Origin of the sequence: Actinomadura sp. GC306 (assembly GCF_004348665.1) — a bacterium.
Taxonomy (GTDB): domain Bacteria; phylum Actinomycetota; class Actinomycetes; order Streptosporangiales; family Streptosporangiaceae; genus Spirillospora.
Genome location: NZ_SMKM01000014.1, coordinates 1 through 48912 on the forward strand (window position 1 = coordinate 1; position 48912 = coordinate 48912).

47 protein-coding genes, 1 pseudogene and 1 riboswitch are annotated in these 48912 nt (G+C 73.6%); of the genes and pseudogenes, 29 read left to right on the plus strand and 19 right to left on the minus strand.

The features are described 5' to 3' along the window. Window positions 1–4 precede the first annotated feature (4 nt). Window positions 5–1246, minus strand: coding sequence for an arginine deiminase (locus tag E1200_RS03760; protein WP_131950363.1), 1242 nt, complete (start codon window positions 1244–1246; stop codon window positions 5–7). Window positions 1247–1478: 232 nt separating this feature from the next. On the opposite strand from E1200_RS03760, the gene E1200_RS03765 reads away from it, so the two are divergent. From E1200_RS03765 to polX, 5 genes are all read left to right on the plus strand, one after another. Next, on the plus strand, window positions 1479–2405 hold the full coding sequence (locus tag E1200_RS03765) for an ABC transporter ATP-binding protein (protein ID WP_131950364.1): 927 nt from the start codon (window positions 1479–1481) through the stop codon (window positions 2403–2405). An 80-nt stretch (window positions 2406–2485) separates the two neighbouring features. Further along, window positions 2486–3202, plus strand: a complete 717-nt coding sequence (locus tag E1200_RS03770; RefSeq protein ID WP_131950406.1) for an ABC transporter permease — start codon at window positions 2486–2488, stop codon at window positions 3200–3202. Then, window positions 3193–4104, plus strand: coding sequence for an EamA family transporter (locus E1200_RS03775; RefSeq protein WP_131950365.1), 912 nt, complete (start codon window positions 3193–3195; stop codon window positions 4102–4104). Before E1200_RS03770 ends, E1200_RS03775 begins: the two co-directional genes overlap by 10 nt. An 83-nt stretch (window positions 4105–4187) precedes the next feature. Continuing rightward, entirely contained in the window at window positions 4188–5024 is an 837-nt protein-coding gene (gene prcB / locus E1200_RS03780; protein ID WP_131950366.1) for a proteasome subunit beta, read from the plus strand. 75 nt (window positions 5025–5099) lie between these two features. Next, on the plus strand, window positions 5100–6818 hold the full coding sequence (gene polX / locus E1200_RS03785; RefSeq protein WP_131950367.1) for a DNA polymerase/3'-5' exonuclease PolX: 1719 nt from the start codon (window positions 5100–5102) through the stop codon (window positions 6816–6818). A gap of 15 nt (window positions 6819–6833) precedes the next feature. Here the strand turns inward: polX and E1200_RS03790 are convergent, their stop codons facing one another. From E1200_RS03790 to E1200_RS03800, 3 genes are all read right to left on the minus strand, one after another. Next, a complete protein-coding gene (locus tag E1200_RS03790; protein WP_243708325.1) occupies window positions 6834–7835 on the minus strand; it encodes a COX15/CtaA family protein in 1002 nt (333 codons plus the stop codon). Between the two features lie 48 nt (window positions 7836–7883). After that, the gene (locus E1200_RS03795; protein WP_131950368.1) at window positions 7884–9113 is read right to left on the minus strand and encodes a PrsW family intramembrane metalloprotease; all 1230 of its coding nucleotides are present in this window, start codon (window positions 9111–9113) and stop codon (window positions 7884–7886) included. A 74-nt stretch (window positions 9114–9187) separates the two neighbouring features. After that, window positions 9188–10102, minus strand: a complete 915-nt coding sequence (locus E1200_RS03800) for a heme o synthase (RefSeq protein WP_165950189.1) — start codon at window positions 10100–10102, stop codon at window positions 9188–9190. A 619-nt stretch (window positions 10103–10721) separates the two neighbouring features. Here E1200_RS03800 and tkt point away from each other — a divergent pair. The 9 genes from tkt to E1200_RS03845 all read left to right on the plus strand — a co-directional run bounded on the left by tkt (window position 10722) and on the right by E1200_RS03845 (window position 22764). Then, a complete protein-coding gene (tkt, locus tag E1200_RS03805) occupies window positions 10722–12845 on the plus strand; it encodes a transketolase (protein ID WP_131950370.1) in 2124 nt (707 codons plus the stop codon). Window positions 12846–12866: 21 nt separating this feature from the next. Then, complete coding sequence (gene tal, locus E1200_RS03810; RefSeq protein ID WP_131950371.1) at window positions 12867–13982, plus strand: transaldolase; 1116 nt, start codon at window positions 12867–12869, stop codon at window positions 13980–13982. Next, window positions 13979–15655 carry a glucose-6-phosphate isomerase gene (locus E1200_RS03815; protein ID WP_131950372.1) on the plus strand — a complete coding sequence of 559 codons (1677 nt, stop codon included), beginning with the start codon at window positions 13979–13981 and terminating at the stop codon, window positions 15653–15655. Before tal ends, E1200_RS03815 begins: the two co-directional genes overlap by 4 nt. A gap of 101 nt (window positions 15656–15756) precedes the next feature. Then, window positions 15757–17448 carry a phosphoheptose isomerase gene (locus E1200_RS03820; RefSeq protein ID WP_131950373.1) on the plus strand — a complete coding sequence of 564 codons (1692 nt, stop codon included), beginning with the start codon at window positions 15757–15759 and terminating at the stop codon, window positions 17446–17448. Between the two features lie 161 nt (window positions 17449–17609). Next, complete coding sequence (gene zwf / locus E1200_RS03825; protein ID WP_131950374.1) at window positions 17610–19136, plus strand: glucose-6-phosphate dehydrogenase; 1527 nt, start codon at window positions 17610–17612, stop codon at window positions 19134–19136. Between the two features lie 18 nt (window positions 19137–19154). Further along, entirely contained in the window at window positions 19155–20234 is a 1080-nt protein-coding gene (locus tag E1200_RS03830; RefSeq protein ID WP_131950375.1) for a glucose-6-phosphate dehydrogenase assembly protein OpcA, read from the plus strand. Continuing rightward, complete coding sequence (gene pgl / locus E1200_RS03835; protein WP_131950376.1) at window positions 20231–21004, plus strand: 6-phosphogluconolactonase; 774 nt, start codon at window positions 20231–20233, stop codon at window positions 21002–21004. Before E1200_RS03830 ends, pgl begins: the two co-directional genes overlap by 4 nt. Before the next feature lie 149 nt (window positions 21005–21153). Continuing rightward, window positions 21154–22365, plus strand: coding sequence for an Ig-like domain-containing protein (locus E1200_RS03840; RefSeq protein WP_243708326.1), 1212 nt, complete (start codon window positions 21154–21156; stop codon window positions 22363–22365). Window positions 22366–22431: 66 nt separating this feature from the next. After that, on the plus strand, window positions 22432–22764 hold the full coding sequence (locus tag E1200_RS03845) for a cupin domain-containing protein (RefSeq protein ID WP_131950378.1): 333 nt from the start codon (window positions 22432–22434) through the stop codon (window positions 22762–22764). Between the two features lie 45 nt (window positions 22765–22809). Here the strand turns inward: E1200_RS03845 and E1200_RS03850 are convergent, their stop codons facing one another. Continuing rightward, window positions 22810–23448: a helix-turn-helix domain-containing protein gene (locus E1200_RS03850; RefSeq protein ID WP_131950379.1), complete on the minus strand. Its 639-nt coding sequence runs from the start codon at window positions 23446–23448 to the stop codon at window positions 22810–22812. 185 nt (window positions 23449–23633) lie between these two features. Here E1200_RS03850 and E1200_RS03855 point away from each other — a divergent pair, with 185 nt between their 5' ends. Genes E1200_RS03855 through E1200_RS03865 form a run of 3 tightly spaced genes read left to right on the plus strand, consistent with a single transcriptional unit; the run spans window position 23634 to window position 25963 of the window. Next, on the plus strand, window positions 23634–24788 hold the full coding sequence (locus E1200_RS03855; RefSeq protein ID WP_131950380.1) for a histidine kinase: 1155 nt from the start codon (window positions 23634–23636) through the stop codon (window positions 24786–24788). Between the two features lie 42 nt (window positions 24789–24830). Continuing rightward, window positions 24831–25259 carry a pyridoxamine 5'-phosphate oxidase family protein gene (locus E1200_RS03860; RefSeq protein WP_131950381.1) on the plus strand — a complete coding sequence of 143 codons (429 nt, stop codon included), beginning with the start codon at window positions 24831–24833 and terminating at the stop codon, window positions 25257–25259. Between the two features lie 38 nt (window positions 25260–25297). Next, entirely contained in the window at window positions 25298–25963 is a 666-nt protein-coding gene (locus E1200_RS03865; RefSeq protein WP_131950382.1) for a response regulator transcription factor, read from the plus strand. Here the strand turns inward: E1200_RS03865 and E1200_RS03870 are convergent. Beyond that, complete coding sequence (locus E1200_RS03870) at window positions 25960–27444, minus strand: MDR family MFS transporter (protein WP_131950383.1); 1485 nt, start codon at window positions 27442–27444, stop codon at window positions 25960–25962. The two genes, E1200_RS03865 and E1200_RS03870, sit on opposite strands and share 4 nt — an antisense overlap. A 113-nt stretch (window positions 27445–27557) precedes the next feature. On the opposite strand from E1200_RS03870, the gene E1200_RS03875 reads away from it, so the two are divergent. Continuing rightward, complete coding sequence (locus tag E1200_RS03875; RefSeq protein WP_131950384.1) at window positions 27558–28037, plus strand: MarR family transcriptional regulator; 480 nt, start codon at window positions 27558–27560, stop codon at window positions 28035–28037. 24 nt (window positions 28038–28061) lie between these two features. On the opposite strand, the gene E1200_RS03880 is transcribed toward E1200_RS03875, so the two are convergent. The 3 genes from E1200_RS03880 to E1200_RS03890 are packed head-to-tail and all read right to left on the minus strand — an operon-like array spanning window position 28062 to window position 29495. Continuing rightward, on the minus strand, window positions 28062–28433 hold the full coding sequence (locus E1200_RS03880; protein WP_131950385.1) for a VOC family protein: 372 nt from the start codon (window positions 28431–28433) through the stop codon (window positions 28062–28064). Window positions 28434–28443: 10 nt separating this feature from the next. Beyond that, a complete protein-coding gene (locus E1200_RS03885) occupies window positions 28444–28644 on the minus strand; it encodes a DUF397 domain-containing protein (protein ID WP_131950386.1) in 201 nt (66 codons plus the stop codon). Continuing rightward, window positions 28641–29495: a helix-turn-helix transcriptional regulator gene (locus E1200_RS03890; protein ID WP_131950387.1), complete on the minus strand. Its 855-nt coding sequence runs from the start codon at window positions 29493–29495 to the stop codon at window positions 28641–28643. The genes E1200_RS03885 and E1200_RS03890 overlap by 4 nt, the downstream gene beginning before the upstream one ends. Window positions 29496–29680: 185 nt before the next feature. Between E1200_RS03890 and E1200_RS03895 the strand changes: the two genes are divergently transcribed. The 6 genes from E1200_RS03895 to E1200_RS03920 all read left to right on the plus strand — a co-directional run bounded on the left by E1200_RS03895 (window position 29681) and on the right by E1200_RS03920 (window position 35325). Continuing rightward, window positions 29681–30112 carry an ATP-binding protein gene (locus tag E1200_RS03895; RefSeq protein ID WP_207933157.1) on the plus strand — a complete coding sequence of 144 codons (432 nt, stop codon included), beginning with the start codon at window positions 29681–29683 and terminating at the stop codon, window positions 30110–30112. Between the two features lie 121 nt (window positions 30113–30233). Continuing rightward, on the plus strand, window positions 30234–31349 hold the full coding sequence (locus tag E1200_RS03900) for a sensor histidine kinase (protein ID WP_131950388.1): 1116 nt from the start codon (window positions 30234–30236) through the stop codon (window positions 31347–31349). After that, window positions 31346–32032 carry a response regulator transcription factor gene (locus E1200_RS03905; protein ID WP_131950389.1) on the plus strand — a complete coding sequence of 229 codons (687 nt, stop codon included), beginning with the start codon at window positions 31346–31348 and terminating at the stop codon, window positions 32030–32032. Before E1200_RS03900 ends, E1200_RS03905 begins: the two co-directional genes overlap by 4 nt. An 89-nt stretch (window positions 32033–32121) precedes the next feature. Then, window positions 32122–32355 carry a hypothetical protein gene (locus E1200_RS03910; protein ID WP_131950390.1) on the plus strand — a complete coding sequence of 78 codons (234 nt, stop codon included), beginning with the start codon at window positions 32122–32124 and terminating at the stop codon, window positions 32353–32355. A 5-nt stretch (window positions 32356–32360) separates the two neighbouring features. Further along, complete coding sequence (locus E1200_RS03915) at window positions 32361–34493, plus strand: MMPL family transporter (protein WP_131950391.1); 2133 nt, start codon at window positions 32361–32363, stop codon at window positions 34491–34493. 76 nt (window positions 34494–34569) lie between these two features. Next, window positions 34570–35325: an amino acid racemase gene (locus E1200_RS03920; RefSeq protein WP_131950392.1), complete on the plus strand. Its 756-nt coding sequence runs from the start codon at window positions 34570–34572 to the stop codon at window positions 35323–35325. Here the strand turns inward: E1200_RS03920 and E1200_RS03925 are convergent. Both E1200_RS03925 and E1200_RS03930 read right to left on the minus strand, forming a co-directional pair. Beyond that, window positions 35322–35927 carry a GNAT family N-acetyltransferase gene (locus E1200_RS03925; protein WP_131950393.1) on the minus strand — a complete coding sequence of 202 codons (606 nt, stop codon included), beginning with the start codon at window positions 35925–35927 and terminating at the stop codon, window positions 35322–35324. The two genes, E1200_RS03920 and E1200_RS03925, sit on opposite strands and share 4 nt — an antisense overlap. Beyond that, the gene (locus tag E1200_RS03930) at window positions 35920–36591 is read right to left on the minus strand and encodes a carboxymuconolactone decarboxylase family protein (RefSeq protein WP_131950394.1); all 672 of its coding nucleotides are present in this window, start codon (window positions 36589–36591) and stop codon (window positions 35920–35922) included. Before E1200_RS03930 ends, E1200_RS03925 begins: the two co-directional genes overlap by 8 nt. 162 nt (window positions 36592–36753) lie before the next feature. Here E1200_RS03930 and E1200_RS03935 point away from each other — a divergent pair, with 162 nt between their 5' ends. Beyond that, on the plus strand, window positions 36754–37839 hold the full coding sequence (locus E1200_RS03935) for a GNAT family N-acetyltransferase (RefSeq protein ID WP_131950395.1): 1086 nt from the start codon (window positions 36754–36756) through the stop codon (window positions 37837–37839). Beyond that, window positions 37823–38626 (plus strand): class I SAM-dependent methyltransferase, encoded by an 804-nt coding sequence (locus E1200_RS03940; protein ID WP_131950396.1) that lies wholly within the window; start codon window positions 37823–37825, stop codon window positions 38624–38626. The genes E1200_RS03935 and E1200_RS03940 overlap by 17 nt, the downstream gene beginning before the upstream one ends. Here E1200_RS03940 and glyA read toward each other — a convergent pair. The 6 genes from glyA to gap all read right to left on the minus strand — a co-directional run bounded on the left by glyA (window position 38623) and on the right by gap (window position 44113). Next, a complete protein-coding gene (gene glyA, locus E1200_RS03945; protein WP_131950397.1) occupies window positions 38623–39894 on the minus strand; it encodes a serine hydroxymethyltransferase in 1272 nt (423 codons plus the stop codon). The genes E1200_RS03940 and glyA overlap by 4 nt on opposite strands. 51 nt (window positions 39895–39945) lie before the next feature. Next, window positions 39946–40032, minus strand: a riboswitch (ZMP/ZTP riboswitch). Between the two features lie 82 nt (window positions 40033–40114). Beyond that, entirely contained in the window at window positions 40115–40486 is a 372-nt protein-coding gene (locus E1200_RS03950) for an RNA polymerase-binding protein RbpA (RefSeq protein ID WP_131950398.1), read from the minus strand. Window positions 40487–40570: 84 nt separating this feature from the next. Then, the gene (gene secG, locus E1200_RS03955) at window positions 40571–40810 is read right to left on the minus strand and encodes a preprotein translocase subunit SecG (protein ID WP_131950399.1); all 240 of its coding nucleotides are present in this window, start codon (window positions 40808–40810) and stop codon (window positions 40571–40573) included. A 139-nt stretch (window positions 40811–40949) separates the two neighbouring features. Further along, window positions 40950–41711: a triose-phosphate isomerase gene (gene tpiA / locus E1200_RS34605; RefSeq protein WP_131950409.1), complete on the minus strand. Its 762-nt coding sequence runs from the start codon at window positions 41709–41711 to the stop codon at window positions 40950–40952. A gap of 51 nt (window positions 41712–41762) precedes the next feature. Then, the gene (locus E1200_RS34610) at window positions 41763–42950 is read right to left on the minus strand and encodes a phosphoglycerate kinase (protein ID WP_131950400.1); all 1188 of its coding nucleotides are present in this window, start codon (window positions 42948–42950) and stop codon (window positions 41763–41765) included. Window positions 42951–43108: 158 nt separating this feature from the next. Continuing rightward, window positions 43109–44113 carry a type I glyceraldehyde-3-phosphate dehydrogenase gene (gene gap / locus E1200_RS03970; protein WP_131950401.1) on the minus strand — a complete coding sequence of 335 codons (1005 nt, stop codon included), beginning with the start codon at window positions 44111–44113 and terminating at the stop codon, window positions 43109–43111. A gap of 223 nt (window positions 44114–44336) precedes the next feature. On the opposite strand from gap, the gene E1200_RS03975 reads away from it, so the two are divergent. From E1200_RS03975 to E1200_RS03985, 3 genes are read left to right on the plus strand one after another with little or no spacing between them, the layout of a single operon-like run. Further along, a complete protein-coding gene (locus E1200_RS03975; RefSeq protein WP_131950402.1) occupies window positions 44337–45032 on the plus strand; it encodes a hypothetical protein in 696 nt (231 codons plus the stop codon). Beyond that, the gene (locus E1200_RS03980; protein WP_131950403.1) at window positions 45029–46285 is read left to right on the plus strand and encodes a TPM domain-containing protein; all 1257 of its coding nucleotides are present in this window, start codon (window positions 45029–45031) and stop codon (window positions 46283–46285) included. Before E1200_RS03975 ends, E1200_RS03980 begins: the two co-directional genes overlap by 4 nt. After that, window positions 46275–47474, plus strand: coding sequence for a hypothetical protein (locus E1200_RS03985; protein WP_131950404.1), 1200 nt, complete (start codon window positions 46275–46277; stop codon window positions 47472–47474). Before E1200_RS03980 ends, E1200_RS03985 begins: the two co-directional genes overlap by 11 nt. Before the next feature lie 132 nt (window positions 47475–47606). On the opposite strand, the gene whiA is transcribed toward E1200_RS03985, so the two are convergent. Together whiA and E1200_RS03995 are read right to left on the minus strand one after the other, a co-directional pair. Continuing rightward, on the minus strand, window positions 47607–48584 hold the full coding sequence (gene whiA, locus E1200_RS03990) for a DNA-binding protein WhiA (protein ID WP_131950405.1): 978 nt from the start codon (window positions 48582–48584) through the stop codon (window positions 47607–47609). A gap of 61 nt (window positions 48585–48645) precedes the next feature. Further along, window positions 48646–48912, minus strand: a pseudogene (locus E1200_RS03995) (hypothetical protein); the annotation flags it as partial.

Consider the following 48912-nt stretch of genomic DNA (forward strand, 5'->3'; position numbering starts at 1 on the left):
GCCCTCAGGCGTCCCGTTCGATCGGGCAGGTCATGCAGCGCGGCCCGCCGCGTCCCCGCCCCAGCTCGCTGCCGCGGATCGTGATGACCTCGATCCCGTTCGCGCGCAGGTGGTTGTTGCTCGTCGTGTTGCGCTCGTAGGCGACGACGACGCCCGGCGACAGGGCCAGCACGTTGTTGCCGTCGTCCCACTGCTCGCGCTCCGCGGCGAACACGTCCTGGGAGGGGGTGAGGACCCGCACCTCGTCGATGCCGAGCGCGGCGGCGATCGCCGTGTACATGTCCTCGGGGGGATGGTCGGTGATCTTCAGTTCCTTCTCGGTGTCGCCCGGCTCGACGGTGTGCGACGGCAGCAGGCCCAGCCCGGCGTAGGTGGTGAACACGCCGTGGTCGACCATCGTCATCACGGTGTCCAGGTGCATGAACGCCCGCTTCTGCGGCATCCGCAGCGCCACGATCCGGGTGCAGGAGCCGGCGGCGAACAGCGACCGCGCGAGCATCTCCACCGCCTGCGGCTGCGTCCGCTCGCTCATCCCGACCAGGACGGCGCCGTTGCCGATCACCAGGACGTCGCCGCCCTCCAGCGTCGCCGGCGCCATCTCGGTGCCGCGGTTCCACACGCGGTAGCCGCCCGCTCCGGGAGCGTCGTAGCCGCCGGCGAACATGGGGTGCCACCGGTAGACGGCCTCCATGTTCACCGTCTCGCGCATGCGCGCCTTCTTGCGCATGGCGTTGATCGAGACGCCGTCGTAGATCCAGCAGGACGGGTCGCGGGTGAACAGGTGGTTGGGCAGCGGCGGCAGGACGAACCCGTCCGGCCCGATCGAGTGGAACGCGATGGACGCGGGCGCCGGCATCCGCTCCAGCATCTCCCGCTTGGTGACGCCGCCGACGAGGTACGCGGCCAGGTCGTCCAGGTCCATGGCGTCGAAGCAGTTGCGGATCGCGTCGGTGGCGAGGGGCCCGAACCAGTGCGGGTCGATCACCGAGTCGAGGATGTGCTTGCGCGCCTCGGGGATCTCGACCGTCTCGCGCAGCAGGTCCATCAGCAGGTAGGTCCGCACGCCCCGGGCGCGCAGGACGTCCTCGAACTCCGCGTGCTCCTCTTCGGCGCGCCGCACCCACAGCACGTCGTCGAACAGCAGCCCGGCGGCGTTGGTCGGCGTGAGGCGCTTCAGCGACAGCTCGGGCCGGTGCAGCAGGACGGCCCGCAGCCGCCCGACCTCCGACTCCACCCGGAACGGCATCCCCACCTCCTCGGGACGCGGCCACGCCGCCGCGACGCCCTGGCTCGCCGCAGACCCCCGGCGACAGGCGGTCGATTCCCCCGCTCGCGGGAACGAAACCGGGCCGTTCGCGCAGGGCGGGCGGCGGTCCGGCGCGGCCCCGCGGGCACCGGGCGGCTTTGCCGGATCTTCACCACGGGCACGGGCGGGACCCGGAACGGACCGGTCGGGCCCCGGTTCTAGACTCGTCGGCATGACCACCCCCGGAGACGGCGCCGTCGAGCTGGACGGGCTCGTCAAGCGCTACGGCCCGGTCGCGGCCGTGGACGGCCTGTCGCTCAGCGCCGCCCGGGGCGCCGTCACCGCGCTGCTCGGCCCCAACGGCGCCGGCAAGACCACCACGATCGAGATCTGCGAGGGGTTCCGGCGGGCCGACGCGGGCACCGTCCGCGTCCTCGGCCTCGACCCGGCCGCGGACGGGCGGGCGCTGAAGCCGCGGGTGGGCGTGATGCCGCAGTCCGGGGGCGTGCCGGCGACGGCCCGCGCCGGGGAGTTCCTCGGCCTCGTCGCCTCGTTCCACCAGACCCCGCTGGACCCGCCGGCCCTGCTGGAGCGGCTCGGCCTGTCCGGGCACGCCCGCACCCCGTTCCGCCGCATGTCGGGCGGGCAGCAGCAGCGGCTCTCGCTGGCGGTCGCGGTGGTCGGGCGGCCCGAGCTGGTCTTCCTGGACGAGCCCACCACCGGCCTCGACCCGCAGGCGAGGCGCTCGACCTGGGAGCTGATCGGGGAGCTCCGGGACGCGGGCGTGTCGGTCGTCCTCACCACGCACAACATGGAGGAGGCCGAGCACCTGTCCGACCGCGTCGTCATCGTCGACCACGGCAGGGTCGTCGCCGAGGGCGCGCCGGAGGAGCTGACCGGCGCCGAGCGGCAGCTGCGGTTCCGCGCCCGGCCCGGCCTCGGCCTGGAGGAGCTGCTGTCGGCGCTGCCCGCCGGGTGCGCCGCGAAGGAGTCGCCCGCCGGGCACTACCTGATCGAGGCGGACGTGCGCCCCGAGCTGCTGGCCACCGTCACCGCCTGGTGCGCCTCGCACGGCGTCCTGACCGAGGACCTGCGCATCGAGCGCCGCACGCTGGAGGACGTCTTCCTGGAGCTGACCGGACGGGAGCTGCGCCCGTGACGACCCGGCACGAGGCCGCGCCGCGGGGACCGGCAGCCCTCGACTTCACCCCCGCGCCGGCCGCCGTGCCGCTGCCGCGGATGGTCATGTCGCAGACCCGCTACGAGCTGCGCACGATGCTGCGCAACGGCGAGCAGCTGCTGCTGACGCTGATCATCCCGGTGGTGCTGCTCGTCCTGTTCAGCGCCACCTCGCTGCTGGACCTCGGCGACGGGCGCCGCGTCGACTTCCTCACCCCCGGCGTCCTCGCGCTCGCGGTGATGTCCACGGCGTTCACCGGGCAGGCGATCGGCACCGGGTTCGAGCGGCGCTACGGCGTGCTCAAGCGGCTCGGCGCGACGCCGCTGCCGCGCGGCGGGCTCATCGCCGCCAAGACGCTCACCGTGCTCGCGGTCGAGGCGCTGCAGGCCGCGGTGATCTGCGCGGTGGCGCTGGCGCTCGGCTGGCAGCCGCACGGCGGCCCCCTCCCGGTGCTCGTCCTGCTGCTGCTCGGCACGGCCGCGTTCAGCGGGTTCGGGCTGCTGATGGCCGGGACGCTGCGCGCGGAGGCCACCCTCGCCGCCGCGAACCTCGTCTACGTCCTGCTGCTGGCGGTCGGCGGGGTCGTCTTCCCGCTGGAGGAGTTCCCCGCCCCGGTCCGGGACGCCCTGGAGCTGCTGCCGATCTCAGCGCTCGCCGAGGGGCTGCGCGACGTCCTGCAGGACGGTGCGGCGCTCCCGGCCGGTCCCGTGCTCGTCCTCGCGGTGTGGGCGGTGGCGGGCCTCGCGCTCGCCGCCCGCTTCTTCCGGTGGGAGTAGAGGCCCGGCCGTCCTGGCGCGCCCGGCTCCTCCCGCTCGGCTCGGTGCCGCCGCCCGCGCTGGTCGTCCTCGGGATCATCTCCGTGCAGGTCGGCGCCGGCCTCGCCAAGCACCTGTTCGACCGGCTGCCGCCGAGCGCCGTCGTGTCGATGCGGCTGCTGACGTCCGCGATCGTGCTGGGCTTCCTGGCCCGCAAGGCGCTGCGGACCGTGCTGCGCGACCACTCCCGGTCCAGCCTCGCCGTCGCCGCCTGCTTCGGGCTGGCGCTGGCGCTGATGAACGTGTCCATCTACCAGTCGTTCGCGCGGATCCCGCTGGGCGCGGCCGTCACGATCGAGTTCCTGGGGCCGCTGACGGTGGCGGTCGTCGCGTCGCGCCGCCCGCGGGACGCGCTGTGGGCCGTGCTGGCCGGGGCGGGCGTCGTCCTGCTGGCCAGGGGGGGCACCGAGGGACTGGACCCGGTCGGCATCGCGTTCGCGCTGCTGGCCGGGGTGGGCTGGGCCGCCTACATCCTGCTCACCGCGGCCACCGGCAAGCGCTTCTCCGGGACGACCGGCCTCGCGTTCGCCAGCATCGTCGGGACGGCGGTCGTGCTGCCCGCGGGGGCCGCCTCCGCCGGGACCGCGATGCTGGATCCCGAGCTCCTGCTGATCGGCGTGGGCGTCGGGCTGCTGTCGTCGGTCGTCCCGTACTCGCTGGAGCTGGAGGCGCTGCGGCGCATGCCCGCCCGCGTGTTCGGGATCCTGATGAGCCTGGAGCCGGCCGCCGCCGCGCTGGTCGGGATGCTGCTGCTCGGCGAGTTCCTCACCTTCCGCCAGTGGGTCGCCGTCTGCTGCGTCGTCATCGCCTGCGTGGGCGTGACGCGGGGGCAGCAGAATCCGCCGGAGGCGCCCGAAGCCTGACGGGTGGCGTGAGTGGCAGGGGGATGTGGCAGCGTGGAAGGATCGACACCGCGAGACCGCCGGGACGAACGAGAGGAGCCGCCGTGATCGGCCGGAGCCAGGAGCAGGGGATACCGCCCGAGTTCTTCGAGGCGGGGCCCGCGTCGTTCGTGGACCTCCTGCGCGTCCACTCCCCGGAGCTGCTGCCCGTCAACCGGGTACCGGAGGGAGACGTCCCCGAGTTGCCGCACGGCACCACCGTCCTGGCGCTGACGTTCCCCGGCGGCGTCATGATGGCCGGTGACCGGCGCGCCACCCAGGGCAACCGCATCGCCTACCGCGAGCTGGACAAGGTGCAGCGCGGCGACGAGTACTCTGCGGTCGCGTTCGCCGGGACGGTCGGGCTCGCGCTGGAGATGGTCCGGCTGTTCCAGGTGGAGCTGGAGCACTACGAGAAGATGGAGACCGTCCCGCTGTCGCTGCCGGGCAAGGCCCGCCGGCTCGGCGCCGTCGTCCAGGCCAACCTCGCCCAGGCGCTGCAGGGGCTCGCGGTCGTCCCGCTGTTCGCCGGATACGACCCCGACACCGGCGAGGGCCGCATCTACACCTACGACATCACCGGCGCGCCGCAGGAGGCCCGCGACTTCCACGCGGACGGCTCGGGCTCGCCCTACGCGACGGGCGCGCTGAAGAAGCTGTACCGCCGCGACCTCTCCGAGCGGGACGCCGCGACCGTCTGCGTGCACGCCCTCTACGACGCGGCCGACGACGACTCCGCCACCGGCGGGCCCGACCGGAGCCGGCGCATCTACCCGACGATCGCGGTGGTCACCGCGGACGGCTACCGGCGGCTCCCCCAGGACGAGGTGTCCGCGATCGCCGACGAGGTCCTGCGCGGCCGGATGGACAATCCGGGCGGCCCGCTCGCCCCGCTGCGCTGACCCGCTGCGCTGACCTCGTGCGGCCCGGCCCCGCCGGGCACGGGGAACGTCGGTGGCGGCTCCTAGACTCGGGGCATGGTACGGGCGAACGACGAGGCCGCTGACCTCATCCGGGAACTGGCCGACCTCCTCTCGATCACCGGGGGCGACGCTTTCAAGATCAGGGCGTACGAGAAGGCCGCGCGGGCCATCGCCGGGCATCCCGATGACATCTCCGGCCTCGACCTGGCCGGGCTGCGCAAGATCCCCACGGTGGGCGAGGCGATCGCCAGGAAGGTGCTCGACTACACCGCCACCGGCACCATCCGGCAGGTCGAGGAGCTGCGCACCCAGATCCCCGCCGGGGTCCGGGCCCTGACGGCCATCCCGACCCTCGGTCCGAAGAAGGCCCTCGCCCTGTACGAGGAGCTCGGCGTCTCCTCGGTGGACGAGCTCGCCGCCGCGATCCGCGAGGGCCGCCTGCGCGGCCTCAAGGGCTTCGGCCCGAAGACGGAGGAGAACATCCTCCACGGCATCGAGCTGCTGCGCAGCTCCGGCGAGCGGGTGCTGGTCGATGCCGCCGCCACCGTGGCCGACGAGGTCGTCGCGGCGCTGTCCGCGCTGCCGCAGGTGGAGCGCTGCGAGCACGCGGGCTCCCTGCGCCGGATGCGGGAGACGATCGGCGATGTGGACGTCCTCGCGGCGTCCCGCGACCCGCGGCCGGTGATGGCGGCGTTCACCGCGCTGCCGCTGGTGGCCGAGGTCATCGCGGGCGGCGAGAAGAAGACGTCCGTCCGCACCGCCAAGGGCCTGCAGGTCGACCTGCGCGTCGTCCCGCCCGAGTCGTGGGGCGCCGCGCTGCAGTACTTCACCGGGTCGCAGGCGCACAACATCCGCACCCGGGAGATCGCCGTGAAGGCGGGCCTGAAGCTGTCCGAGTACGGGCTGTTCCACGCCGAGTCGAACGAGCTGATCGTGTCCGAGACCGAGGAGGAGGTCTACGAGCGGCTCGGCCTGCCCTGGATCCACCCGGCGCTCCGCGAGGACACCGGCGAGATCGAGGCGGCCCTGAAGGGCGAACTGCCCCGCCTCGTCACCGTGGCGGACCTGCGCGGCGACCTGCACAGCCACACCGACCTCACCGACGGCGTCGCCTCGTTGGAGGACATGGTCGCCACCGCGCAGGCCCGCGGTCTGGAGTACTACGCGATCACCGACCACGCGCCCGACCTGGTCATGCAGCGGATGACCGACGAGAAGATGCTCGCCCAGCGGCGCCGGGTCGCCGAACTCCAGGCCGAGTACCCCGGCATGACGCTCCTGCACGGCACCGAGCTGAACATCGGCCCGGACGGCGGGGTCGACTGGGACGCCGGCTTCCTGTCCGGGTTCGACATCTGCGTCGCGTCGGTCCACTCGCACTTCACCCAGGACCGGGACGCCATGACCCGGCGCCTCGTCCGGGCCTGCGAGAACCCGCACGTGCACGTGATCGGCCACCCGACCGCCCGCAGCATCGGCCGCCGCGCCCCCGTCGACGCCGACTGGGACGAGGTGTTCCGCTGCGCGGCCCGCACCGGCACCGCCATGGAGGTCGACTCGTTCCCCGACCGGCTGGACCTGCCCGCCGACCTGGTCCGCCGCGCGAAGCGGTTCGGGGTCAAGTTCGCCGTCGACACCGACGCGCACTCCGTCGGCCACCACCGCAACATCCGCTACGGCGTCGGCACCGCGCAGCGCGGCTGGCTGACGCCCGACGACGTCATCAACACCTGGCCGCTGGAGCGCCTGCGCGCCTTCCTCCGCAAAGCCTGACCCGCCACCGGGCCGCTAGACGGGCTGGGGGCTCTGGCTCTGGGCGGAGGGCGCCTCGGGGACAGGCGGCGCGGCGGCGGGCGCCTCGCCTCGGTCGCGGAGCGCGAAGAACAGGCGGATCGCCGCGATCCACATCAGCACCGACCCGAGCATGTGCAGCAGCACGAGGCCCTCGGGGACGCCCAGGAAGTACTGGACGTAGCCGACGACGCCCTGGAAGACGATGAGGGCGGCGAGCTCGTGGGCGCGGCGGCGGGCGGCCGCGGGGGCGCCCGTCCGGTACAGGGCGATGATGACGAGCACCGTCAGGGCGGTGGTCACCCAGGCCAGCGTGCTGTGGACGCGGGCGACGTCGGTGATGTCGAAGCCGTACCGGCGGGACTCGGCGTCCCCGGCGTGCGGGCCGGTGCCGGTGACGACGGTCCCGGCGACGAGCACGGCCGCGCAGGACGCCAGGAGCGCGGCGGTGAGGCGGCGCGTCCACGGGCCGACCAGGCGGCGGGGCGGGGCGTCGCCCTCACCGGCGCGGATCCACAGCGCCACGCAGAAGACCAGCAGGGCGGGCGACACGAGGAAGTGCAGGGAGACGGCCGTGGGGTGCAGCTTCGTCAGCACCACGATCCCGCCGATGATCGCCTGCGCGACGACGCTCATCGGCTGGGCCAGCGCCCACCAGACGAGCTCCTTGCGGCGCGGGCGGAGCCGCAGCGCCGCGATGAACACCAGCAGCCCGGCGGCCAGCACGACGAAGGTGACCAGCCGGTTGCCGAACTCGATCGACATGTTCAGCACGTGGTGCTCGGGGTTGTGCGTCGGGACGAGGCTGTCGCCCGAGCAGCGCGGCCAGTCGGGGCAGCCGAGCCCGGACTTGGTGACGCGGACGGCGCCGCCGCTCACGACGATCAGCACGTTGCCGATGACGCCGAGCAGCGCGATCCGCCGCAGCGACCCGGGCGTCGGGCGCCACACGGCGTTCCACATCCGGGACGGGAGGTCGAAGGACGGTCGCTCTGCCACGGCACCAATCGTATGGCCGGGCCGGAGTGGCCGTGATCCGGCCCCCGGTCACCTCCCGTAGGGACCGGGCGGGCCCGGCGGCGGCAGGAACCCGGACCGGTCCGGCCCCGCCCACGGCGGGCCCCCCGCCCGCCGCGCCCTGGCGCCCGCCTGCGTGCGCAGGAACGCCTGCCTCGACAGCGCCATCAGGCTGAGCAGCGCGTCGCGGCGGGTCGCGAACCAGTTCCGGTCGGCGACGCCGCGGTCGGCGCGCTTGTGCAGCAGCACCAGCTCCGTCGCGGCGAGCTGGTAGTCCGTCATGGCCCGGCCGGCCGCATGGCCGCCGGCGAGCCGGGCCCAGCGGCGCGCGGCGCGGCGCGCCGGGAGGGAGCGCAGCATCCGGATGTCCGTCGGCGTCACCAGTCCCGTCGCGACATAGGCCGGCAGGTAGGTCTCCATGCGGCGCAGGGTGGCGCGGCGCTCGAAGAACACGATGGCCATCAGGGCGACCAGGATGCAGAAGTCCAGCACGTAGACGACGGCCAGGCCGCCGAGCCCGCCGAGCGTGGCGGCGCCGTTCCACAGGCCGTGCAGGACGATCGCGCCCAGCAGCCCGGCGAGCGGCGCGACGAGCTGGCCCCGCCGGTGCGTGGCGGCGTAGGCGACGCCGAGGCCGGTCATCGCGGTGAACAGCGGGTGGCTGAGCGGCGCGATCAGGCCGCGCAGGATGAACACGGCCCCGAGCTGCTCGGTGCCGCCCTCCTCGTACGCCCGCATGTAGTAGGTGATGTTCTCCATCATCGCGAAGCCGAGGCCGACCATCGCGGCGTAGACGATGCCGTCGGCGAAGCCGTCGATCTCGTTGCGGCGGACCCAGAGCATGACGAACAGGGCCGCGCCCTTCAGCGTCTCCTCGATGACGGGGGCGCCGAAGGTCGCGCTGACGACGTGGCCCTCGCTCTCACCGAAGATCGGGACCGTGATGTACAGCAGGCCGGCGGTGTTGAGCACCAGGGCGCCGAGCACGGCGACGCCCGCGCCCCACATGAACGAGAACACCAGGGCACGCGGGGGTTCGGGCTCCAGCCGGTCCAGGGTGAGCGCGAGGGCGATCAGCACGGGGATCGGCACGATGGCGAGCAGCGCGCCGACCCAGAACCCCGGCCCCCCGTAGGCGGCGATGACCGCGAGCGCGATCGCGGCGCAGGCGCCCGACACGGTCATGCCGACGATGAGGGCGACCGGGGGCCTGCCCGGAATCCGTCCCTCCAGCACCGCCTTGGGGTCCACACGCGCCATGCCGCGAAGCGTAACGGTCCGTGACGCGAACCGCTAAGCCGCCGCGGAGGGGATGATCACCTTACGCGGCGGCGTCAGAACAGCAGCGGGTCGACGGCGACGGCGGTGAACAGCAGCGCCAGGTAGACGTTGGAGAGGTGGAAGAACCGCATCGGCCGCAGGTGGACGCCGGTCACCCCGGCGCGGACGGCCTTCAGCAGCCGGTGCCCCTCGGCGACGAAGACCAGGCCGAGGACGACCGCGACGGCGCCGTAGACCGGGCCCATGCCCGCGACGGGCCACAGCAGCAGCGAGCAGGCCACGGTCGCGTACGTGTAGACGAGGCTCTCGGTGATGACGCGGCGCTCGCCCGCGACGACCGGCAGCATCGGGACCTTGGCGATCGCGTAGTCCTCGCGGTAGCGCATCGCGAGCGTCCACGTGTGCGGCGGCGTCCACAGGAACACCACGCCGAACAGGACGAGCGGGGTCCAGGCGAGCCCGCCGGTGACCGCCGCCCAGCCGATGAGGACGGGCATGCACCCGGCGATGCCGCCCCACACCACGTTCTGCGAGGTGCGCCGCTTGAGCAGCAGCGAGTAGACGAAGACGTAGAACAGGATCGCGAACAGCGACCCCGCCGCGGCGACCGGGTTCACGGTGAGCAGGAACCCCGCCGTGGACAGCACCGCCAGCGTGATCCCGAAGATCAGCGCGCGGGCGGGGGTGACCTCGTGGCGGGCCAGCGGGCGCCGCCGGGTACGGCGCATCTTGGCGTCGATGTCGCGGTCGATGTAGCAGTTGATCGCGTTGGCGGCGCCGGCGGACATGGTCCCGAACGCCAGCGTCAGCAGCACGGTGGACAGCGGCGGCACTCCCCCGGCCGCCAGGAACATCACCGGGATGGTGGTGATCAGGAGCAGTTCGATCACGCGCGGCTTGGTCAGCGCCACATAGGCCCGCACGCTCGCGCCGAGCGTCCGCGGAGCGGCGTCCTCCGCCGCGGGCACCGGGACGAGGGCCGCCGGCGGCGCCCCCGGACCCTCGTCGCAGAGATCGTCGAGTCCGACCTCGACCCCGCGCTTGTTACTGAGCACCGTCACAATCGGGTCCACGTTGGCTAGGAATGAGAAATCGCGTACCGCCTCGGCGGCGCCCCCGTGCATCCGGGCCGGCCTCGGCGTGCTGCAACTTCGGCTTGCGTCTTGACTGCCGCGGCCGTGTCGTCAACCGCGCAATCACTGTAGTCCGACCCCTCCGGGTGCCGTGCACCGGGTCGCCGGATCACCCGCGGGATCACCCGTCCGGGGGGTTAGTACCGGAGGCCCACGGGCAAGGGTGCATGAGCGGCGCGACCCCGGCGGCCGCGGCCCCCCGGCAGGGGACCCGGCGGCCGGAGACGTGCGCCCCGCGACCGCGTTTCGCGCCCGCCTGCGGCGGCCCTCCCCCGCGATAGGCTCGCTCAGGGCGCGGCGCGGGCACGCCGGCCGCGGGACGCGGCCGGCCCCACGGGGCCGGCGGAAGACCGGCCGCGCCGCGGGCGGGCCCGGCCCGCGGTACGCCGCGCGCCGGGCGTGCGGCATTGCAGAGTGGACAGTACCAACCGGTTCGAGAGGAGCCTGGCGTTCCGTGAGCAGGGACAACAGCACGTTTGAGTGGTCCGACCAGGATCGGCGGGCGGTGGACGCCGTCCGTGCGCTCGCCATGGACGCGGTCGAGGAAGCGGGCTCCGGGCACCCAGGGACGGCGATGAGCCTCGCGCCCGCCGCCTACCTCCTGTTCCAGCGTTTCCTGCGGCACGACCCGACGGACCCGCACTGGCCCGGCCGCGACAGGTTCGTGCTCTCCTGCGGGCACTCCAGCCTGACCCTCTACATCCAGCTGTACCTGTCGGGTTACCCGATGACGCTGGACGACCTGAAGGCGCTGCGCAAGTGGGGCAGCCTCACCCCGGGCCACCCCGAGCACGGGCACACGGCCGGCGTGGAGACGACCACGGGCCCCCTCGGGCAGGGCCTCGCCAACGCGGTCGGCATGGCGATGGCGGCCCGCCGCGAGCGCGGCCTGTTCGACCCGGACACGCCGCAGGGCGAGTCCCCCTTCGACCACACCGTGTGGGTGTTCGCCTCCGACGGCGACGTCCAGGAGGGCATCAGCCACGAGGCGAGCGCGCTCGCCGGGCACCAGAAGCTCGGCAACCTGATCGTGCTCTGGGACGACAACCGCATCTCGATCGAGGACGACACCGCGATCGCGATGTCGGAGGACGTCCAGGCCCGCTACGCCGCGTACGGCTGGGACGTGCACCGCGTCGACTGGACGGAGGACGGCGACTACGCGGAGAACGTCGCCGCACTCGCCGAGGCGTACGCGGCGGCGCAGGCCGACACGTCCCGCCCGTCGTTCATCGCGCTGCGGACGATCATCGGCTGGCCGGCGCCGAACAAGAAGAACACCGGCGCGATCCACGGCGCCGCCCTCGGCGCGGACGAGGTCGCCGCGACCAAGCGGATCCTCGGCCTGGACCCGGAGCCGTTCCACGTCCCCGACGACGTCCTGGCGCACGCGCGCGAGGTGGCCGGCCGGGGCCGCGCCGACCACGCCGAGTGGAACGAGGCGTTCGCCGCGTGGCGCGAGGCGAACCCCGGGCGCGCGGCCGAGTACGACCGGATCGCGGCCCGCGCGCTGCCGTCCGGCTGGGAGTCCGCGCTGCCCGAGTTCGAGGCCGGCGCCCAGGTCGCGACCCGCAAGGCGTCCGGCGAGGTCCTGGCCGCCCTGGCGCCGGTGCTGCCGGAGCTGTGGGGCGGCTCGGCCGACCTCGCCGGCAGCAACAACACGACGATGAAGGGCGAGCCGTCGTTCGTCCCCGAGGAGTTCCAGACCAAGGAGTTCCCCGGCCACCGCTACGGCCGCACGCTGCACTTCGGCGTCCGCGAGCACGCGATGGGCGCGATCTGCAACGGCATCGCCCTGCACGGCGGGACCCGCCCGTACGCCGGCACGTTCCTGGTCTTCAGCGACTACATGCGCCCGGCGGTGCGGCTGGCGGCGCTGATGAAGCTGCCGGTGACGTTCGTGTGGACGCACGACTCGATCGGCCTCGGCGAGGACGGCCCGACGCACCAGCCGGTCGAGCACCTGTGGTCGCTGCGGGCCATTCCCGGGCTGGACGTCGTCCGCCCGGCCGACGCCAACGAGACGGCCGTCGCGTGGCGGACCGTCCTGCGGCACACCGACCGCCCGGCGGGCATCGCGCTGACCCGGCAGAGCGTGCCGACGTTCGAGCGCGGCGGCGAGCTGGCGTCCGCGGAGGGCGTCGCCAAGGGCGGCTACGTGCTGGCCGACGCCGATGGCGGCCGGCCCGAGGTGATCATCATCGCGACCGGCAGCGAGGTGGCGATCGCCCTGGAGGCCCGGACGGCGCTGCAGGCCGAGGGCACCCCCACCCGCGTGGTGTCGATGCCGTGCGTGGAGTGGTTCGAGGAGCAGTCCGACGCCTACCGGCAGGAGGTCCTGCCGCCCGGGGTGCACGCCCGCGTGTCGGTGGAGGCCGGGGTCGCGCTCGGCTGGCGCGCCTACGTCGGCGACACCGGCGAGTCGGTGAGCCTGGAGCACTTCGGCGCGTCCGCCGACTACAAGACGCTGTACCTGCAGTTCGGCATCACCCCCGAGCGGGTCGTCGCGGCGGCCAAGGCGAGCCTGATCAGGGCCGGGGTCCGCAACGCCGGGCGCGGCGACACGACCGGCAACTGAAGACGCGACGAGGAGGAGACGATGAGTGAGATCCTGAAGCGGCTGTCGGACGAGGGCGTCTCGATCTGGCTGGACGACATCAGCCGCGAGCGGCTGCGGACCGGCAACCTCGCGGAGCTCGTCAAGGACAAGCACGTCGTGGGCGTCACGTCCAACCCGACGATCTTCGCCAAGGCGCTGAGCCAGGGCACCGCCTACGACGACCAGGTCCGCGACCTCGCGGTCCGCGGGGTCGACGTCGAGGAGGCGGCCCGCGCGATCACCACCTACGACATCCGGTGGGGCTGCGACGTGCTGCGCCCGGTGTACGACCGCACCGACGGGCTGGACGGCCGCGTCTCGCTGGAGGTCGACCCGCGGCTCGCCGGCGACACCGAGCGCACCGTCGCCGAGGCCCGCGCGCTGTGGTGGCTGGTGGACCGGCCGAACCTGTTCATCAAGATCCCGGCCACGGAGGCGGGGCTGCCGGCGATCACCGCGGCGCTGGCCGAGGGCATCAGCGTGAACGTGACGCTGATCTTCTCGCTGGAGCGCTACGGCAAGGTCATCGACGCGTTCTTCGCGGGGCTGGAGAAGGCCCGGGAGAACGGCCACGACCTCTCGAAGATCGCCTCGGTGGCGTCGTTCTTCGTGAGCCGCGTCGACACCGAGATCGACAAGCGGCTCGACAAGACCGGCTCCGGCGAGGCGAAGGCGCTGCGCTCCAAGGCGGCCCTCGCCAACGCGCGGCTCGCGTACGCCCTGTACGAGGAGAAGTTCGGCACCGACCGGTGGAAGGCGCTCAAGGACGCGGGGGCCCGGCCGCAGCGTCCGCTGTGGGCGTCCACCGGCGTGAAGGACCCCGACCTCAGCGACACCCTCTACGTGGACGAGCTGGTCGCGCCCGGCACGGTCAACACGATGCCGGAGGCGACGCTGGTGGCGGTCGCCGACCACGGCCAGATCAGCGGCGACACCGTCCGGGGCACCTACGACGACGCCCGCGCCCACATGGCCGCCCTGAAGGACGCCGGCGTCGACTACGACGACGTCGTGCGGGTCCTTGAGGAGGAGGGCGTCGAGAAGTTCGCGGTGTCGTGGAAGGAGATGCTCGACTCGATCCGCGGCGAGCTGGAGTCCAAGGGGGCCGGCGCGTGACCTCGGTGGTGACCGCCGGGGGGATCTCGGTCACCATCCGCGGCCCGGTGCTCGACGCGAGCGAGACGGTCCTCGACCGGCTCGTCTCCGACGGCGTGCCGGGCTCGCTGGCGTCGCGCAACGCCAAGCTGTGGGGCCCCGACGCGGCCCCGCTCGCCGCCCGCCGCCTCGGCTGGCTGGAGCTGCCGGAGACCTCGCGGTCGCTGGCGGACCTGCTGGCCGGGCCGGCGGGCGAGGCCCGCGACCGCGGGCTCGACCGCGTCGTCCTGGCGGGGGCGGGGGGCGCCGCGGTCGCCGCCGAGGCGATGTACCGCACCGCCTTCGGGTCCGGGGAGGCGCCGGCGGAGCTGGTCGTCCTCGACACCACCGACCCGCACGAGGTGTCGGGCGTCCTCGCCGGCGACCCGCACCGGACGATCGTCGTCGTGGTGGACGGGAGCACCGAGGCCGAGTCGCTGCACCGCGTCTTCGGCCGCGCGTTCGACGAGGCCGGGCTGGACGGCGCGCAACTGGCGCACCGGTTCGTCGTCGTGGCGGAGGAGGGCTCCGCGCTCGCGGAGGCCGCCGCCGAGGCGGGGCACCACCTCGTGCCCGCCGAACCCGACGTCGACGGGCGCTTCGGCGCGCTCGGCGCACGGGCGCTGGTCCCGGCGGCGCTCGCGGGCGTCGACGTGTCCGCGCTGCTGGACGAGGCGTCCCGGCTGATGGCGGTGCTCCGGCAGCCCTACGACAATCCGGCCCTGGCGCTGGGAGCGGTGCTGGCCTCGTCCGCGCTCGGCGACCGGGACAAGCTCGTGATCGCCGACCACGGCTCGGGCCTGCACGGCTTCGCCGGCTGGGCGGAGCAGCTGGTCGGCGGCGCGCTGGGCAAGGACGGCAAGGGGCTGCTGCCGGTCGTGGTGGAGGGCGTGGACGCGCCGGGCTTCGAGCTCACCGACGACCTGCGCCGCGTCATCCTGGGCAGCCGCCCGGACGAGCCCGGTCCCGGGCGCGAGGCCGGGGTGAGCGTCGCGGGCCCGCTCGGCGCGCAGTTCCTGCTGTGGGAGTACGCTGCGGCCGTCGCCGCCCGGGTGCTGGGCGTCGATCCGTTCGGCGAGCCGGACACCGCCCAGTCGGCGGAGAGCACCGGCGCGTTGCTGCGCTCAGAGGAGGGCACCGCGCCCACGGTCGTGCGGAGGCCGCCGGAGCTGGTCTCCGGGGCGGTGGAGGTGCACGCCGGCGCGGAGGATGCGCTGCGCGGCGCGCAGACCCTGACCGAGGCGCTCGAGATCGTGCTGGAGAGCGTGCCGGACGGCGGGTACCTCGCCGTCCTGGCCTACCTGGACCGCCGCGGCGACGCGGCGGCGGCCGGGCTGCGGCCGCTGCTGGCGGCGCGGGCCGCCAAGGCCCGCAGGCATCCGGTGCCGGTCACGTTCGGCTGGGGGCCGCGCTACCTGCACACGGTCGGCCAGTACCACAAGGGCGGACCCCGGAACGGGGCGTTCCTCCAGGTCACCGGGGCCGTCACCGATGACGTCCCGGTGCCGGGGCGGCCGTACTCCCTCGGGGAGCTGCAGCTCGCGCAGGCGTTCGGCGATCTGCGGGTGGTCCGGGCTCTGGGGGCCCCCGCCTTCCGGATCCACCTGCGCGACCGCGCGGACGGACTCGCCCAGCTCACCGAGGCGCTCGCCTGACTCCGTGTTCGCCCGGCGCGGTGTTCGCGGCGCGAAGAAGATCGTAGGAGAGGTCGCCAATGTCCATTCTCTCCTGAAACGATGGGGGCCGGGAGGGATCGGTGTCCGGATTCGACGTATTGACGCGCGGCGACGTGCTGGACTCGGCGCTGCAGGCGAGGGACTACCTCGTGGGCTGCGGCGTCCCCGGCGCGCTCGCCGCCAAGGACCCGCGGCTGTGGGGGCGGCGCGCGGTCGACCACAGCAGGCTGGGCTGGCTCGACCTGCCGTTCGCCTCCCGCGGGCTGCTGACCCAGGTGGACGGCATGGTCGCCGAGGCGCGCCAGTCGGGCCTCGACCACATCGTGCTGATCGGCGTCGGGGCGGAGAGCCTCGCCGCCCAGGCGATCATGGAGGCGCACGCGGCCTCGGTCACCGCCGGGGCGCCGGAGCGCGGCGCCGGGGACCGGCCCACCGGTGAGCTGACCGTCCTCGACGGCGGCGACACCGCGGCGCTCGCGTTCGCGATGGAGCGGCTCGACCGGACGCTGGTCGTGCTGGCCAGCAAGGCGGGCGTGTCCCTGGAGGGCGACGCCTACCGGCGGATCTTCGCGGCCGCGTTCCGCGAGCGGGGCATGCCGGAGCGGGAGATCGCGAGCCGGTTCCTGGTCATCACCGACCACGGGAGCCCGCTGCACGACTTCGCCCGGCAGTGCGGGTACCGGATCGGCCTCACCGACCCGTACCTGCCGGGGCACTACGGCGCGCTGTCGGCGTACGGGCTCGTCCCGGCGGTGCTGGCGGGCGCCGACGCGGAACGGCTGCTGGACGAGGCGGCGTCGCTGGTGCCGTCGCTCGGCAAGGACGAGGACAACCCGGGCCTGCTGCTCGGAGCGGTCCTCGGCGGCTGCGCGCAGCAGGGCGCGGGCGGCCCGGCCCGCAACAAGGTGCTGCTGCGCGAGCCCGGCGGGCCGGGCGCGCTGAGCGGCTGGATCTCCCAGCTCCTCGCGGTCGGCACCGGCAAGCGGGGCCGCGGCGTGCTGGCGTTCGAGCCGCCGGGCGGGCGCGGCGACTTCCCCGACGTGCACGGCGTGTCGATCAACCCGCGGTCGGCGGCGCAGGACGAGTCCGACACCTCGGTGTGGGCGCCGCTCGGCGCGCAGTTCCTGCTGTGGGAGTACGCGACGGCGGTCGCCGGGTGGCTGCTCGGGGTGAACCCGTTCGAGCCGGGCAGCACCGTCGTCCAGGAGTCCGAGGACGACGCCGCGACGCTGCTGCGGACGGCGGGCGCCGGGCCGCTCACCGCGGAGCGGCCGGTGTACGTGGAGGACGGCATCGAGGTGCACGCCGACTTCCCGTGGCCGCCGGGCGCGAAGCTGCAGACCGTCCTCGGCGGGCTGGTCGCCTCGGTGCCCAACGACGGCTACCTGTCGGTCATGACGTACCTGTCGGGCGACTTCTCCGGCCGGTACCTCGCGCCGTCGATGGCGCGCGCGTCCGGGCGTCCCGTCGCCTACGGGCCCGGGCCGGGCTACCCGCACGCGACGGGTCCGGTGCACAAGGACGGGCCGGGCAACGGCGCGTTCCTCATCGTCACCGGCGACCCGGCACCGGGCGACGTCCTCGCCACGCAGCCCGTCCCCGGCCGCCCGTACAGCCTGGCGCAGCTGCAGCTCGCGCGGGCCCTCGCCGAGCTGCGGGCGCTGCGCGAGCGCAGGCTGCCGGTGATCCGGCTGCACCTGCAGGACCCGGTGGAGGGCGCCGGCAGGCTCACCGAGGCGATGCGGGCGGTGGCGGGAGCGCGCCGGACGTGACGTTCACCGCCGCCTCCCCGGGGGAGACGGTCTGCACCGCCCGCGGGCCGCTGCGGGCGGGCGTACCGGCACGGCACGCCAGGACAAGAGGGCAGGATGCTTGAAGGGGTAGTACGACAGGGCGCCGCGGCGCCGGAGCACGCGCGATCGAAGGGGGCCACGTGACCGACCCAGCCAACCCGCTCCGCGACCCGCGGGACAAGCGCCTCCCCCGGGTGGCCGGGCCGTGCGTGCTCGTGCTCTTCGGCGTGACCGGCGACCTGTCCCGCAAGAAGCTGCTGCCGGCGATCTACGACCTGGCGAACCGGGGGCTGCTGCCGCCCGGCTTCGCGCTGGTCGGCTTCGCCCGCCGCGAATGGGACCACCAGGACTTCCGGGAGATCGCCCACGAGGCGGTGAAGGAGCACGCGCGGACCCCGTTCCGCGAGGACGTGTGGCGGCACCTGTCGGAGGGGATGCACTTCGTCCCCGGCACGTTCGACGATCCGGGCGCGTTCGACGCGCTCACGATGGCGGTCAAGGAGCTGGACGCGACCCGCGGCACGGGCGGCAACTACGCGTTCTACCTGTCGATCCCGCCGAAGTTCTTCCCGAAGGTGGTGGAGCAGCTGCAGCGGTGCGGCCTCGCCGACCGCACCCCCGACTCGTGGCGCCGGGTCGTCATCGAGAAGCCGTTCGGGCACGACCTGAAGTCGGCGGTGGAGCTGAACGACACCGTGCACCGCGTCTTCCCCGAGGAGTCGATCTTCCGGATCGACCACTACCTCGGCAAGGAGACGGTGCAGAACATCCTGGCGATGCGGTTCGCCAACACGATGTTCGAGCCGATCTGGAACCGCTCGTTCGTGGACCACGTGCAGATCACCATGGCCGAGGACATCGGCATCGGCGGCCGGGCCGGGTACTACGACGGGATCGGCGCGGCCCGCGACGTCATCCAGAACCACCTGCTGCAGCTGCTGGCGCTGACGGCGATGGAGGAGCCGACGTCGTTCAGCGCCGAGGCCGTCCGCGCCGAGAAGGCCAAGATCCTCTCCTCGGTGCGGGTGTCGGGCGACATGGCCACCGCCACCGCGCGCGGGCAGTACGCGGCGGGCTGGCAGGGCGGCGTGAACGTCCGCGGCTACCTGGAGGAGGACGGCATCCCCGCCGACTCCCGCACCGAGACCTACGCCGCGGTCAAGCTGCAGATCGACAACCGCCGCTGGGCGGGCGTCCCGTTCTACCTGCGCACCGGCAAGCGGCTGAGCCGCCGGGTGACGGAGGTGGCGATGGTGTTCCAGAAGGCGCCGCACCTGCCGTTCCACGAGACCGACACCGAGGAGCTCGGGCAGAACGCCCTGGTGATGCGGGTCCAGCCGGACGAGGGCATCACGGTGCGGTTCGGCTCGAAGGTGCCGGGCACCTCGATGGAGATACGCGACGTCAACATGGACTTCGCCTACGGCGAGTCGTTCACCGAGACCTCCCCCGAGGCGTACGAGCGGCTGCTGCTGGACGTCCTGATCGGCGACCCGCCGCTGTTCCCGCGCCAGGAGGAGGTCGAGCTGTCCTGGAAGATCCTCGACCCGATCGAGGAGTACTGGGCGGGCCGCGGCGGCGTCGACCAGTACAAGTCCGGCGGCTACGGCCCGGCCTGCGCCGACGAGCTCATGGCTCGCGACGGGCGCGCCTGGCGGCGGCTCTAGAGAAGACGGGGGCTTCGGATGAACATCGACCTCACCGGCACCACCACCCGCAAGATCCAGGACGCGCTGACGCAGTCGCGGCACCTGATGGGCGGGCCCGCCGTGGGCATGGTGCTGACCATGATCATCGTGACCGACGAGTCGGCGCAGTACGACGCGGTGCGCGCGGCGACGGAGGCGGCCCGCGAGCACCCCTGCCGGGTGCTGACCGTGATCTCGCGGGACCCGCGCGGCGGCTCGTCCCGGCTGGACGCCGAGATCCGGATGGGCGAGACCGGGCCGGGCGAGACCGTGCTGCTGCGCATGTACGGGCCGCTCGCCGAGCACGCCGACTCGGTCGTCGTGCCGCTGCTGATGCCGGACACGCCCGTGGTGACGTGGTGGCCGGGCGGCAAGGTGCCGAAGGTCCCGGGCAGGGACCCGCTCGGGACGCTGGCGCAGCGGCGGGTGACCGACTCCTACGCGGCCCGCGACCGGCTCGGCACCCTCGCGCAGCTCGCCGAGGGGTACCGGCCGGGCGACACCGACTTCGCGTGGACGCGGCTGACGTCGTGGCGGTCGCTGCTGGCCGCCGCGCTCGACCAGAAGCACGACGAGATCCTCGCCGGCGAGGTCGAGGCCGAGCCGGACAGCCCGAGCGCGGAGCTGCTGGCGGCGTGGCTGTCGGTCCGGCTGGGCGTCCCGATCGGCCGGACGGTCTCGGAGGGCCCCGGCCTCACCGGCGCGCGGCTGGTCACCGCCGGCGGCGACATCAAGATCCACCGGCCCGACGGGCGGGTGGCGACGCTGTGCCGTCCCGGCCAGCCGGACCGGCAGGTGTCGCTGGTGCGGCGCCCGATGGCCGAGCTGCTGGCCGAGGAGCTGCGGCGGCTCGACCCGGACGAGGTGTACCACGAGGCCGCCGTCCGGTTCGCGAAGGACCTCGCGGGCGGGACGCGGGAGGGCGTGGCGAAGGATCCGCTGTCGGCGACGGCGGAGGCGGCGCAGACGCGCCCCGCCAAGGAGGCCGTCAAGGAGGCCGCCGAGCAGGACGCGGAGAAGGACACGGAGGACGCCGCCGGGCACGAGGCCGGCGCGGGCGGGGAGGACCGGTCATGAGCGTCCCCGAGGTCCTCCTCCACCGCGACCAGGGCGTGCTCGCCGAGGCGGCCGCGGCGCGGCTGGTCACCCGGATCGCCGACGCCCAGGCGGCGCGCGGCACGGCGTCGGTCGTGCTGACCGGCGGCGGCGTCGGCACGGCGGTGCTGGCCGCGCTGGGCGCCGGTGCGGCGCGCGACGCGGTCGACTGGGCGCGCCTGGACGTCTGGTGGGGCGACGAGCGTTTCCTGCCGGCCGGCGACCCGGAGCGCAACGAGACCGGCGCCCGGGAGGCGCTGCTCGACCGCGTCCCGCTGGATCCGGCGCGGGTGCATCCGATGCCGGCCGCAGACGGGCCGGACGGCGCCGACCCGGAGGCCGCGGCGGCCCGGTACGCCGACGAGCTGCTGTTCGCGGCGCATCCTGGGGCGGCGCCCAGGTCGGCGTTCGCGGTCCCCGCGTTCGACGTGCTGATGCTGGGCGTGGGCCCTGACGCGCACGTGGCGTCGCTGTTCCCGGGGCAGCCGGCGGTGGCGGAGGAGCGGCGGGCAGCGGTGGCCGTCCACGACGCACCGAAGCCGCCGCCGACGCGGATCACGCTGACGTTCCCGGTGCTGCGGGCGGCGCGGGAGGTGTGGGTGCTGGCCGCGGGCGAGTCGAAGGCGGACGCCGTCCGGCTCGGGCTGTCGGGGGCGGATCCGGCGCAGGCGCCGGTCGCGGCGGCCCGCGGCCGGGAGCGGACGCTGTTCCTGCTGGACACGGCCGCGGCGTCGCGCCTCCCCGCCGGGTGACCGGCTCACCGCGCCCCTGACCCGCCTTGGCGGAAACCCTGCTCCGCCTTGGGGGGACCGAAACAGTACCGGCGCTCCCGCATGCCTTCCGTGAAACCGCGCATACCCTGACCATGAGGTTGCCCGCGTCGAGCGTGAGGAGTTCGCGAGTGCTCAAGGGTCGGACCGGGACGAGGATCGCGGCGGTCATCGGGGCGGCGGTCATCGCGGCCGCCGGCTGCTCGTCCGGCGGCGACGGCGACGGCGGCGGAGCGGGCGGGGGCGGCGGCAAGGGCTCGGACGCGGTGACGCTGTCCATCACGCCCGCGACCGGTGCCCAGCAGGTCGCGCCGGAGAAGCCCGTCACCGTCAAGGCGGAGAACGGCAGGCTGACGGACGTCACCCTCACCCACGGCAAGAAGAACGAGAAGGCCGAGGGCACGCTCGCGCAGGACGGCACGTCGTGGAAGTCGGCGTGGTCGCTGAAGCCGTCCACGACGTACACGGTCACCGCCAAGGGCACCGGCGGCGACGGCGAGGAGGTCACCGAGACCTCCACGTTCACGACGCTGAAGCCCCGGGCGAAGCTGGAGAGCGGGATGTCGCCGCTGGACGGGGAGACCGTCGGCGTGGGCATGCCGGTCCAGCTGCTGCTGTCCAGGCCGGTGAGCACGAAGGCGGGCAAGGTCGCGGTGGAGAAGTCCCTGGAGATCCAGATGTCGCAGCCGGTCCAGGGCGCCTGGTACTGGATGAGCGACAAGGAGGTCCAGTTCCGGCCGCGCGAGTACTGGCCGACCGGGCAGAAGGTGAAGGTCACCGCGCATCTCGCCGGCGTGAAGATCGCCGACGGCGTGTACGGGGTCGCGGACCGCAGCGCGAGCTTCACGGTCGGCGAGAAGCACGTCACCACGGTGGACGCGCGCAAGCACCGCGCGACGGTGACCGAGAACGGCGAGACCCTGAAGAACATCAAGGTCAGCCTCGGCAAGCCGGGCCACGAGAGCTACAGCGGGACGATGATCGTCCAGGAGAAGGCGAAGGACATCATCATGGACTCGGCGACCACCGGCAACCCGGGCGAGTACCGGATCCCGACGAAGTGGAACGTCCGCCTCACCTACAGCGGCGTCTTCGTCCACTCGGCGCCGTGGTCGACCGCCTCGCAGGGCAGCGACAACGTCAGCCACGGGTGCGTCAACATGTCGCCGGGGAACGCGAAGTGGTTCTACGACTTCTCCAAGCGGGGCGACATCGTGAAGGTGACGGGGACGTCCCGCGAGCTGCGGTTCGGGAACGGCCCGACGCCGTGGGCGAAGTCCTGGGAGGACTGGCTGGCGGGCGGCGCGATCGGCGAGCCGGTCACCGGCACCCCGCTGACCTGACCGTTCGCGGCGGCCGCCCCGGTGCCGCGTGCGGCGGCACGCGAGATCACTGGCAGACTGTGGGACATGCAGAAGCTCTCGTTGCACGCACACGCACGTGACCAGCTCAAGCGCGCCGCGGCCGGCTCCACCGGGCGCAGCGCCGACACCGTCTACGGCGGCCACGAACGCGTGCTGCGCCAGACCGTGATCGCGCTGACCTCGGGCACGTCGCTGGCCGAGCACGAGAACCCCGGCGAGGCCACGCTCGTGGTGCTGCAGGGGCGCGTCCGGATGGTGGCCGGGGAGAACTCCTGGGAGGGCATCTCCGGGGACCTCCTGATCATCCCGGACGCGCGGCACAGCCTGGAGGCCCTGGAGGACGCCGCCGTCCTGCTCACGGTCGCCAAGACCCGCTAGACCGCCGCACCACCGGACCCGGGCCGCCTGCGGCGGGCCGGGGCCTCAGCCGCGGCGCAGGTGCGCGAGGCAGGCGCCGGGTTCGGCGAAGGGCTCCAGCCGCTGCGCCTCGACGGGCGCGTCCAGTTCGGTGAGCGCGCCCTGCATGAGCCCCAGGTGGACGTCGCAGACGAGCGGCCCGTACTCCTCGGCCAGTTCGAGGAACGGGCAGTGCCGCAGCCGGATGACGTCCCCGTCGGGCTTCGGGGCGAAGTCCAGGTCGTCGAGGAGGGCGGTCAGCCGCTCGGCGGCCTCCTCCTCGGTCATCCGCTGGAACGGCGGCGGGCGTTCGACGAGGTAGCGGCCCCATTCGCGGCCCGCCTGCGCGGCGTCCTCGCGCCCCTCCGCACCGTCGGCGGCGAGGCGGCTGAGCAGAATCTGGGCGAGCAGCCGGTAGCCGCGTGCGCCGCCGCGGTCCATCCCCGGGCGGGCGGCGTAGACGGTGCGGGGGCGTCCCGGGCCGGAGGGCTGCTCGACGGTGCGCTCGACGGCGCCGTCCGCGGCCAGGGCGTCCAGGTGGAAGCGCGCGGTGTTGGCGTGCACGCCGAGGCGCTCGGCGACGTCGGTGACCCCGAGCGGGGTGCGGGCGTCGCGCAGGACGTCCAGGACCTCGCGCCGGCGTGGCCGCTCGCGTTCGCTCGCCATGCCGCCCCTCCCCTTCCTGCGGCGGCACCGCGACCGCCCGCCACGGTGCCCTCCACCACGTTTTCACAAATAATACTGTGTAAATCGTGGAATGAGGAGGCGGCACGGTCGCCCAGACCAAAGTCGGTACGGCGGCAGACCTGCGGACGCCGCCGGGCCGGCGCGGCGTGGCTACCGTTGACCCCGTGGACCTCAGGCGATCGTGGCGGGACCGGCTCGGGGACGCGGGGCTCGCCGCCGCGGCCGCGGTCCTCGGCCTGCTGCTGCTCCAGGCGTCGACCGAGGACGCGGCACCCGGCGAGCAGATCCCGGTGCCCGTGGAGCTGGCGTCGGGCGCGGCATCGCTCGTCATCCTGGTGCTGTTCCGGCGCCGGCACCCGCTCGGCACGGCGGTGGCGCTGGTCCTCCTGCAGTGGCTCGCGACGACGATCTTCGGCACGGCCGCGATCGCGGTGTACTCGCTGGCGGTGCTGCGGCCCTGGAGGTACGTCCTGCCGGTCGCCGCGCTGAGCCTGGCGCTGATCATCACGATGTTCCGCTTGGTGGAGGCGCCCGACTTCGTCGAGGGCGCGGTCGTGTTCACGCTGATGTACGCGGTGCTGGTCACGGCGGGCATGCTCGTCCGGTCCCGGCGGATGCTCATCGCGTCGCTGAAGGAGCGGGCCCGCGCCGCCGAGACCGAGCAGCGGCTCCGCGTCGAGGAGGCCCGGCTGCTGGAGCGCGAGCGGATCGCCCGCGAGATGCACGACGTCCTCGCGCACCGGATCTCGCTGCTGGCGGTGCACGCCGGGGCGCTGGAGTTCCGCCCGGACATGCCCGACGACCAGCGCGAGGCCGCCGGGGTCATCCGGCGCAGCGCCTACGAGGCGATGGAGGACCTGCGCGAGGTGATCGGCGTCCTGCGCGACGACGCCGAGGGCGGCGAGGGCGCGGACCCGCGGCGGCCGCAGCCGACGCTCGCCGACGTGTCCGGGCTCGTCCAGGAGTCGCGGCGCGCCGGCGGCCGCATCACGCTGGAGCAGGACATACCCGATCCGGAGGACGTCCCGTCCCGGGTGGGCCGGCACGCCTACCGGATCGTCCAGGAGGGGCTGACCAACGCCCGCAAGCACGCGCCCGGCGCCCGCGTCGAGGTGCGGCTGGCCGCCGGGGCGGACCTGGAGATCGAGATCGTCAACGCGCTGCCGCGGGACCGGCCCGCGCTCGCGATGCCCGGGTCGGGCGCGGGCCTGGTCGGCCTCGCCGAGCGGGTCGCGCTGCTGGGCGGCACGCTGGAGCACGGCCGCACCGGCGACGGCCGTTTCCGGTTGCGCGCCCGGCTGCCCCTGCGCACCGTCTAGGATCACGCATGTCCCCGCCGGACGGAGGGAAGGGTCACCGGCATGGCAGCGAACTCCTCGTCCTCGCCCGACCTCGAAGAGCTCGACCGGGCCCAGTGCATGGCGCTGCTCGGCGCGGGCGGCATCGGCCGCGTCGCCTTCGACGACGGCGAGGGGCCCACGGTCGTCCCGGTGAACTACGCCGTCGACGGGGACGGGGTGGTCTTCCGCACGTCGGCCTCGGGGCGGCTGAACCGCAGCCTGCTGACGTCCGTGGTCGGCGGCGAGGTGCGGGCGGCGTTCGAGGTCGACCGGTACGACGAGACGAGCCGCGAGGGGTGGAGCGTCCTGCTGCGCGGCGGCGTCCACCCGCTGAGCGACGCGGAGAAGGCGGCCGCCGCGCGGGTCGAGCCCTGGCCCGGCGGCGAGCGCGAGGCGTGGTTCCGGATGGCGGCGCGGGAGGTCACCGGCCGCCGGGTGCACCGCGCCTGACCGCCGGGCGGGGCGCCGCGAGGCCATAGGGTGACGGGATGGACTCCCCGACCATCCGGGTGCTGATCGTGGACGACGACGCGCTCGTCCGCGCCGGCCTGTCGATGATGCTGTCGAACGCCGCGGACCTGGAGATCGTGGGGGACGCCGCCGACGGCGCCGAGGTCGTGGCGGCGGTGAACCGGCACCGGCCCGACGTCGTGCTGATGGACATCCGGATGCCGCGGCTGGACGGGCTCGCCGCGACCGAGCTGCTGCGCTCCCGCCGCGAACCGCCCGAGATCATCATCCTGACGACGTTCGACACCGACGACCACATCGTGCGCGCGATGCGGGCGGGCGCGAGCGGCTTCCTGCTGAAGCACACGCCGCCGCCGGACATCATCCGGGCGATCCGGGAGGTCGCGGCCGGGGAGCCGATGATGTCGCCGGCGGTGCTGCGCAAGATGATGTCCTACGTCGCGGGCTCGGGCGCCGACCCGCGCCGGGCCCGCGCCCGGGAGCTGCTGGACCGGCTGAGCGACGGCGAGCGCGCCGTGGCGGCGCTCGTCGGCCAGGGCCGCACCAACGGCGAGATCGGCCGGGAGCTGTCGCTCAGCGTCGCCACCGTGAAGGCGTACGTGTCGCGGCTGCTGACGAAGCTGGAGCTGAACAACCGCGTCCAGATCGCCCTCCTCGTCCACGACGCCGCCCTCGACGACTAGGTCCGCGGCCCGCGCGGCCGCAGCGGGACGTCGCGCAGGAGCAGCGCCGCGGCGAGGCCCGCCAGGAGGACGGGCAGCGCGGTGAGGAACAGGTCGGAGAAGGCCGCCGCGAACGCCTCCGTGACGGCGTCCCGCACGGGTCCGGGGAGGGTGGCGAGGACGTCGGGGCGGACGGCGTCGTCGAACGCGGGCACCCGGCCGCCGGGGGCGCGGCGCCCGATCTCCTCGGCGAACCGGCTCGCCACGATGCCGCCGAACACCGCCATGCCCGCGGCGGTGCCGAGCATCCGGGCCGCGAACACGCCCGAGCTCGCCGCGCCGAGGTCGCGGTGCGGCGCGGCGTTCTGCGCGATGAGCACGACGACCTGCTGGGACAGCCCCGCACCGAAGCCGAGCAGCGCCATGTAGCAGCCCGCGGTGACCATGTGGGTGCCGGTGTCCATCGTCGCGAGCAGCGCGGCGCCGGCGGCGCTGAGCGCCATGCTCGCCGCGGGCAGCCGGTGGTAGCGGCCGGTCCGGGCGATGTGCCGGCCGGCGAGCATCGCGGCGGCGACGAGGCCGAGCATCATCGGCAGCACGAGCAGGCCGGAGCGGGCCGCCCCCGCTCCCCCGACGACCTGGAAGAACATCGGCAGGTAGGTGGCGAGCCCGAACCCGGTCGCGCCGCCCGCGGCCGCGACGGCGCACGCCACCGCGAACGACCGGTCGCGGAACAGCCGCGGCGGGACGACCGGCTCGGCGGCCGTGCGCTCCGCGAGGAGCCAGCAGCCGAACAGCAGCACCGACCCCGCCGCGAGCCCCGCGACGACGGGCGAGTCCCAGGCGTACCGCGTCCCGGCCCAGCTGGTGAGCAGCGTGAAGCAGGTGAGGGCCGCGCCGAGCAGGACGATCCCCGGATAGTCGATCCGCGGCCTGCCCTCCGGCGCGGGCAGCCGCAGGAACAGCACGGTCGTGGCGACGGCGGCCAGGCCGAGGGGCAGGTTGACGTAGAACACCCACCGCCACGACGCGTGGCCGGTGAGCAGGCCGCCGATCAGCGGCCCCGCGACACTGGACACCGCGAAGATCAGCGCGGAGTAGCCCTGGTACTTCGCGCGCTCCCGCGGCTCGAACAGGTCGCCGGTCACCGCGAACATCGAGCTCATCAGGCACCCGGCTGCGGCGCCCTGGACGACGCGGAACGCGATCAGCCAGCCCATCGACGGCGCCGCCCCGCACGCCGCCGAGCCCGCCAGGAACCCGAGCAGGCCGATCAGCAGGACGGGCCGCCGGCCGAACTGGTCCCCCAGCCGTCCCGACAGCGGGACGGTGACGCTGGTGGCCAGCACGTACGCGGTCGACACCCACGCGATGCGGTCGAGCCCGCCGAGGTCCCCGACGATCGTGGGCAGCGCGGTGCTGAGCACGGTCGCGTCCAGCGACGACATGAGCCCCGCGAGCATCAGCCCGCCGAACGCGGCCAGCCGGTGGCGCCGGCTCATGGGCGCGGTCCGCCCGGACGACACACTCATATGCACCTCACAGATATATGCTCAAAGCAATTGAATGCTAAGCGCACATAGATGTGCGATGCAACCGGGCTAGACTGGTCACCATGCACGACGAGGCGGGCCACGAGCGGGACGACCAAGCCGTCGACGTCGTCGAGCGGAGCATGGTCAAGCTGCGGCGCGGCATGTCGCGGCAGCGGCTCGGCAAGGCGGCGGTCCGCGAGCACAACCTGCCCGTGGACGTTCAAGTCCTGCACGTCGTGGACGTCATCGACGAGGGTCCCGACCACGAAGGCCAGGAGATGAGCGTCGGCCTCGTCGCCTCACGCCTCGGCGTGGACGCCTCGCGCGGCAGCCGCATCGTGGCCGAGGCTGTGAAGTCGGGCTACGTCCGGCGCGTGGCGTCCCAGGAGGACGGCCGCCGCATCCACCTTGAGCTCACCCCGGCCGGGCAGGCCGTCGTGGACGCCACCCGCCGCACCCGCCACGAGCACTTCGCCAAGGCCATGGCCGGCTGGACCGACGAGGAGCGCGCCGAGTTCGCGCGCCTGCTGTCCCGCTTCGTCCGCACCTACGAGGACTGACGGGCCGGGCGAGCCGACGGGCGATCAATCGAGACGCTTGCGGAGGAGGCAGAACTCGTTGCCCTCGGGATCCGCGAGGACGTGCCAGCTCTCCTCGCCCGTCTGGCCGACGTCGGCGTGCCGCGCACCCGCGGCCAGCAGCCGTTCGAGCTCGGCCGCCTGGTCGCGGTCCGTGGGGCTGACGTCGATGTGCAGAGGCAGCTTGCCCGGCCTGGCGTCCTCGCTGGGACTGAGGACGAGCGTCGGCTGGAGCCCCCCGAACCCCTCCCGGGGACCGATCTCGATCCCGTCGTCCTGCCGGTCCAGCACCACGAACCCCAGGACCTCGCACCAGAACTCCGCGAGCCGCTCCGGATCGCGGCAGTCCAGCACCAGCTCACTGATCCGGCACGCCACCGTCGCCCCCTCAGCCGATGTCGAACGCGCCGCGCTTGGCGTCGTTCAGAAACACGCGCCATTCATCCCGCGTGAAGCCGAGCACCAGTCCTGACACGTCCTTCGAGTCCCGCGCAGCGACGGTATCCTCCATCGCCGCGACCTCCACGCAGTTGCTCGGATGATCAGCGCTGTAGCTGCTCTTGCGCCATTGGAAGGATGGAGCACTCATAGCTCAGACGCTACCGTCTCGATAAGCGCGCGGGACTGAGACTTCGGGAGAGCCAGAGAGCGGAGTTCCGCGTAGACCCGTTCGTAGTACTCGACACTGGGCAGCTCGTCGATGAGCCAGCTGCGAGTCAAGCTGTCCACGGCGACGACCTTCATGGGGTCTTCCGCACCGACATCAAGGATTGTGAACGAGCCGCTCATCCCTGGATGCGCACCGGCGGAGTCGGGCACTACGCGCAGATCCAGATGCCCCTGCTCTGTGACCTGGATCAATCTTCTGCATTGAGCACGCATTACTTCGCGCCCACCCACCTTCAGACGTAGGGCGGACTCCCCTATGATCCATGCCGCCTGGAAGGAAGGGACTTCGAGGATGCGCTGTCTCGCCATGCGAAAAGCGATCGCGTTCTGGTCTCGGGGCCGCACGCGGACGGGCTCGTAGGCTGCGAAAACCGCTCGGGTGTAAGCCTCCGTCTGAAGGAGCCCCGGCACGGCAACCGCCTCAAAGGACCGGGCGCGCGATGCTTCGGCCTCCAATGAGGCGAAGTCGACGATGAACGGGTCCTCGTAGCTCATGAAGTCACGCCACCAGCCCTTCTTCCGGCCTTGGGCGGCGAGGTCGAGCAGCCGCTTTCGTTCTCGGTCGTCCGTGACCCCGTAGTGGTCGAGAATCTGGCGGAGGTCGCGGGGGCGGACCGCGCGGTGCCCGTTCTCGTAGGCGCTGAGGGAGGCGGGCGAGCGCTCGACGAGGCGGGCCGCCGCATCCTGGGTCAGGTTGCGTTCCTCGCGATACCGGCGGAGCGCCTGACCGATCTTGCGGCGTCGGTACGACAACCGGTCATCTGACGTCATGCACCCACCTTGTCACCGTGTGTAACAGATCGACGTCGAATTCATGGAAGTTCGATACACCCGGACTTCGATACTTCAGCTTCTCGACGGACCACGGACGGATGGCCCTCACATCATTGGAACGTGTTGATGCGGTGACGGAGGGCGATCAGCCTTGGCGGGTGACATTCGGAGGAGGATTCAGGATGATGACCCGCGAGGCCGGAGAGCTGCAGCTTCTCGCCGTGCTGACGCTTCCGGGCGTAGAGGGCTCGGTACGGCACGCCCGGCTGTTCGTCCGGGACACGCTCGTCCCCGGCCGCCTTTCCCCCGGCGACGAGCTGCTGGACGACGTGACGCTCGTGGTGGACGAGTTCGCCGCCAACTGCGTCAGGCACACCGCCTCGGGAAGGGGCGGGCGTTTCCACGTCGCGCTGTGGGCCGGGGACGGCGTGCTCCGCGCCGAGGTGAGCGACGACGGAGCGGGCGGGAAACGGCCGGAGCCGCGGGACGCGCAGGACGCGGAGAACGGGCGCGGGCTCCAGATCGTCGCCGCGCTCGCGTCCCGCTGGGGGCACCGGCCCGATGGCCCGCGCACCACCGTCTGGGCCGAGTTCACCACCCGGGTCCGGTGCTGATCTCCTGCGTCACGGGTTGCGGTTCCGCCCTTCCGGAATACCCCAGAAGTTGCGGGCGGCGGCGGAGCGGGCGCGACGTGCGGGGGAATCCCCCGCCCGGAAGCCGGTCTAGGCTGATCGCATGGGTGGTCGGCCGGAGCTGCGCGGACGGCTGACGGACAAGGCCGCGGCCGGGGGCGTCCTGCTGCTGGTGTCCGTCGGCAGCCTCAACTCGGTGTTCGCCCCCGGGGACGAGCCCTGGGCGCGCATCGCCCTCAGCTGGGCGCTGATCGCCGTCGGCTGCGGCGCCCTGTTCTTCAGCCGGCGCGCCCCCCTCGCAGCCGCGCTCGTGTCGGTGGTGGCCACAGCCGCCTACTACATCGCGAGCAGGCACGACGGCCCGCTGATCATCGCGCCGATCGTGGCGCTGTACATGATCGCCGCGCAGGGGCGGCTGCAGGCCGCCATCGGCGTGGGCGCGCTGATCGTCATCGGGACGGGCGCCGGGACGCTGTCGGGCAACGGCGACGTCAACGGCGTCGCCCTGTTCATGCTGGCCGGCTGGGTCGTGGCGATGGCGTCGCTGGGCTGGGTCCGGCACAGCCGCCGGGTCTACCTGCGGGAGGCCGAGCAGCGCGCGGCGGGCGAGGAGCGGCTGCGCATCGCCCGCGAGCTGCACGACGTGGCCGGGCACCACATCTCGCTGATCAACGTCCAGGCCGGGACGGCGCTGCACCGGTTCAAGCGGGATCCGGCGCAGGCCGAGGCCGCCCTCGCGGCGATCAAGGAGTCGAGCCGGGACGCGCTGCGCGACCTGCGCGCGACGATCGGGATCCTGCGCGGGGACGGCGAGGACGCGCCGACCGCGCCCGTCCCGGGCATCGACCGCATTGGCGACCTCGTCGAGTCGGCGCGGGCGGCGGGCCTCACCGTCCGCGCCGAGATCACCGGCGATGGGGAGCCGCCCCCGACCGGCGTGGAGCTGGCCACCTACCGCATCGTCCAGGAGTCGCTCACCAACGTCGTCCGGCACGCCGCCGCCGGCACGGTCACCGTGCGCATCGAGCGGGGGCCGCGGGACGTCGTGATCGAGGTCGCCGACGACGGCCGCGGGCCGGTGCCGGGCACGTCCGGATCGGGCGTCCACGGGATGCGGGAGCGGGCGCGGGCGCTGGGCGGGGAGCTGACCGCGGGCCCGGGCCCGGACGGGGGCTTCCTCGTCCGGGCCCGCCTGCCCCACGGGAACGGAGTGGCATGATCAAGGTTCTGCTGGCCGACGACCAGCGGCTGGTGCGCGCGGGGTTCAAGTCCATCCTCGACGACGAGGACGACATCACGGTGACCGGCGAGGCCGCCGACGGTGCGCAGGCCCTCGCCGCGTGCCGCGAGCTCGCCCCGGACGTGGCGCTCATGGACATCAGGATGCCCGGCATGGACGGGCTGGAGGCCACCCGGCGGATCACCTCCGACCGGCGGCTGGACGGCGTCCGGGTCGTCATCCTGACCACCTTCGACCTCGACGAGTACGTGTACGGCGCGCTGCGGGCCGGCGCCTCCGGGTTCCTGCTGAAGGACACCGACCCGGAGGAGCTGATCCACGCCGTACGGGTCGTGGCGCGGGGCGACGCGCTGATCACCCCGTCCGTGACCCGGCGGCTGATCGCCGAGTTCGCCGGGCGGGTCGAGACGCCCGTGCCGGGCCCCCGCCTGAAGGCCCTCACCGACCGCGAGCGCGAGGTGATGGTGCTGGTCGCCGCCGGGCTCAGCAACGACGAGATCGCCGCCCGCCTCGTGCTGAGCCCCGCGACGGCGAAGACGCACGTCAGCCGCACCATGTCGAAACTGGACGTGCGCGACCGCTCGCAGCTGGTCGTGCTGGCCTACGAGTCCGGCATGGTCAACCCGAGCTGGATGACCGGGCACCCGCAACCACCGGGGTAGCCGGGCCGCGGGCCCGCAACCGGCGGGGTACCGCAGGTGCCCGCCGCAGGCCGATGCCGCGCGGCATTCCGTAAGCCGAACCTGGCGGCATGAGCGCAACGTCCAGACAGGCCACCGGCGCGGTCGTCGGCTTCCTCGCCGGCGGGGCGGCGGGGTTCGTCCTCACCGAGGCCGTGGCCGCCTTCTCCCATTTCGTCCTTGACCACACGCTCGACGTGGACGGCACCGGCACCCTGCTGGCCGTCTTCATCGGCGTACCCGTCCTGTGCGCCGTGCTCGGCGCCGTCATCGCCGCCCGCCTCGCCGGGCGCCAGGGAGGCTGAGCGCGATGTCCGCGAAGACCGAATCCTCCGGCCGGCGAGCCGCGGGGGCCGCACCGGCCCGGCCCGGCGTCTTCGGCCGCGTGGCCGCCTGGTCGCAGCGCCACCGCTGGGCCGCGCTGCTGCTGTGGGCGGTCACGGTCGTGGCGATCACGGCCGGGTCGCAGGCCGCCGGCTCCGCCTACCACAACGACTTCTCGCTGCCGGGGACCGACTCCCAGGCCGCCGCCGATCTCATGGAGGAGCACGGCTCGCTCCAGGCGGGCGCCACCGTCCAGATCGTCATGAAGGACCTCCAGGGCCTGGGCGGCGACCGCGCCGCGATCGACGGGATGCTGGCGGAGGTGCGGGCGCTGCCGAGCGTCGCCGACGTCCAGCCTCCGGGTCCCGGTTCCCTGTCCGAGGACGGAACCATCGGGTACGCGACCGTCACCCTCGACGGCTCCGCCGAGGACGTGCCCGCCGAGCACGTCACCGAGATCATCGAGACCGCCCAGGCCGGGAGCCAGGACGGCCTCCAGATCGAGCTCGGCGGCGATCCCGTGCGCGGCGCGCAGGAGGAGGGCGGCGGAGGCGCCGAGGGCGCGGGCATGCTCGCCGCGCTGGTGATCCTGGTGCTGCTGTTCGGCTCCCTCATCGCCGCCGCGGTCCCCCTGGTCACCGCCCTGTTCGCGGTCGGCGCGGCGATCGGGCTGATCGGGCTGGCCTCGCACGTGTTCACGGTCGCCGACTTCACCCCGCCGATCATGATGCTCATCGGGCTCGGCGTCGGGGTGGACTACGCGCTGCTGATCTTCTACCGCTACCGGCAGGAGCTGCGGGACGGCGCGGACCCCGCCGCCGCCACCCGCGTCGCGCTGGACGTCGCCGGCCGGACGGTCTTCTTCGCCGGCTGCACCGTGATCATCGCGCTGATGGGGCTGGTCGTCCTCGGCCTCGGCTCGCTGCAGGGCGTCGCCCTGGCCGTGGCGCTGATGGTGCTGGTCACCATGGCGGCGTCGCTGACCCTGCTGCCCGCCCTGCTCGCGGTGTTCGGGAAGCGGATCCAGCGCAACGTCCTCAAGCGGCCGGGCCGGACCGGCGACGACGGCTGGCGGCGGCTCGCCACGGCCGTGCAGCGGCGGCCCGTCCCGGCGCTGCTGGTCGCCGTCGCGGCTCTGCTCGCGCTGGCGGCGCCCGCCCTCGACATGCGCCTCGGCTTCGCCGACGCGGGCAACGACGCGCCGGCCTCCACCAGCCGGCAGGCGTACGACCTGCTGGCCGAGGGCTTCGGCCCCGGCTTCAACGGCCCGCTCGTGGTCGTCACCGAGGGTCCCGCCGACGAGCTCAAGCAGGCGCTGGAGCGGACCGAGGGCATCGCGGCCACGACGCCGCCGTTCCCGTCCAAGGACGGCGCGGTGCACACCGTGATCGCGTTCCCGGCCAGCGCGCCGCAGGACGAGGCCACCGCCGACCTCGTGCACGGGCTGCGCGACGACGTCCTCCCGGCGCTGTCCCAGCAGACCGGCGCGGAGTACCTGGTCGGCGGCCCCACGGCCGGCACCCTGGACTTCGCCGACTCGGTCTCGGACCGGATGCCGCTGTTCGTCGCGGTGGTCGTCGGGCTCTCCGCGCTCCTGCTCATGGTGGTGTTCCGCTCGGTGCTGATCCCGATCAAGGCGGCGGTGCTCAACCTGCTGTCGATCGCCGCCGCCCTGGGCGCCATCACCCTCGTCTTCCAGGACGGGCGGTTCGGCGCGCAACCCGGCCCGATCGAGGCGTTCATCCCGGTGATGATCTTCGCGATCGTGTTCGGGCTCTCGATGGACTACGAGGTGTTCCTGGTGTCGCGGATCCACGAGGAGTGGGAGCGCACCGGGGAGCCCGCCCGCGCCGTCCGGGAGGGACTGGCCGCCACCGGCCGGGTCATCACCGCTGCCGCCGCCATCATGATCGTCGTGTTCGCGGCGTTCATCCTGAGCCCCGGCCGGATGCTGCAGCAGTTCGGCCTCGGTCTCGCGGTCGCGGTACTGCTGGACGCCGTGGTGATCCGCTGCCTGATCGTCCCGGCGGTCATGCAGCTCCTCGGCAAGTGGGCGTGGTGGCTGCCGGGGCCGGTGGCCAGGCGCCTGCCCCGGGTCGCCCTGGAGCGCCCCAGCTAGCAAGGCGGCGATGACGGGCGGGCGTCACGTCTAGGATCCGGTAGAAGATCGTTTGAGTTCGACGAAAGGAGCGGCCGTGCGGCATCTCGGCATCCTCGCCCACAGCGCGGAAGGCGCCGCACTGTGCTTCCGGGCCTTCTGCCAGGAGGGGTTCCGTGAGATGGGCCCCGACGACCATCCGGACGTGACGCTCGACCTCATCGCCATGGCGCGCAGTATGCCCGCGTGGGAGGCCGGGGAGCACGACTCCATCCGGGCGACGCTCGCGGAGAGCGTCCGGCGGCTGGCGGGCGCGGGCGCGGACTTCTTCGCCTGCCCGGACAACACCGCGCACCTGGCGCTGGAGCGGCCGGGCGCCGACCTGCCGCTGCCCGGTCTGCACATCGCGCGGGTCGTCGCCGACCGGGCCGCCCGGGACGGCCGGCGGCGCGTCGGCGTCCTCGGCACCCGCTACACGATGGACGGCCCGGTCTACCCGCGCGAGCTCGCGGCGCGCGGCATCGCCGCCGAGGTCCCCGACGCCGCCGGCCGGGACACCGTCCACCGGATCATCTTCGAGGAACTGGTCAACGGCGTCGTCACCGAGGAGTCGCGCCGCGCGTACGTGCGGGTCATCGAGGACCTCGCCGCGCGCGGCTGCGACGCCGTCGCGCTGGTGTGCACGGAGATCCCGCTCCTGGTCACGCCCGGCGTCTCGCCGCTGCCGACGCTCGACTCGACCCGGCTGCTCGCCCGCGCCGCCTTCGACGTGGCGGCCGGCCGCGCCCCGCTGCCCGAGTGGCGCGGCGGCCCGGTCGGCTCCCCCGCACACCCCGGGTCGGCCGCGGACTAGGCGGGTTCGGGGCAGCCGGGCAGGGCGTCGACGGCGCGGCCGGCCCCGGCCCAGCGGGAGCGGTCGGCCGCGTAGTAGGCGGCGCCGTCGGGGCCCGCGGGCCCGTCCGGCCCGCGGCGCATCCCGAGCCGCAGCGCGATCTCCGCGGACGCCGGGTTCGCCATGTCGATCTCGGCCGTGACCCGGGGCACGCCCACCACGCCGAAGGCGAAGTCGAGGACCGCGCGGGACGCCTCGGCCGCCAGGCCCCGCCCCCACAGGTCCGGCCGCAGGCTGTAGAGGATCTCCACGTCCACGCCGTGGCCGAGCGGCCCGTCGCGGTGGCCGAGCCCGGCCACCCCGATCAGCGGATCGCCCGCCGGCGGGCCGTCGATCCCGGCGCTCCGGCGCGCGGGACGCAGCGCCCACAGCCCGTAGCCCTCGGTGACGAAGTCCCGCTCGCTGGCGTGGATGATCTCGCGCACCTGCGCGGCGGAGACCGTCCGGTCGCCGAACAGGTGCCGCCGGACGAGCGGCTCGGTCCAGTGCGTCAGCAGGGCGGCGTGGTCGCCCATCGTCACCGGGCGCAGTACGAGCCGGTCCGTGCGCAGGACCTCAGTCATCCCCGGCGCCGTCCGCGGCGGGCCACTCCGGCGGGGTCATGCCGTCCGGGACGCCGACCCGGAAGACGCGCATCTGCAGCGCCAGCGCCCGGTAGTAGCCGACGAGCGTGACGAGCTCGACGACGGCGGGGCGGCCGAGCGTGGCGGCGGCCTCGGTGAACACCGCGTCGCCGAGGTCGTCCTCCGCGACGAGCTGCCGCGTCGCCTCGTAGACGACCCGTTCCCGGACGTCGGCGAACATGGGCGCGCGGCCCTCGCGCAGCGCGTCCATCTCGTCGTCGCGGAGCCCGGCGCGGCGGCCGATCCGCTCGTGGGCGTACCACTCGTAGTCGGAGCGGGCGTGCGCGGCGACGACCAGCGTCGCAATCTCCCGCTCGCGCTTGGTGAACGCGGTGCGGAAGCGCAGCGCGGCGCCGAGGTCCTGCAGCGGCAGGCCCACCGACGGGCTGTACAGCATGGCGTTGAACGGGCCGAGCAGCCGCCCGGACTCGTCGGCCATGAACGGGGGCAGCCGGTCGGCGGCGCGCGGGCCGCCGGTCAGCGCCTCGTACAGGAGCCGCTGCTCGTCGCTCAGGGAACCGGGGAACAGCAGCGGGAGCCGGGCCGCGCCGGGCCCGCGGGGAGGCCGGTCGCCGGCGTGCTCACCGCTCACGGGGTCGATCACCCACCGCACGCTAGGCGCTCGGCCGGGAGGGCTCAAGTCCCGTCCGGTATGTGAAACCGCGGGCACACCATGACGTAGCGGCCGCGTAACACGCGTGGGTGAACCTGGTCCCCGACACACGCCGGGACCGAACGGGCGCCCGTCCTCGAAGGGAACGCTCAAATGCCACTGTTCCGTATCCGCACCGAGATCGAGGACAGGCCCGGACGCCTGGCCCAGCTCACCACGGCGCTGGGCCGCCACGGCGCCAACATCCTCGGCCTGTCCGTCCAGCTCGACACCGAGGGGGTGGTGGACGAGTTCGTCGTGGACGTCCCGCACGGCGGCCCCGGCGCCCGGGAGCTGGCCGAGACGCTCGGCGCCGCCGGCGGCGTCCGCACGGCCGTCCGCCCCGCCCGGCCGCACGAGCTGGTGGACGAGCCGACCCGCGCGCTGGTGCTGGCGTCCCGGCTGCGCTGCGAGCCGCACGCCGTCCCCGCGATCCTCGGCGAGCTGCTCCGCGCCGACGACGCCTCCTGGGCCGCCTCCTGGGACGCACCCGGCCGCCCGGACGCGGCCCAGGACGCCGACGTGCTCGTCGTCCCGGTCGGGGGCGGGCGCGCGGTGCGGCTCCGCCGGTTCGGGCTGCCGTTCACCGCGACCGAGGCGGCGCGGGCGGACGCGCTGGTCCGGGCCGCGCTGCCCGCCCCGCCGCGCAGCCCCGTCCCGCGCCGCGTCGTGCTCCGCGACGGGACGCAGGTGACCGTCCGCCCCATCGGGGACGACGACGCCGGCGGGATCCGGGAGCTGCACGGGCGCTGCTCGCAGGACAGCCGCCGGATGCGGTACTTCAGCCCGAAGCCGGCCCCGCCGCGCCGGGCGATCGAGCGGTTCGGCGACCCCGCCTACGGCCGCACGCTCGTCGCCGAGGGCCCCGACGGGTCGCTGCTCGCGCTCGCGCAGCTCATCCACGTCCCCGACCCCGGCGTCGCCGAGATGGCCTTCCTGGTGGAGGACGGCTGGCAGGGCCGCGGCCTCGGCCGCGCCCTCGCGGACCTGCTCGTCACCCTCGGCCGGGAACGGGGCGTGGTGGAGCTGCGGGCGCTCGCGCTCAGCGAGAACACCCGGATGCGGCGGCTGCTGACCTCGCTCGGCGGCCGGACGCGGCGCACCGCCGACCCCGCCGTGGTGGAGATCCGGCTGCGGCTGGACGGGCGCCCGGCGGGGCCCGGCGCGCTGGCAGGATGGCCGGGTGACCGGCATCTATGACCATCCCTGGGTGTACGAGCTGGCGTGCTCGTTCCGCGACGTGCCCGCCGAGACCGGCGTGCTGCTCGCCTGGGCGGCCGAGCACCGGACTGGCGAGCACCGGCCGGGCGGCCCGCCCGCGACGGTGCTGGAACTGGCGGCGGGCCCCGCCGAGCACGCCCGCGAGTTCGCCCGCCGCGGCCTGGCCGCGACCGCGCTCGACCTGAACCCGGAGATGTGCGCGTACGCGGCCGGCGCGGCGAAGCGGCAGGGCGTCGAGCTGGCGGTCGTGCGGGACGACATGACCCGCTTCGACCTCGGCCGCCGCTTCGACCTCATCGTGACGATGCTCGACTCGACGTCCCACCTGATGACGCTGGACGCGTTCGTCGCGCATCTGCGCCGGGCCGCCGCGCACCTGTCCCCCGGCGGCCTCTACGTCATGGAGATGTCGCACCCGCGGGACCGGCTCGGCGACGAGCCCACCGTCAGCACCGGCTGGTCGGTCGAGCGCGGCGGCGTCCGCGCCGACGTGCGGTGGGGCGAGCCGTCCGACCGCCTCGACCCGGTGACGCAGATCGCCGACGACCACGTGACGGTGACGGTCGAGGGCCGCGGCGAGCCCCTCGTGATCCGCGACGTCGTCCCCTACCGGTTCTGGTCGGCCACGGAACTCGACGCGGCCGTCCGGCTCGCCGGCGGCCTGGCCGTGGTGGCGCAGTACGGCGACTTCGGGGCCGGCGAGGACGCGGTGGCCCTCACCGACCCCGGGGCGTGGCGCATGATCACCCTGTTGCGGGCCGCCTAGGGCGTGGCAGTCCAGCCGGGCATCGGGTAGCCGGCGAGCATCTCCCGGATCTCCGCGGCGACGCGTTCGACGACCGTCTCGTCCTGCTTGGCGGCGGCCTGCACGACCTCGTCGATCCACGCCGCGACCTGCGGCATCCGCGCCTCGTCCAGCCCCCGGGTGGTGATCGCGGCGGTGCCGAGCCGCAGCCCGGACGGGTCGAACGGCTTGCGCGGGTCGAACGGGACGGCGTTGTAGTTCAGCTCGATCCCGGCGCGGTCGAGGGCCTGCGCGGCGGGCTTGCCCGCGACGCCCTTGTTCGTGAGGTCGATCAGGATGAGGTGGTTGTCGGTGCCGCCGGAGATCAGGTCGTAGCCGCGCTCCAGCAGCGCGGCCGCCAGCGCCTTCGCGTTCGCGACGACCTGCCGCGCGTAGCCGGCGAAGTCCCGCCGGGCGGCCTCCTTCAGCGCGACGGCGATCGCGGCGGTGGTGTGGTTGTGCGGCCCGCCCTGCAGGCCGGGGAACACGGCCTTGTCGATCGCCTTCGCGTGCTCGGCCGTGGACATGATCATCGCGCCGCGGGGGCCGCGCAGCGTCTTGTGCGTGGTCGTGGAGACCACGTCGGCGTGGCCGACCGGGGACGGGTGCGCGCCGCCCGCGATCAGCCCGGCGATGTGCGCGATGTCGGCGGCCAGGACCGCGCCGGTCTCCCGGGCGATCTCGGCGAACGCGGGGAAGTCGATGGTCCGCGGGATGGCGGTGCCGCCGCACCAGATGAGCTTCGGCCGCTCCTTGAGCGCCAGGTCGCGCACCTGGTCCATGTCGACCCGCCCGGTGTCGGCGCGCACGTCGTAGCGGACGGGCCGGAACCACTTGCCGGTGGCCGAGACCGACCACCCGTGCGTGAGGTGCCCGCCCATCGGCAGCGACAGGCCCAGCACCGTGTCGCCGGGGTCTAGGAACGCCATGTAGACGGCGAGGTTCGCCGGGGACCCGGAGTAGGGCTGGACGTTGGCGTGCTCGACGCCGAACAGCTCCTTCGCCCGGCCGATGGCCAGCAGCTCGATCGGGTCGACGTTCTGCTGCCCCTCGTAGTACCGCTTGCCCGCGTAGCCCTCGGAGTACTTGTTGGTCAGGACGGTGCCGGTGGCCTCCAGGACCGCCGGCGACACGTAGTTCTCCGAGGCGATCAGCCGGATCTTCTCGTACTGGCGGCGGGCCTCGTCCTCCACCAGCCCGGCGATCTCGGGGTCCTGCTCCAGCAGGTGGGGTACGGCCGGTTCGTGCATGTGAGCCTCCGCGCTGTCGTCGCCGGGACCTCGGGCGCCCCGGCAAGGGGGCCCGTACACCCAGGCGCGCGGTGTGCGGACTAGGTACGCTCCCCGGTGGTCGCCTCCACCTTGACTGCGCCAGTCACGTGCGGCCCATCATAGCGAGCCGCCCGCCGCACGCACGCGACGAGCACGGCCCGGTCCCTTCCGGGACCGGGCCGTGCTCGTGGAGTTCGGGTCAGCGGCTGGCGGACTCCAGGGCCTTCTTTACGGCCGCGCGCTTCTCGCGGAGCTTGGCGAGGGCCTCTTCGAGGATGGCCTCGCCGTCCTCGTCGCTGCGCCGCTCCTTCACGTACGCGAGGTGCGTCTTGTACGGCTCGGTCTTCGGCGGCGCCGGGGGGTTCTCCGAGTCCTGGCCGGCGGGGAACCCGCACCGCGGACAGTCCCAGGTCTCCGGGACCGCGACGTCGGTCGCGAAGCTGGGCCGGGTCTCGTGCCGGTTGGCGCAGTAGAACGTCACCCAGACGCGGGGCGCGGCGTCGCCGCGCTCCGCCTCACCCATCGGACCGGCCCCGACACGGCTCCCCCGAATCGCGTTGCCACTACCCACGGAGTACTCCTCGTTCAGTGTGTCCGCCGCCGCCCGCGGTCTCCGGAGGGCGGCGCGGCGCTCGCATGGTGTCTGACGGGTGGCTCAGGAGGCGTCGCCCTTGAACAGCAGCCCGAGGACGATGATCGACGCGAACCAGACCAGGCCGACGGCGACGGTCAGCCGGTCCAGGTTGCGCTCCACCACCGACGAACCGCCCAGGGACGTCGAGATTCCGCCGCCGAACATGTCCGACAGCCCGCCGCCCTTGCCCTTGTGCATCAGGACGAGAACCACCATCAGCAGGCTCGACAGGATGAGCACGATGGACGTTGCGATGATCACGATTCTTCAGCGCCTTGTCGTTCGTAGTTCAGGACGGTGGATCCGGCCGGGCGGTTTACCCGTCAGGTACGAAGGGTACGACGAACTACCCGCTGGTTCGGCAAGAACCCCCAGTTCACGCAGAATTGATCAGTTTTGATCAGACGGGGAGATCCCGGTACCGGCAGATTTTGACGAATTCTCCCGGGTCCAGGCTGGCACCACCGACCAAGGCGCCGTCCACATCCTCCTGCGCCATGAGCTTGGCGACGTTGCCGCTCTTGACCGAACCGCCGTACAGGATACGCGCCTGGTCCGCCAGCCCGCCGTCGTAGAGCTCGGCGAGGCGCGTCCGGATGGCGCCGCAGACCTCCTGCGCGTCCTCTGGGGTGGCGACCTCGCCGGTGCCGATGGCCCAGACGGGCTCGTAGGCGATCACGGTGCGCCGCGCCTGGTCGGCGGGGATCTTCTCCAGCCCGCCGTCCACCTGCGCCAGCACGTGCGCGACGTGCTCGCCCGCCTTGCGGACCTCCAGTCCCTCGCCGACGCACAGGATCGGGGTGATGTCGGCGCCGAGGGCGGCCTTGGCCTTGGCGTTCACGACCGCGTCGTCCTCGGCGTGGTACTGGCGGCGCTCGGAGTGCCCCACGGCGACGTAGGTGCAGCCCAGCTTGGCCAGCATCGCGGCGGAGATCTCACCGGTGTAGGCGCCGGAGGCGTGCTCGGAGACGTCCTGCGCGCCGTACTGGATGCCGAGCTTGTCGGCGTCGACCAGCGTCTGCACCGAGCGGATCGCCGTGAACGGCGGCAGCACGGCGATGTCGACGGCGTCGTGGTCGGCGTCCTTGAGTGCGAACGCCATCTTCTGCACGAGCTTGATGGCGTCGAAGTGGTTGTTGTTCATCTTCCAGTTGCCCGCCATGAGCGGCTTGCGGCCGCTCTGCGCGCCGGAAGGGTTCTTGGGCGCCACGTGTCAGTCCTCCAGGGCCTGCAGGCCGGGCAGCGTCTTGCCTTCGAGGTATTCGAGGCTCGCGCCGCCGCCGGTCGAGATGTGCGAGAAGGCGGCCTCGTCGAAGCCGAGCCGCCGGACGGCCGCGGCGGAGTCGCCGCCGCCGACCACGGTGAACGCGCCGGAGTCGATGAGGCCCTGGGCCACGGCGCGGGTGCCGTGCGAGTAGGGCTCCATCTCGAACACGCCCATGGGGCCGTTCCAGAACACCGTCCTGGCGTCGGCGAGGCGCGCGGCGAAGAGCTTGCCGGACTCGGGGCCGATGTCCAGGCCGAGCCGGTCGGCGGGGATCGCGTCGGCGGCGACCACGCCGTGGTCGGCGTCCGCGGAGAACTCCGTTGCGGCGACGATGTCGACCGGGAGGACGAACTCCACGCCGGACTCCTCGGCGCGGCGCAGGTACTCGCGGACGGTGCCGAGCTGGTCCTCCTCCAGGAGGCTCTTGCCGACCTCGTGCCCCTGGGCCTTCAGGAACGTGAACACCATGCCGCCGCCGATCAGGATGCGGTCGGCCTTGCCGAGCAGGTTGTCGATCACGCCGAGCTTGTCGGACACCTTGGAGCCGCCGAGCGCGACGGCGTAGGGCCGCTCGACGTCCTCGGTGAGCCTCTTCAGCACCTCGACCTCGGCGGCGATCAGCCCTCCGGCGGCGTGCGGGAGCCGCCGCGGCACGTCGTACACCGACGCGTGCCTGCGGTGGACGGCACCGAACCCGTCCCCGACGTAGAGTTCCGCGAGCGCGGCGAGCCGGTCGGCGAACGCGCCGCGCTCGGCGTCGTCCTTGCTGGTCTCGCCGGGCTCGAAGCGCAGGTTCTCCAGCAGCGCGACGCCGCCGTCGGCGAGCCCGCCCACGGTGGCGCGGGCGGAGTCGCCGACGACGTCGCCGGCGGCCGCCACGTCCGTGCCGAGCAGTTCGCCGAGCCGCGCGGCGACGGGGGCCAGCGAGAACTCGGGCTTCACCTCGCCCTTGGGGCGGCCGAGGTGCGCGCAGACGACGACCTTGGCGCCGCGGGCCCGCAGCGCCTCGATCGTCGGGAGGCTCGCGCGGATCCGCCCGTCGTCGGTGATGGAGCCGTTCTCCAGCGGGACGTTCAGGTCGGCGCGGACGAGGACGCGCCTCCCGGCGACGTCGAGATCGTCAATGGTCCGCATCGGGATGTCGGTGTCCTTCCGTACACGGCCGCGCCGTGGCCCGCGCGTCCCGCACGGTTCTCCGTGCGCGGTGCGCGGCCACGGCGCCGACGGCTGCGATCAGTGTTGTCCCCCGGGGGGCGGCCCCGAAGCCCCCTGGGGTCGCGCCCAAAGGCGCGTTACAGGTCCGCGCCGACGAGCTTGACGAGGTCGACGAGGCGGTTGGAGTAGCCCCACTCGTTGTCGTACCAGCCGACGACCTTGACCTGGTCGCCGATGACCTTGGTCAGCCCGGAGTCGTAGATGCAGGACGCCGGGTCGGTGACGATGTCGGCGGAGACGATCGGGTCCTCGGTGTAGGTGAGGTAGCCCTTGAGCGGGCCCTCGGCCGCGGCCTTGAACGCCTCGTTGACCTCCTCGACGGTGACGTCGCGGGACACCGTGACGGTGAGGTCGGTGGCCGAGCCGGTCGGCACCGGGACGCGCAGCGCGTAGCCGTCGAGCTTGCCCTTGAGCTCGGGCAGCACGAGGCCGATGGCCTTGGCGGCACCGGTGGAGGTCGGCACGACGTTGACCGCGGCGGCGCGGGCGCGGCGCAGGTCCTTGTGCGGCGCGTCCTGGAGGTTCTGGTCCTGCGTGTAGGCGTGGACCGTGGTCATCAGGCCCTTCTCGATCCCGAAGGAGTCGTTCAGGACCTTCGCCAGCGGCGCCAGGCAGTTGGTGGTGCAGGAGGCGTTGGAGATCACCGTGTGGTTCGCGGGGTCGTACTTGTCCTCGTTGACGCCCAGGACGACGGTGAGGTCCTCGTTCTTGGCCGGCGCGGAGATGATGACCTTCTTGGCGCCGTTGTCGGCGTGCACCTTGGCCTTGCTCGCGTCGGTGAAGAAACCGGTGGACTCCACGACGACGTCGGCGCCGACGTCGCTCCACTTGAGGGCGGCGGGGTCGCGCTCCGCGAACGCCTTGATGCTCTTGCCGCCCACGACGATCTCGTCGGCGGTGGCGCGCACGTCCTCGGGGAAACGGCCGAGGATGCTGTCGTACTTGAGCAACTGTGCCAGGGTGGCGTTGTCGGTCAGGTCGTTGACGGCCACGACCTCGATGTCGGCCCCGGACGCCTTCACGGCGCGGTAGAAGTTGCGGCCGATCCGGCCGAACCCGTTGATGCCTACGCGGATGGTCACGGAAAGGCTCCTCGCACGTCGATAGCGTCCGGCACTGCCGGACTGTCAACTACGGTCGATCAGGGGGTTCTCCCCCGCATTCGACCCTATCCAATGACCCGCGGGTAGCTTGACACCGGCGGCGCGGGATTCGCGGGGTGATCCTCCCTCCCCCGCGCGGGGGATGATCCGCCTATGCCCCCGTTCATGGCATATACGGAGGTCAGCACTACACTCACCGTCCATGCGCGGCGGGTGGCTGGTCCTGATCTTGAGCGGGGTGGTGGTCCTGCTCGGGTGCCCCCTGCCGGCCGCGGCGCGCGAGCCCGCGGAGCCGGTGTCGCGCGCCGACCACCTGGCGGCGCAGCTCCGCCGCGACCCCGTCTACGTCACCGACCACACCCCGCGGGTGCTGCCGCCGGACGCCGCCGCGCGGATCAAGGCGTCCGTCGCGCGCCTCGGCGTCCCGGCCTACGTGGCGGTGACGCCCACCGTCCACGTCGCCCAGGAGCACACCGCCGAAGCCCTCGTCGCGCTGCTCCGCGACCGGCTGCGCGAGGACGGCGTCTACATCGTGATCTCCCCGTCCTCCACCTACGACGGCGAGGTCCGCCAGTTCGGCGGCGGCCGGCGCCTCCCCGTCGAGGACGCGTGGCGGGCCACGACCCGGGAGCTCCCCAACGACGCGACCGCTCCGGAGCGGATCGAGCGGTTCGTCGACGTCGCGCTGTCGGGCGAGGCCCGCGAGCGCGCGGACACCACGGCCCCGCCGCCCAAGTCGGCGCTGCGCAAGGCGCTGGACGCCGACGAGGCCGCGGACCGGCGGGCGGCCCGCGCGGAGTGGGCGGCGTTCGCCGGGGGCACCGCGCTCAGCGGGCTGCCGATCCTCGGCCTGCTGATCTGCCTCCACTGGCGCAAGCGCTCCAGGAGCCGCCGATGAGGCGCACGGCCGCCCTCCTCACCGCCCTTCTCCTCACGGTTCTGGCCGCGGCGCCCGCCGGCGCCGCCGACGATCCTCCGCACGCCCATCTCCGGCTGGACCGGGTGGCGGCCGCCCTCGCGGAGGACCCCCTGTTCGTCGACCCCGACCTGGCCCACGCCCTCGACGGGCCCGAACGCGACCGGCTCCGCCGGGCGATGGCCGACGCGTCCCGGCGGCTCGGCGCCCCCGTCCACGTCGTCGTCATCCCGAACCCGCCCGACTCCGAGTCGCAGGGCCGTGACGACGCGTTCCTGTTCGCGCTGCACGAGCGGTCCCGCCGCGACGGCCTCTACCTGCTGGTCGACGCCCGCGCCACACTGGAGGCGGAGGCGTTCCGGATCCCGCGCCGCTACCGGTTCCGCCTCTCGGACGAGGAGCCGGGCTCCTTCCTGCCGTCCGACCGCGAGCGCCCCTTCGACGGGCTCGTGGACCGGCTCGTCCAGCGGATGAACGGCTACGCCGCGGCGCCCACGGCGTCCCCCACCATGCCGGCGCAGTACTCCACGCCCGACCCCTTCGGGAAGGAGAACGAGCTCACCCCGGCCGAGCCGGAGACCGCGGGCCCGTTCCTCACCGGGTTCTTCTTCGCCGGCCCGTTCGGCGTCGTGCTGCTCTACTGCGCGGGCCGGGCCGCCCTCGCCCTGCTGAGGCGCACGGGCGAACCCAAGAAGAGTCGCCGCCCCGGCAAGACCAGGCCGGGTCTGCCGTGGCTCCGCCGCGAAGCGGCCGAGGAACTGGACCGGCTCCGCCGCCTGCTCGCCACGGCCGACGCCGGGCGCGGCCACCCCTACGCCGTGTCCGCCTTCGACGCCGCCCAGATCCTCTACGACGACGCGAAAGAGGACGAGGAGCGCGCCATCGACCTCGTCGGCGCGATCGTCCTCGCGCGCCAGGGGCAGACCGCCCTCAAGCGGAACGTCGCCGCACCGCCCGTCCCCTGCGTGGTGAACCCGCTGCACGGCGACTCCGTCAAGCGCAGGCGGCTGGCGAAGCTCACCCACAAGGTCCTTCCGAAGCCGTGCCCGGTGTGCGAGACCTGCGACGCCTTCGACAGGCAAGCGGGGTTGACCGACCAGCACCTTCTGAAGATCCCCGGCCCCGGACGCCGCCGCCCGCACACCGCGGTCCCCGGCGTGTGGCGGGACACCGCCTGGGGCGCCAACGGCAAGGACTTCCTTCCCCGCGTGATGAGGTACCTCGGTGTGGACTGAACCCTCCCCCGGCGAGCGGCTCGCCGCCGCGCTCCGCCGCTCCCCCATCTACGTCGACCCGTCCCTCGCCTCCGCGCTCCCCGAAGCGGACCGGCGCAGGCTCGTCGCCCAGTTCGAGAAGGCCCCGGCGCCGATCTTCGTCATCCTGGTCCCGCTGGTCGCGGGCGGCACCTGGTCCGACGCGGAGGACCTGGCGACCGTCGTCCACGACCGCCTCGGCCGCGACGGCATCTTCATCACGTTCCGCGACCGGACCGACGGGCTGCAGGCGCGCGAGTGGGGCGGCGACCATGAGGCCCGCCGCGCCGCCTCGGCCGTCGCCCTCGACCGCGACATGGACGACGCCCCGCTGGCCGCCAAGCTCGCCCGCATCACCGAACTGATCGTCACGGGCAAGGGCTCCGAGGAGTACGAGCGGATCTCCGCAGAGATCGACGCACGCTACAAGCGCCGCACCGGCCGCTCCCTCCACTCCCCGGAGGACGGCAACGACCTGGCCCTCCCCCTGGGCGCCGCAGGCGTGGCCGTCGCGGGCATCGGCGGCCTCCTCCTCTGGCGCCGCCGCCGCATGGCGGCCGTCCGCCGGGAGGGCGACGGCCTGCTCATGCCCCGTACGGTCTTCGCGACCGCGAGCCGCGCGAACGAGGACCAGCTCCGCGAGCAGGCGTCCCACGAGGTCATCGCCTTCGGCGAGCTCCTGGACGAGACCGAGACCCCCACGAACGAACAGACCCGCCCCCTGATGACCAGGGCCCTCGACGCCTACCAGGCCGCCGGCAAGACCCTGGACGCCGCGCGCGGCATCCCCGACCTGGCCGGCGTCCTGGTCCTGGTGGACCAGGGCCGCGACGCCCTGGCCTCCGCCGAGGCCGTCGCGAAGGGCAAAGCGGAGATACCGCCAATGCCCCTCTGCTTCTTCAACCCCCTGCACGGCGACGCCACAACGAAACTCGACTGGCGCCCCGTCGGCTCCCGAAAGCGCCTCCGCATCAAGACCTGCCGCACCTGCGCCCGCACGACCCGCGAGAAGCGCACCCCGGACGTCCTCATGGACACCCGGGACGGCCGCCCGGTCCCCTACTACGAGGCCGACCCGGCCCAGAGCGTCTGGGCCGAAACCGGCTACGGCCAACTACGCGAAGACCTGATCCACCGAATCCTCAGAGGCGACCTCAACAAGACCGACTGATCACCCATTGAGGTGTTCACCGGCCTGCATGAGCACCCCACGGGTCGTGCAGCCGGAGGCGCCCAGCGCCGGAGGCCGCACGACCCGCCGTGCGCAACGGGGGTTTGGGGGTCGCCCCCCAAATAAACAGAGCTACCCCAGCATGTCCGCGGTCAGGTTCGCGTCCGTTCCCGGTATGCCCTGGTCCCCGGCTCGTTTGTCGGCCATGGCGAGGAGGCGGCGGATGCGGCCGGCGATGGCGTCCTTGGTGAGGGGCGGGTCGGCGAGCTGGCCGAGTTCTTCGAGGGACGCCTGCTTGTGCTCCAGGCGGAGGCGGCCGGCGTTGACGAGGTGCTCGGGGGCGTCGTCGCCGAGGATCTCCAGGGCGCGGGCGACGCGGGCGCCGGCGGCGACGGCGGCGCGGGCGGAGCGGCGGAGGTTGGCGTCGTCGAAGTTGGCGAGGCGGTTGGCGGTGGCGCGGACCTCGCGGCGCATGCGGCGCTCCTCCCAGGCGAGGACGCTGTCGTGCGCGCCGAGGCGGGTGAGCAAGGCGCTGATGGCGTCGCCGTCGCGGACGACGACGCGGTCGACGCCGCGGACCTCGCGGGCCTTGGCGTGGATCTTGAGGCGGCGGGCGGCGCCGACGAGGGCGAGCGCGGCCTCGGGGCCGGGGCAGGTCACTTCGAGGGACATGGACCGGCCGGGCTCGGTGAGCGAGCCGTGCGCGAGGAACGCGCCGCGCCAGGCGGACTCGGCGTCGCAGGCGGCGCCGGAGACGACCTGGCGGGGCAGGCCGCGGACGGGGCGGCCGTTGTTGTCGATGAGCCCGGTCTGCCGGGCGAGCGATTCGCCGTCGCGGAAGACGCGGACGACGTAGCGGTTGCCCTTGCGCAGGCCGCTGGGCGCGAGGACGACGACTTCGGAGGTGTGCCCGAACACCTCCGCGATGTCGCGGATGAGGCGCCGTGCCGCGACACCGGTGTCGATCTCGGCCTCGATCACGATGCGGCCGCTGACCAGGTGCAGCCCCCCCGCGAAGCGCAGCAGCGTCGAGACCTCGGCCTTGCGGCAGCACGGCTTCATGACCGTGAGCCTGCTCAGCTCGTCCTTGACCACACCGGTCATCGCCATCTGATGAACCCTCCCCCTATCGGACTCCCAGCAGTGTGGCCGATTCCGGCCGCGCGGGTCGTCAGTCGGTGAATATCTTGTCGAAGGCTTGGGCCAGGCGGGCGGGTTCATGACGCGCCGAGCCGTCGTCGGCGGCGACGTCGGCGAGGACGAGGCGCCCGCCGATCTCCTGCACCGCCTTGTCGAGGGCCGCCGGGTCGTCGACCACGCCGTCGTCGGCGAGGACGACGTCCACGCTGAGGTCGGGGGCGTGGGCCCGCAGGACCTCCAGGTGGGTCTGGGGGGAGAAGTCGTCGGTCTCGCCGGGCTGGGGGGCGAGGTTCAGCGC

Excerpts from the sequence above, each read along its gene's own strand:
- E1200_RS03760 (WP_131950363.1), bottom strand. The coding sequence starts at position 1,246 with ATGCCGTTCCGGGTGGAGTCGGAGGTCGGGCGGCTGCGGGCCGTCCTG.
- E1200_RS03765 (WP_131950364.1), top strand. The coding sequence starts at position 1,479 with ATGACCACCCCCGGAGACGGCGCCGTCGAGCTGGACGGGCTCGTCAAG.
- E1200_RS03770 (WP_131950406.1), top strand. The coding sequence starts at position 2,486 with ATGGTCATGTCGCAGACCCGCTACGAGCTGCGCACGATGCTGCGCAAC.
- polX (WP_131950367.1), top strand. The coding sequence starts at position 5,100 with ATGGTACGGGCGAACGACGAGGCCGCTGACCTCATCCGGGAACTGGCC.
- E1200_RS03795 (WP_131950368.1), bottom strand. The coding sequence starts at position 9,113 with ATGGCGCGTGTGGACCCCAAGGCGGTGCTGGAGGGACGGATTCCGGGC.
- tal (WP_131950371.1), top strand. The coding sequence starts at position 12,867 with ATGAGTGAGATCCTGAAGCGGCTGTCGGACGAGGGCGTCTCGATCTGG.
- E1200_RS03830 (WP_131950375.1), top strand. The coding sequence starts at position 19,155 with ATGAACATCGACCTCACCGGCACCACCACCCGCAAGATCCAGGACGCG.
- pgl (WP_131950376.1), top strand. The coding sequence starts at position 20,231 with ATGAGCGTCCCCGAGGTCCTCCTCCACCGCGACCAGGGCGTGCTCGCC.
- E1200_RS03845 (WP_131950378.1), top strand. The coding sequence starts at position 22,432 with ATGCAGAAGCTCTCGTTGCACGCACACGCACGTGACCAGCTCAAGCGC.
- E1200_RS03850 (WP_131950379.1), bottom strand. The coding sequence starts at position 23,448 with ATGGCGAGCGAACGCGAGCGGCCACGCCGGCGCGAGGTCCTGGACGTC.
- E1200_RS03860 (WP_131950381.1), top strand. The coding sequence starts at position 24,831 with ATGGCAGCGAACTCCTCGTCCTCGCCCGACCTCGAAGAGCTCGACCGG.
- E1200_RS03865 (WP_131950382.1), top strand. The coding sequence starts at position 25,298 with ATGGACTCCCCGACCATCCGGGTGCTGATCGTGGACGACGACGCGCTC.
- E1200_RS03870 (WP_131950383.1), bottom strand. The coding sequence starts at position 27,444 with ATGAGCCGGCGCCACCGGCTGGCCGCGTTCGGCGGGCTGATGCTCGCG.
- E1200_RS03875 (WP_131950384.1), top strand. The coding sequence starts at position 27,558 with ATGCACGACGAGGCGGGCCACGAGCGGGACGACCAAGCCGTCGACGTC.
- E1200_RS03885 (WP_131950386.1), bottom strand. The coding sequence starts at position 28,644 with ATGAGTGCTCCATCCTTCCAATGGCGCAAGAGCAGCTACAGCGCTGAT.
- E1200_RS03890 (WP_131950387.1), bottom strand. The coding sequence starts at position 29,495 with ATGACGTCAGATGACCGGTTGTCGTACCGACGCCGCAAGATCGGTCAG.
- E1200_RS03895 (WP_207933157.1), top strand. The coding sequence starts at position 29,681 with ATGATGACCCGCGAGGCCGGAGAGCTGCAGCTTCTCGCCGTGCTGACG.
- E1200_RS03900 (WP_131950388.1), top strand. The coding sequence starts at position 30,234 with ATGGGTGGTCGGCCGGAGCTGCGCGGACGGCTGACGGACAAGGCCGCG.
- E1200_RS03905 (WP_131950389.1), top strand. The coding sequence starts at position 31,346 with ATGATCAAGGTTCTGCTGGCCGACGACCAGCGGCTGGTGCGCGCGGGG.
- E1200_RS03910 (WP_131950390.1), top strand. The coding sequence starts at position 32,122 with ATGAGCGCAACGTCCAGACAGGCCACCGGCGCGGTCGTCGGCTTCCTC.
- E1200_RS03915 (WP_131950391.1), top strand. The coding sequence starts at position 32,361 with ATGTCCGCGAAGACCGAATCCTCCGGCCGGCGAGCCGCGGGGGCCGCA.
- E1200_RS03925 (WP_131950393.1), bottom strand. The coding sequence starts at position 35,927 with ATGACTGAGGTCCTGCGCACGGACCGGCTCGTACTGCGCCCGGTGACG.
- E1200_RS03935 (WP_131950395.1), top strand. The coding sequence starts at position 36,754 with ATGCCACTGTTCCGTATCCGCACCGAGATCGAGGACAGGCCCGGACGC.
- glyA (WP_131950397.1), bottom strand. The coding sequence starts at position 39,894 with ATGCACGAACCGGCCGTACCCCACCTGCTGGAGCAGGACCCCGAGATC.
- tpiA (WP_131950409.1), bottom strand. The coding sequence starts at position 41,711 with ATGGCGGGCAACTGGAAGATGAACAACAACCACTTCGACGCCATCAAG.
- E1200_RS34610 (WP_131950400.1), bottom strand. The coding sequence starts at position 42,950 with ATGCGGACCATTGACGATCTCGACGTCGCCGGGAGGCGCGTCCTCGTC.
- E1200_RS03975 (WP_131950402.1), top strand. The coding sequence starts at position 44,337 with ATGCGCGGCGGGTGGCTGGTCCTGATCTTGAGCGGGGTGGTGGTCCTG.
- E1200_RS03980 (WP_131950403.1), top strand. The coding sequence starts at position 45,029 with ATGAGGCGCACGGCCGCCCTCCTCACCGCCCTTCTCCTCACGGTTCTG.
- whiA (WP_131950405.1), bottom strand. The coding sequence starts at position 48,584 with ATGGCGATGACCGGTGTGGTCAAGGACGAGCTGAGCAGGCTCACGGTC.